At 50.1% G+C, this 55,775-nt stretch carries 62 protein-coding genes, 1 tRNA gene and 2 pseudogenes (1 of these 65 running past the window's edge); 36 read left to right on the forward strand and 29 right to left on the reverse strand.

The genetic code is table 11. From position 1 onward, the window contains the following. Positions 1-310: 310 nt before the first annotated feature. On the reverse strand, positions 311-1,960 hold the full coding sequence (locus HRQ87_RS20515) for a sulfotransferase domain-containing protein (protein ID WP_174139701.1): 1,650 nt from the start codon (positions 1,958-1,960) through the stop codon (positions 311-313). After that, positions 1,953-5,831: a glycosyltransferase gene (locus HRQ87_RS17300; protein ID WP_174139702.1), complete on the reverse strand. Its 3,879-nt coding sequence runs from the start codon at positions 5,829-5,831 to the stop codon at positions 1,953-1,955. Before HRQ87_RS17300 ends, HRQ87_RS20515 begins: the two co-directional genes overlap by 8 nt. Before the next feature lie 258 nt (positions 5,832-6,089). Between HRQ87_RS17300 and HRQ87_RS20345 the strand changes: the two are divergent. The 4 genes and pseudogenes from HRQ87_RS20345 to HRQ87_RS17315 all read left to right on the forward strand — a co-directional run. Further along, positions 6,090-6,251, forward strand: a pseudogene (locus tag HRQ87_RS20345) (IS6 family transposase); the annotation flags it as partial. Between the two features lie 2 nt (positions 6,252-6,253). After that, positions 6,254-6,556 (forward strand): annotated as a pseudogene (locus HRQ87_RS17305) (IS21 family transposase); the annotation flags it as partial. Beyond that, positions 6,546-7,337, forward strand: a complete 792-nt coding sequence (gene istB / locus HRQ87_RS17310) for an IS21-like element helper ATPase IstB (RefSeq protein WP_174139703.1) — start codon at positions 6,546-6,548, stop codon at positions 7,335-7,337. The pseudogene HRQ87_RS17305 and the gene istB, both read left to right, overlap by 11 nt. 207 nt (positions 7,338-7,544) lie before the next feature. Beyond that, entirely contained in the window at positions 7,545-7,682 is a 138-nt protein-coding gene (locus tag HRQ87_RS17315; protein WP_174139704.1) for a hypothetical protein, read from the forward strand. An 80-nt stretch (positions 7,683-7,762) separates the two neighbouring features. On the opposite strand, the gene HRQ87_RS17320 is transcribed toward HRQ87_RS17315, so the two are convergent. From HRQ87_RS17320 to HRQ87_RS17335, 4 genes are all read right to left on the reverse strand, one after another. Then, positions 7,763-8,260, reverse strand: a complete 498-nt coding sequence (locus HRQ87_RS17320; RefSeq protein WP_174139705.1) for a hypothetical protein — start codon at positions 8,258-8,260, stop codon at positions 7,763-7,765. Further along, on the reverse strand, positions 8,244-9,185 hold the full coding sequence (locus HRQ87_RS17325; RefSeq protein WP_174139706.1) for a hypothetical protein: 942 nt from the start codon (positions 9,183-9,185) through the stop codon (positions 8,244-8,246). Before HRQ87_RS17325 ends, HRQ87_RS17320 begins: the two co-directional genes overlap by 17 nt. Positions 9,186-9,361: 176 nt before the next feature. Further along, on the reverse strand, positions 9,362-10,831 hold the full coding sequence (locus HRQ87_RS17330; protein ID WP_174139707.1) for a tyrosine-type recombinase/integrase: 1,470 nt from the start codon (positions 10,829-10,831) through the stop codon (positions 9,362-9,364). A gap of 68 nt (positions 10,832-10,899) precedes the next feature. After that, positions 10,900-10,983 (reverse strand) — tRNA-Tyr (locus tag HRQ87_RS17335). Between the two features lie 102 nt (positions 10,984-11,085). Between HRQ87_RS17335 and rlmB the strand changes: the two genes are divergently transcribed. From rlmB to trmB, 3 genes are all read left to right on the forward strand, one after another. Further along, entirely contained in the window at positions 11,086-11,871 is a 786-nt protein-coding gene (gene rlmB / locus HRQ87_RS17340; RefSeq protein ID WP_174139708.1) for a 23S rRNA (guanosine(2251)-2'-O)-methyltransferase RlmB, read from the forward strand. Next, positions 11,871-12,164 carry a hypothetical protein gene (locus HRQ87_RS17345; protein WP_174139709.1) on the forward strand — a complete coding sequence of 98 codons (294 nt, stop codon included), beginning with the start codon at positions 11,871-11,873 and terminating at the stop codon, positions 12,162-12,164. The genes rlmB and HRQ87_RS17345 overlap by 1 nt, the downstream gene beginning before the upstream one ends. 214 nt (positions 12,165-12,378) lie before the next feature. Further along, positions 12,379-13,092 (forward strand): tRNA (guanosine(46)-N7)-methyltransferase TrmB, encoded by a 714-nt coding sequence (gene trmB, locus HRQ87_RS17350; protein WP_174139710.1) that lies wholly within the window; start codon positions 12,379-12,381, stop codon positions 13,090-13,092. A 4-nt stretch (positions 13,093-13,096) separates the two neighbouring features. On the opposite strand, the gene HRQ87_RS17355 is transcribed toward trmB, so the two are convergent. After that, a complete protein-coding gene (locus HRQ87_RS17355; RefSeq protein WP_174139711.1) occupies positions 13,097-14,083 on the reverse strand; it encodes a 2-hydroxyacid dehydrogenase in 987 nt (328 codons plus the stop codon). 137 nt (positions 14,084-14,220) lie between these two features. On the opposite strand from HRQ87_RS17355, the gene HRQ87_RS17360 reads away from it, so the two are divergent. Further along, positions 14,221-14,676: an SH3 domain-containing protein gene (locus HRQ87_RS17360; protein ID WP_174139774.1), complete on the forward strand. Its 456-nt coding sequence runs from the start codon at positions 14,221-14,223 to the stop codon at positions 14,674-14,676. A gap of 15 nt (positions 14,677-14,691) precedes the next feature. Here the strand turns inward: HRQ87_RS17360 and HRQ87_RS17365 are convergent, their stop codons facing one another. The 6 genes from HRQ87_RS17365 to HRQ87_RS17390 all read right to left on the reverse strand — a co-directional run bounded on the left by HRQ87_RS17365 (position 14,692) and on the right by HRQ87_RS17390 (position 18,439). Next, positions 14,692-15,276, reverse strand: coding sequence for a DUF1217 domain-containing protein (locus HRQ87_RS17365; RefSeq protein WP_343035380.1), 585 nt, complete (start codon positions 15,274-15,276; stop codon positions 14,692-14,694). Between the two features lie 206 nt (positions 15,277-15,482). Further along, positions 15,483-15,887: a flagellar biosynthesis repressor FlbT gene (gene flbT, locus HRQ87_RS17370; RefSeq protein WP_174139713.1), complete on the reverse strand. Its 405-nt coding sequence runs from the start codon at positions 15,885-15,887 to the stop codon at positions 15,483-15,485. Further along, positions 15,884-16,261, reverse strand: a complete 378-nt coding sequence (flaF, locus tag HRQ87_RS17375) for a flagellar biosynthesis regulator FlaF (RefSeq protein WP_174139714.1) — start codon at positions 16,259-16,261, stop codon at positions 15,884-15,886. The genes flbT and flaF overlap by 4 nt, the downstream gene beginning before the upstream one ends. 84 nt (positions 16,262-16,345) lie before the next feature. Next, positions 16,346-17,596, reverse strand: a complete 1,251-nt coding sequence (locus HRQ87_RS17380; RefSeq protein WP_174139715.1) for a flagellin — start codon at positions 17,594-17,596, stop codon at positions 16,346-16,348. 203 nt (positions 17,597-17,799) lie between these two features. After that, on the reverse strand, positions 17,800-18,156 hold the full coding sequence (locus HRQ87_RS17385) for a hypothetical protein (protein WP_174139716.1): 357 nt from the start codon (positions 18,154-18,156) through the stop codon (positions 17,800-17,802). Continuing rightward, positions 18,146-18,439, reverse strand: coding sequence for a rod-binding protein (locus HRQ87_RS17390; protein WP_174139717.1), 294 nt, complete (start codon positions 18,437-18,439; stop codon positions 18,146-18,148). Before HRQ87_RS17390 ends, HRQ87_RS17385 begins: the two co-directional genes overlap by 11 nt. Before the next feature lie 114 nt (positions 18,440-18,553). Here HRQ87_RS17390 and fliK point away from each other — a divergent pair, with 114 nt between their 5' ends. Then, positions 18,554-20,008: a flagellar hook-length control protein FliK gene (gene fliK, locus HRQ87_RS17395; RefSeq protein WP_174139718.1), complete on the forward strand. Its 1,455-nt coding sequence runs from the start codon at positions 18,554-18,556 to the stop codon at positions 20,006-20,008. A gap of 9 nt (positions 20,009-20,017) precedes the next feature. Continuing rightward, entirely contained in the window at positions 20,018-20,680 is a 663-nt protein-coding gene (locus HRQ87_RS17400; RefSeq protein WP_174139719.1) for a flagellar hook capping FlgD N-terminal domain-containing protein, read from the forward strand. Here HRQ87_RS17400 and ubiB read toward each other — a convergent pair. After that, positions 20,677-22,209, reverse strand: coding sequence for a 2-polyprenylphenol 6-hydroxylase (gene ubiB / locus HRQ87_RS17405; RefSeq protein WP_174139720.1), 1,533 nt, complete (start codon positions 22,207-22,209; stop codon positions 20,677-20,679). The two genes, HRQ87_RS17400 and ubiB, sit on opposite strands and share 4 nt — an antisense overlap. After that, positions 22,210-22,962, reverse strand: coding sequence for a bifunctional demethylmenaquinone methyltransferase/2-methoxy-6-polyprenyl-1,4-benzoquinol methylase UbiE (gene ubiE, locus HRQ87_RS17410; RefSeq protein WP_174139721.1), 753 nt, complete (start codon positions 22,960-22,962; stop codon positions 22,210-22,212). Between the two features lie 85 nt (positions 22,963-23,047). On the opposite strand from ubiE, the gene mutM reads away from it, so the two are divergent. Both mutM and HRQ87_RS17420 read left to right on the forward strand, forming a co-directional pair. After that, positions 23,048-23,899 (forward strand): bifunctional DNA-formamidopyrimidine glycosylase/DNA-(apurinic or apyrimidinic site) lyase, encoded by an 852-nt coding sequence (gene mutM / locus HRQ87_RS17415; protein ID WP_174139722.1) that lies wholly within the window; start codon positions 23,048-23,050, stop codon positions 23,897-23,899. Positions 23,900-23,963: 64 nt separating this feature from the next. After that, a complete protein-coding gene (locus HRQ87_RS17420) occupies positions 23,964-24,740 on the forward strand; it encodes an enoyl-CoA hydratase-related protein (protein ID WP_174139723.1) in 777 nt (258 codons plus the stop codon). 9 nt (positions 24,741-24,749) lie between these two features. Here the strand turns inward: HRQ87_RS17420 and HRQ87_RS17425 are convergent, their stop codons facing one another. After that, the gene (locus HRQ87_RS17425) at positions 24,750-25,226 is read right to left on the reverse strand and encodes a hypothetical protein (protein ID WP_174139724.1); all 477 of its coding nucleotides are present in this window, start codon (positions 25,224-25,226) and stop codon (positions 24,750-24,752) included. Between the two features lie 171 nt (positions 25,227-25,397). Between HRQ87_RS17425 and HRQ87_RS17430 the strand changes: the two genes are divergently transcribed. Then, positions 25,398-26,690, forward strand: coding sequence for an O-acetylhomoserine aminocarboxypropyltransferase/cysteine synthase family protein (locus HRQ87_RS17430; protein WP_174139725.1), 1,293 nt, complete (start codon positions 25,398-25,400; stop codon positions 26,688-26,690). Positions 26,691-26,719: 29 nt separating this feature from the next. Here the strand turns inward: HRQ87_RS17430 and HRQ87_RS17435 are convergent, their stop codons facing one another. Both HRQ87_RS17435 and HRQ87_RS17440 read right to left on the reverse strand, forming a co-directional pair. Next, positions 26,720-27,088, reverse strand: coding sequence for a DMT family transporter (locus tag HRQ87_RS17435; RefSeq protein ID WP_174139726.1), 369 nt, complete (start codon positions 27,086-27,088; stop codon positions 26,720-26,722). Between the two features lie 2 nt (positions 27,089-27,090). Then, a complete protein-coding gene (locus HRQ87_RS17440; RefSeq protein ID WP_174139727.1) occupies positions 27,091-28,896 on the reverse strand; it encodes a hypothetical protein in 1,806 nt (601 codons plus the stop codon). A gap of 120 nt (positions 28,897-29,016) precedes the next feature. Between HRQ87_RS17440 and HRQ87_RS17445 the strand changes: the two genes are divergently transcribed. Then, entirely contained in the window at positions 29,017-29,949 is a 933-nt protein-coding gene (locus HRQ87_RS17445; RefSeq protein ID WP_217430490.1) for a glycosyltransferase, read from the forward strand. Positions 29,950-30,097: 148 nt separating this feature from the next. Here HRQ87_RS17445 and HRQ87_RS17450 read toward each other — a convergent pair whose 3' ends face one another. From HRQ87_RS17450 to HRQ87_RS17475, 6 genes are all read right to left on the reverse strand, one after another. Then, entirely contained in the window at positions 30,098-31,540 is a 1,443-nt protein-coding gene (locus HRQ87_RS17450) for a glycosyltransferase family 39 protein (protein ID WP_174139729.1), read from the reverse strand. Further along, the gene (locus tag HRQ87_RS17455; RefSeq protein ID WP_174139730.1) at positions 31,527-31,835 is read right to left on the reverse strand and encodes a lipid-A-disaccharide synthase N-terminal domain-containing protein; all 309 of its coding nucleotides are present in this window, start codon (positions 31,833-31,835) and stop codon (positions 31,527-31,529) included. Before HRQ87_RS17455 ends, HRQ87_RS17450 begins: the two co-directional genes overlap by 14 nt. Beyond that, positions 31,828-32,556: a glycosyltransferase gene (locus tag HRQ87_RS17460; protein ID WP_174139731.1), complete on the reverse strand. Its 729-nt coding sequence runs from the start codon at positions 32,554-32,556 to the stop codon at positions 31,828-31,830. Before HRQ87_RS17460 ends, HRQ87_RS17455 begins: the two co-directional genes overlap by 8 nt. A gap of 3 nt (positions 32,557-32,559) precedes the next feature. Continuing rightward, on the reverse strand, positions 32,560-33,588 hold the full coding sequence (locus HRQ87_RS17465) for a LacI family DNA-binding transcriptional regulator (RefSeq protein ID WP_425501604.1): 1,029 nt from the start codon (positions 33,586-33,588) through the stop codon (positions 32,560-32,562). Between the two features lie 92 nt (positions 33,589-33,680). Continuing rightward, positions 33,681-34,292 (reverse strand): sugar transferase, encoded by a 612-nt coding sequence (locus HRQ87_RS17470; protein ID WP_174139732.1) that lies wholly within the window; start codon positions 34,290-34,292, stop codon positions 33,681-33,683. Beyond that, positions 34,289-35,128, reverse strand: coding sequence for an NAD-dependent epimerase/dehydratase family protein (locus HRQ87_RS17475; protein ID WP_174139733.1), 840 nt, complete (start codon positions 35,126-35,128; stop codon positions 34,289-34,291). Before HRQ87_RS17475 ends, HRQ87_RS17470 begins: the two co-directional genes overlap by 4 nt. Before the next feature lie 116 nt (positions 35,129-35,244). Here HRQ87_RS17475 and rfbC point away from each other — a divergent pair, with 116 nt between their 5' ends. From rfbC to HRQ87_RS17500, 5 genes are all read left to right on the forward strand, one after another. Continuing rightward, the gene (rfbC, locus tag HRQ87_RS17480) at positions 35,245-35,808 is read left to right on the forward strand and encodes a dTDP-4-dehydrorhamnose 3,5-epimerase (protein WP_174139734.1); all 564 of its coding nucleotides are present in this window, start codon (positions 35,245-35,247) and stop codon (positions 35,806-35,808) included. Positions 35,809-35,811: 3 nt separating this feature from the next. Beyond that, entirely contained in the window at positions 35,812-36,852 is a 1,041-nt protein-coding gene (gene rfbB / locus HRQ87_RS17485; protein WP_174139735.1) for a dTDP-glucose 4,6-dehydratase, read from the forward strand. Next, entirely contained in the window at positions 36,849-37,688 is an 840-nt protein-coding gene (rfbD, locus tag HRQ87_RS17490; protein WP_174139736.1) for a dTDP-4-dehydrorhamnose reductase, read from the forward strand. Before rfbB ends, rfbD begins: the two co-directional genes overlap by 4 nt. After that, positions 37,685-38,560 carry a glucose-1-phosphate thymidylyltransferase RfbA gene (gene rfbA / locus HRQ87_RS17495; RefSeq protein ID WP_174139737.1) on the forward strand — a complete coding sequence of 292 codons (876 nt, stop codon included), beginning with the start codon at positions 37,685-37,687 and terminating at the stop codon, positions 38,558-38,560. The genes rfbD and rfbA overlap by 4 nt, the downstream gene beginning before the upstream one ends. A 215-nt stretch (positions 38,561-38,775) precedes the next feature. Next, positions 38,776-39,093, forward strand: coding sequence for a hypothetical protein (locus tag HRQ87_RS17500; RefSeq protein ID WP_174139738.1), 318 nt, complete (start codon positions 38,776-38,778; stop codon positions 39,091-39,093). Positions 39,094-39,456: 363 nt separating this feature from the next. Here HRQ87_RS17500 and HRQ87_RS17505 read toward each other — a convergent pair whose 3' ends face one another. The 4 genes from HRQ87_RS17505 to HRQ87_RS17520 all read right to left on the reverse strand — a co-directional run bounded on the left by HRQ87_RS17505 (position 39,457) and on the right by HRQ87_RS17520 (position 42,730). Continuing rightward, complete coding sequence (locus tag HRQ87_RS17505; RefSeq protein ID WP_174139739.1) at positions 39,457-40,878, reverse strand: DUF2793 domain-containing protein; 1,422 nt, start codon at positions 40,876-40,878, stop codon at positions 39,457-39,459. A 147-nt stretch (positions 40,879-41,025) separates the two neighbouring features. Beyond that, positions 41,026-42,240: a glycerophosphodiester phosphodiesterase family protein gene (locus HRQ87_RS17510; RefSeq protein WP_174139740.1), complete on the reverse strand. Its 1,215-nt coding sequence runs from the start codon at positions 42,238-42,240 to the stop codon at positions 41,026-41,028. A gap of 172 nt (positions 42,241-42,412) precedes the next feature. Then, on the reverse strand, positions 42,413-42,559 hold the full coding sequence (locus HRQ87_RS17515) for a hypothetical protein (protein ID WP_174139741.1): 147 nt from the start codon (positions 42,557-42,559) through the stop codon (positions 42,413-42,415). Positions 42,560-42,571: 12 nt separating this feature from the next. Then, on the reverse strand, positions 42,572-42,730 hold the full coding sequence (locus HRQ87_RS17520; RefSeq protein WP_174139742.1) for a hypothetical protein: 159 nt from the start codon (positions 42,728-42,730) through the stop codon (positions 42,572-42,574). A 208-nt stretch (positions 42,731-42,938) separates the two neighbouring features. Here HRQ87_RS17520 and HRQ87_RS17525 point away from each other — a divergent pair, with 208 nt between their 5' ends. The 3 genes from HRQ87_RS17525 to HRQ87_RS17535 are packed head-to-tail and all read left to right on the forward strand — an operon-like array spanning position 42,939 to position 45,027. After that, complete coding sequence (locus tag HRQ87_RS17525; protein ID WP_174139743.1) at positions 42,939-43,634, forward strand: phosphatidylserine decarboxylase; 696 nt, start codon at positions 42,939-42,941, stop codon at positions 43,632-43,634. Between the two features lie 3 nt (positions 43,635-43,637). Then, positions 43,638-44,390 carry a CDP-diacylglycerol--serine O-phosphatidyltransferase gene (gene pssA / locus HRQ87_RS17530; RefSeq protein ID WP_174139744.1) on the forward strand — a complete coding sequence of 251 codons (753 nt, stop codon included), beginning with the start codon at positions 43,638-43,640 and terminating at the stop codon, positions 44,388-44,390. 19 nt (positions 44,391-44,409) lie between these two features. Next, positions 44,410-45,027: a class I SAM-dependent methyltransferase gene (locus HRQ87_RS17535; protein ID WP_174139745.1), complete on the forward strand. Its 618-nt coding sequence runs from the start codon at positions 44,410-44,412 to the stop codon at positions 45,025-45,027. Here HRQ87_RS17535 and HRQ87_RS17540 read toward each other — a convergent pair whose 3' ends face one another. Continuing rightward, positions 45,028-46,572 (reverse strand): Ppx/GppA family phosphatase, encoded by a 1,545-nt coding sequence (locus HRQ87_RS17540; RefSeq protein ID WP_174139746.1) that lies wholly within the window; start codon positions 46,570-46,572, stop codon positions 45,028-45,030. A 37-nt stretch (positions 46,573-46,609) separates the two neighbouring features. Here HRQ87_RS17540 and HRQ87_RS17545 point away from each other — a divergent pair, with 37 nt between their 5' ends. From HRQ87_RS17545 to HRQ87_RS17610, 14 genes are all read left to right on the forward strand, one after another. Continuing rightward, on the forward strand, positions 46,610-47,110 hold the full coding sequence (locus HRQ87_RS17545) for a hypothetical protein (protein ID WP_174139747.1): 501 nt from the start codon (positions 46,610-46,612) through the stop codon (positions 47,108-47,110). A gap of 38 nt (positions 47,111-47,148) precedes the next feature. Then, the gene (locus tag HRQ87_RS17550; RefSeq protein ID WP_174139748.1) at positions 47,149-47,487 is read left to right on the forward strand and encodes a hypothetical protein; all 339 of its coding nucleotides are present in this window, start codon (positions 47,149-47,151) and stop codon (positions 47,485-47,487) included. Further along, a complete protein-coding gene (locus HRQ87_RS17555; protein WP_174139749.1) occupies positions 47,484-47,897 on the forward strand; it encodes a hypothetical protein in 414 nt (137 codons plus the stop codon). The genes HRQ87_RS17550 and HRQ87_RS17555 overlap by 4 nt, the downstream gene beginning before the upstream one ends. Positions 47,898-47,957: 60 nt before the next feature. Next, positions 47,958-48,443 (forward strand): DUF3291 domain-containing protein, encoded by a 486-nt coding sequence (locus tag HRQ87_RS17560; protein ID WP_174139750.1) that lies wholly within the window; start codon positions 47,958-47,960, stop codon positions 48,441-48,443. After that, entirely contained in the window at positions 48,443-48,793 is a 351-nt protein-coding gene (locus tag HRQ87_RS17565) for a hypothetical protein (protein WP_174139751.1), read from the forward strand. Before HRQ87_RS17560 ends, HRQ87_RS17565 begins: the two co-directional genes overlap by 1 nt. 104 nt (positions 48,794-48,897) lie before the next feature. Then, on the forward strand, positions 48,898-49,344 hold the full coding sequence (locus tag HRQ87_RS17570; RefSeq protein ID WP_174139752.1) for a TM2 domain-containing protein: 447 nt from the start codon (positions 48,898-48,900) through the stop codon (positions 49,342-49,344). A gap of 151 nt (positions 49,345-49,495) precedes the next feature. Continuing rightward, positions 49,496-49,903 carry a DUF5333 domain-containing protein gene (locus HRQ87_RS17575; protein WP_174139753.1) on the forward strand — a complete coding sequence of 136 codons (408 nt, stop codon included), beginning with the start codon at positions 49,496-49,498 and terminating at the stop codon, positions 49,901-49,903. 61 nt (positions 49,904-49,964) lie between these two features. Beyond that, entirely contained in the window at positions 49,965-51,980 is a 2,016-nt protein-coding gene (gene nuoG / locus HRQ87_RS17580; protein ID WP_174139754.1) for an NADH-quinone oxidoreductase subunit NuoG, read from the forward strand. Between the two features lie 270 nt (positions 51,981-52,250). Next, positions 52,251-53,288, forward strand: a complete 1,038-nt coding sequence (nuoH, locus tag HRQ87_RS17585) for an NADH-quinone oxidoreductase subunit NuoH (protein ID WP_174139755.1) — start codon at positions 52,251-52,253, stop codon at positions 53,286-53,288. Position 53,289: 1 nt separating this feature from the next. Then, positions 53,290-53,784: an NADH-quinone oxidoreductase subunit NuoI gene (nuoI, locus tag HRQ87_RS17590; RefSeq protein ID WP_174139756.1), complete on the forward strand. Its 495-nt coding sequence runs from the start codon at positions 53,290-53,292 to the stop codon at positions 53,782-53,784. Continuing rightward, on the forward strand, positions 53,784-54,485 hold the full coding sequence (locus HRQ87_RS17595; RefSeq protein ID WP_174139757.1) for a DUF4259 domain-containing protein: 702 nt from the start codon (positions 53,784-53,786) through the stop codon (positions 54,483-54,485). Before nuoI ends, HRQ87_RS17595 begins: the two co-directional genes overlap by 1 nt. Beyond that, entirely contained in the window at positions 54,482-54,871 is a 390-nt protein-coding gene (locus HRQ87_RS17600) for a carboxymuconolactone decarboxylase family protein (RefSeq protein WP_174139758.1), read from the forward strand. Before HRQ87_RS17595 ends, HRQ87_RS17600 begins: the two co-directional genes overlap by 4 nt. Continuing rightward, positions 54,864-55,271, forward strand: a complete 408-nt coding sequence (locus HRQ87_RS17605) for a carboxymuconolactone decarboxylase family protein (protein ID WP_174139759.1) — start codon at positions 54,864-54,866, stop codon at positions 55,269-55,271. The genes HRQ87_RS17600 and HRQ87_RS17605 overlap by 8 nt, the downstream gene beginning before the upstream one ends. Continuing rightward, positions 55,268-55,775, forward strand: the 5' portion of a protein-coding gene (locus HRQ87_RS17610) for an NADH-quinone oxidoreductase subunit J (protein ID WP_174139760.1). 104 nt of this gene lie beyond the right edge of the window; the window shows 508 of its 612 coding nt (coding positions 1-508); the start codon lies at positions 55,268-55,270; its stop codon lies off the right edge, out of view. Before HRQ87_RS17605 ends, HRQ87_RS17610 begins: the two co-directional genes overlap by 4 nt.

Raw genomic sequence — 55,775 nt, forward strand, 5'->3', positions numbered from 1 at the left:
GAACAAAGGTAACCTCAGACATCGACAAACAGGAATTTTGGAAAACAGACATTGACGGATTAGAGAACAGAATCTGCGGGAAGGGGAACTTCGCTGCGGCTGCAAATCAAAATAGCCGGCGCAGCAAAAGAGGACGCTCAAGATACATTTTCGTTCAATTCAGCTCAAGCGCCTAGGTATTTGGCCATTCGCATCGCAGAAACGTGCACGAGCTTCCGTGTTTTAATCCGCCAACGCAACAGAGCCGTAAAAAGCCACCTTGGCACATCGATGCCGCCGGGGCGCGCGCGGTTACATCATCAGTCCCCTCTTATGGCGCTTTGGAAGAGCGTAGATCTATACGCGTTGGGGCGTAATTTAGTGCGTCCGTGGCATTCATCTCTTCAACAGCCGAGACGGCTGCCTTTATATCCATGAAATCAATGTGTTTCATTTGCCAAGGTGCATAGTTCCACCATTCACATGCAAGAAGGCGCTCTATGATCGCCTCATCAAATCGTTTTCTGATCAGCTTTGCGGGCACGCCGCCGACGATTGAATATGGCGGTACGTCCTTGGTGACCACAGCACCCGCACCAATAACAGCCCCATGTCCGATTTCCACCCCTGCAATCACCTTCGCCCCATCCCCAATCCAGACGTCATGACCTATACGCGTACGTTTTTTGACGGCGCGCTTGGCAGCCTCTGAGATCGCAGGGTCTGGAGCATAGCTATCGTATTCGGGCTTCTGCCGATATTTTTCTCCGGTTACGATCTTGAAGTTGGCTTGAAATAGGGCAGGGCTTGTCGAGAGGCCATGAAGCGGATGATCCGTCTGACCGATGTTTACGCCTCTTGCGATCGAACAGTACCTTCCAATGTCAGTCGTGTAGACAAAACCATCCACTCCATACGAAAATGCACCAAATGAACACGGTCCGCGGAAAGAAAGTCGAGAGGTTCGCGCCGGCGGTTCGACCGACAATTCGTGACCCAATGACGGCACAATAGATGGATGACACTCCCAGCCGTGCTGTATCAAGACATCGCGGTTAACGTTATTCAGGGATAGCTGCAGCGGTTGAGGCGACGAAACTCGACTTGGCACATGAGTGATAGGCTTGACTAAGACTTGGTGACTCTTCCGTGTCGCAAAGCTACGCAAAATCTCTGTGTCAGCCTTCCAGGTATCGAGGCGATCACCAAAGCGCCTCTCAAGGCTATTTAATGTGGTTTCATACTGTTCAAGCAAAAAAGCGATGTCACTTGGCCTGATGGGTTGAATGCCCTCGACACCCGTGCTGATCTCATCTTCCTCAATTTGTACAACTGGCCCCTTGTTTGAGGCACCAAATGAGTCTCGATCAAAACCGTCCATGCCTATTGCGAGAAAATCGCATAATCGCCGCGCACCTTCTTCCGGATGTCGAACGATATCGTCCTCAAAGATCAGTATTTCGATCTGCTGGGAGTCAAAAACAGCCTCCCAAGTGGCCAGATGCGCTTCATAAAATCCGATGTCGAGAATGCCGAGGCGCAGCGACGCCTCCCTCAAAGTCTCCGATGGTTTTATCCGATTGCGGACAGCGTGATGCCCAAATGCAGAGATCGCTCGACGAACCGGATGCCTCAAAGAAGCGATAAGGTGTAACTCCTTACCAAGAATGCGCGCGACGCTCTCGGGTATATGGGGATTGTGAGTAGTCGGCGGCTGATCTGGCACACGCGACGCGTTGGCTGACCAAAAGTAACCTGGCGTCTTTTCACCAACCCATCGGTGCTGTGGGCCAGCATCCGCAAAATTCTCAAGATACGGTTGCAGGAGAGCGGGATCTTCGCAGTTGGGCTTGTTGAAGAACAGAAGCTCGACTCGTTTGGGCAAGAACACTTCGGGATGAGTGCGAAGTACGTTATACAACCAAGTCGAACCAGCCTTCTGTGCGCCGATGATCAGAAAGTTGGGTCTTACTTCAGGCATTCGAGGGCTGCAGTAGTGATTTCATGACAAGCGAGTCATATGCTTTGAGCGTTGGTTCGAGCGAGTGGTTTTCAAAGACCCAATCGCGCAGAGCAGTTCCCTCTTTCTGCAGAACCGAACGATTGGTGAGGAGGCGAACAAGAGTGTCTTCCCAAGCCTTGGGTTCATTGCGTACTAGGTGCAGGCCGGTGACGGATTCTTTGCCAACGACTGCTTCGTAACAATGCACCTTAGAGGCGACGACTGGCAACCCGGCTGCTCCGCAGTCCAAGATTTTGAGCCAGGACTTAAACCGGTTGAACTCTGTATCGACAAGCGGTGCAATTGCGAAATCGACAGGTTTCGATTGCTCTCGCAGAAACGACACAAATCGTCCATAGGATTTCTGCTCATTCGGAACTTCAATAACATCAACCCAATCGGGAAGCGCTCTATCGTTTGTGATGCCTATCAGAGAAAGGCGTAGACTTGGGTGGCGACGGCGTACCGCTTCCAGGATCGGGAGAACAAAGTCCAAGTCTTCCGAATGCGTCTTGGTCCCCATGTATAGGATACGCCGGGTTCGTTCCCTCGACTTCGATACGACACCGCCCCAAAGACGCTTCGAAATCAAGTTTGGCACAACCGTTACGTTGGAATTGTAGGGGCGCAAGACCTGAGCAAGTGTCTCTGTCGAGACAGTAAGCCCCACAGCGTTTTCCATAAGCTTCTTAAGATGCGGCGCATAGGCAGCATAAAGGCCATTTGGGTCCTTCCCGGCTGGCACTTCGAGAAGATTGTCGTCGATCTCATAAATGTAGGGGATGTTCTTTTCAGCCGCAGTCGCGATGAACGTACTGATCAGCCGCATCTGAAGAGCAGTTCGCTGAATAATCGCACCTGCGATAGTGCCCATGCGCATATTGGCTAGCAGGCCTTCGGGATCCATCCGTACATAAGTCACCTCACGATCAAGGCTGTTTTTTGTGCGTTCCCACAGTCGGATTTCTGTGGACGCATTCGCAAACTCCAGCGACTTGTCTGCGGGACCGACGACCGCTACCTTCGGAGCTGCTTGGCCGATTCCACCGAGTCGATAGACATCAAGATATTGCGATGCCATCAGACGTCGGGTCTGCCCTGCGCCGCATTCCACTTGCCAATTAAGCGCGGCATTGCTTCGTTTGATCAATTCGGAGCGGTCAGAGACTATATCAAGCAGACAATCAAGAATGTCTTTTGGCTCTTTCTGATCGAGAACCCAGCCGGCGCCGCTGTTTTCGACGCGCATACGCAAGGTCGGGAAATCTAGAACGGCGACCGGCAAGCCTACAGACCACATCTCGGTCAGGGTGTGGCAGAATGTTTCGTCCCAAATCGAAAGAACGGCCCCCAGATGCGGTGCGATGGCGCGCACTTTCTCGCCAAACTGGTCGCGTTGATAGGTGCCATGGATATGTAAGCGCGGGTACTGGCTCGGATCAATCGATCCTTCCTGCAATTTGCCAAGAATATGAAACTCGAGACTTTCACTAACGTCCAGACGGAGGATTTCTGTGATAATGTGAATTCCCTTTGCCCCATTAATGTTACCGGGGATCAGGACCCTTATCGTTTCCCAACTGGAAACTGGTAGAGTTTGAAGCTGCTCCATTCGTGTGAAGTCCCTACCATGAGGAATAACGTGAAACCGTTCCACTGGAACAGTAGGCATGTTTTGCATAACCCTATCATGTGCACTAGTTGAGGTGGTTACAAAGGCATCACAGTGACTTACGGCATCTGCCATTGTGTTGCGCCATCGGTGGACCCATGCGTTCTTGAGCGTGGGAAGTTCACCGGCTTGCCAGAGTTCAGGCACACACGCTCCCTCTGTTTTTGTACATACTCCTTCGCAAAAGACCCCATCATGGTCGATCAACTTGAGGCTAGGGCACAGAGTGTAAAAATCGTGCAGCGAGTAGATAACCCGAGCACCAGCATTCTTCGCTATCTTGGGTAATGACAGGCTGTGCCAACCAAGATGCCGTATGTGGATGACTTCGGCATCAAGTATTGTGAGCCAACTTGCCACAACAGCATCGTATTCGTTTGATTGATGGGTAACCGGTTCGATAGGTTCCAATAATTCGTGTCGCCGTTTGACATTGCCAACGCCATCTTTGTAGTGCGATAGCTCAATAATCCGGGAGTTACACCGCAGCACCCATGTTTCGAAGGTATCAGACAAAGCATCCATGAGATCGGCGTTGGTCTGCGGTGTTCCGCCGGTTTGCGTTGCAATTACAAACAGCGCCCGGGACGTCGCCGCGCTTCCAATATTACAATCCTGTAGAGCCAACCGGCCGCAGAACCGGGCCAGTCGGATCGGTGTCGATGTGTGGAACTTTCGGATAAGTACTTTGTACTCAGGATAGCGTGCATCGACGACTTTGCGCCCTGCGGCCAGGTGTTCGGTCTTTGCTGAACCAAAGCTCTTAGAACGATCGTGAAAAACATATGTTGCATCATCAATGATGTTGATCCAACCATTCCGCATCGCCCGCATGCAAAAGTCGTTCTCTTCGCCGTAACCCCGTGGGAAAGCCTCTGCGTCGAGCGGACCAAGCGTATCGATTGCCTCCCGACGAATGTACATGCAGAAACCGTTTCCCGTCGGAACCTCTGGATATAGCCTTAGGCTCCGTCGACGGAATGCAATGGCGTACGTGATCTCGTCAACGCCAGCGGGTAGACCGTTGTCGTTGCCGATGTTAGGCGCCGAAAACGCCCCCGCGCGATCGGACATGGCAGTGACGGTCGCAATGTTCGATCGGGAATAGGCTGCGGCCATCATGCCCTCGATCCAGCGCGGCGTTACTCGAGCGTCAGAGTTTAGTGCGACGACATCGGCATCGCCGGCTTCTTCAAAGCCACGATTCACAGTTCGGGTAAAACCAATGTTTTCGTCGTTGGAAAGGACCCTGAAACGCGGGTCGTTCTGGAGACTTGTTAGTATTGCATCAATGCGGTGATCTGTGGAGCAATCATCGATCAAAATGATCTTTATGTTGTCTGGTGTGTAGGCTTTCAGGCGAGCGATACAAACTTCCAAGTCATCAGCCGCATTGTATATTGGCACGATTACTTTGGGAAGACGTGCATCTTCGAGCGCTGGTCTTTCGGGTGGCAAGAAGCGTCCGTCGCTTCGTAAATGCGGCACGACCGCTTTCCGTTCCATGCGACTATCATCGGGCAGAACGATTGTGACGGTATGTTCACCAGGTTCGAGAAATTGTAGGGGGAGGTCCATCTCGAACCCGCCGACACCATCGCTGAGCCCTTTTCTCCGCAGATCCTCTCGGGAAACATCTGTTCGAGCTTTTTCGTAGAATATGCCGTCTAAAAAAACAGAAACCTCGAAAACATATCCCCGGTTGTTTTGATCAACAGCCCAGCCTCCAAGTCTTTCGGCCGTGGCAACATCAATATGGCATCTATAGTCTCGATGGCGTTCAAGACTGCGGCATTCTTCCCGCCCAAACTGAACGTAGTGCTCGAGTGGATTCAGTCCAGAATCAGCAACATCTGGATTGGCTTCAAGATACCTGGTCGTGGAGAAATCCTCCGACGGATCGAGGCCAGCTCGCCATCCAGTGGTAAGATAGTGCTGAAGCGCCTTTCGATCTGTCACGTCAGGCAATTCCGAGGCGGCTCTATAAAAACTTGGATCGAAAAGATCCCAATAGGCATTCGGTTTCTGGCCAACAACATAAACACCGTCTACCGGCGCCTCGAACTCGCGTTCGACATTAAAAATGCGCTTGAACAACCTTCTCGCCATTAGCACGTTTCCATTTTTTTGGTTGTAGCGGTCGTACAGGTGTCCGTATTCGGAGGCAAGAGGTCTCATTGTCTGACGTCAGCGCTTACGCTGAGTCAGGAAATTGTCGCAGCCAAAGCCATTGTCATGGTCACGTAATTCGTGAGACTCGCGAATGATTTTCTCGTTTGTTTCCAGCGGCGACTTGGTAAGGTTAACTTTAGTACGGTAAAGTTATTTTTGAGATGGTAACTCTAACCGTGAGACAATTTTCAGTGTGGATAACTTTAGATGGGACTGTTGCATTAACCTGGCGTGTCAGCGAGATCTTTGCTTTTGAGGTTCGCCATGCCACGCAAATCCCCGTTCAAACATCATCGCTTTCCGAAAGAGGTCATTCTGTGTGCGGTGCGGTGGTATCTGCGGTATCCACTGTCTTATCAGGATGTTGTCGATCTGCTGGCCGAGCGCGATGTCGCGGTTGATCGCTCCACGGTGTATCGTTGGGTGTCCGCCACCTGCAAGACCACATGCTTCGTAAGGAAGGCGGTGACAGAGAAATGGTCGATATCCTGTCTCTGGTTTTACACCACGACGAAAGCGCCGTTTTGCGAGCCGTCAAGCTGGCTTTGGAGGCCGGGGTGCCAACCAAGACGCATATCTTGAACTTGCTGCACAGGCTGATTGACCGCAAACCGACAAACCTTCCAGAGATCGACCCACCAGATGCTCTCGCTTTGGAAACAGCACCGAAGGCAAACGTAGATCGGTATGACGATCTCAGGCAGACAGGAGGCAAGCGCAATGCGTCATGATCCTGCAGGAGCTTCCATCATCATCATGCTGCGCAGTCTAAAGCTGCACCGCATGGCGCACGCGGTCGATGATCTGGTTGCACAAGGTGCGCCAGCGTTTGATGCCGCCACACCCATGTTGTCCCAACTGCTCAAAGCGGAGATGGCAGAACGGGAGGTGCGTTCGATTGCCTATCACACCAAGGTGGCGCGCTTCCCATCGTACAAAGACCTCGCTGGCTTTGACTTTACGTCGAGCGACATCAACGAGGCCACCGTCCGACAACTTCATCGTGGTGAGTTCATAGAGAATGCGGAAAACGTCGTCCTAATTGGTGGACCTGGCACCGGCAAAAGCCATATCGCTACGGCTATCGGCGTTCAGGCGATCGAGCATCACAGGCGCAAGGTGCGCTTCTACTCAACCGTTGAATTGGTCAACGCGTTGGAGCAAGAAAAGGCCCTTGGAAAGGCCGGGAAATTGGCTGAGATGCTCACCAAGATCGACTTGGTCATCCTAGATGAACTTGGCTACCTGCCGTTCAGCCCGTCCGGCGGCGCACTGCTATTCCACCTTCTGAGCAAACTCTACGAGCGCACCAGCGTCGTCATCACGACCAACTTCAGCTTCAGTGAATGGGCGCAGGTCTTTGGCGATGCTAAGATGACAACAGCACTGCTCGACCGGCTCACGCACCGTTGCCACATCCTCGAAACCGGCAACGACAGCTACCGCTTCAAAGCCAGCTCAGAGGCCGCAAAGAAAACAACAAAGGAGACGCCAACATTGACCAAACCCTAACTGCTGATAAACAATAAAGGCGGGTCAAATCTCGGTGACAATACCGGGTCAGTTCTCAATGACATTCAACAAGCGTTTCTCGCTGCGACAGCCCAAGCGCAAGCAGAGGCCAACAAGATAGCACAGCGGGCTGGTATCGACCTTGCAAAGGAAAAGGGTGATCGGTTCCGTGGGCGTAAACCATCTTATGATCGCGCTACGTTCGAGGTGGCGCTGAGTCTGCTGGGTCTTGGCAACGGTCCCAGTGCTGTGTCCAAGCAAACAGGGTTGTCACGCCAGACTCTGATCCGCATTCGTGATGAACCTGCTGCTGCGGCTGCGGCGATGGAACGGTGGGGGCTGTAAAATACGTGATGGACCGTCCTAATTGGTCACGCCAATTCCGAATGGATAATCCTGCCATCGTCGTTTTACATTGATCTACCTTAACTGTTCCCCGAACTCCGAAAGTAACTATCACGTCGGATAGTCGCAGAAATTGAAAAAGGTAGGACGAACGCAATTGCCATTGAAAGTGTCGTGAAAAATGAAAAGGCGGCACCGACACCGAAGTACCATCTGGAGTTGGGGGAAAAATCTGCCAACGCCATAAATACAATGCCAAGAACAACGGTGAGTAACAGAGTAGCTACTGACAATTTTTGCCTTAATATCGTTCGTTCATTTTCCCAGTCTATATCTTCCTCGATCCCTCGACGTGTTTCAGCCCTTGGAACAACGTTATCGGAAACCTTTACTTGATTCGAAGCTAGGGTGATTAACGACAGCGACAGTCCGAAAATAATACTTATTGAAGTTACAATCGTACTAGCCACGGCCAAAATTGTACTGGGTGTCGAATATGCAAACTTACCAACGGCAATTGCGACGATCACGACCGCAACAAATGCGGTAAGGTTGCGGATGTCATTGCTGCTTTTCATTCAACAATTCCCTTTGAACGTCGTGGTAGTATTTCACCATTTTAGCATGTGCGTCCTTCACATCGAACGTTGAACCCTCAACTTCAACATCCACTTCTCGCATTCTAAGTAGTGACCCACTTCTGATAGGTGTATTATCGTTTAGGATGATGGTGTAAGCATTAACGTCTTCGTCGTTTACCACTTCCACGGCTACTGAGTCCAGCCATTCGTTCTTGTCTTGTTCTACAACGCCAACTCCTCCTTTGTTGAAGAACCTACTATTCTTCACAGAAATAGAAGCGACGTTTTCGCGGCGACGTTTGATAGCGTTCCCACGATCCGCAGAACCAAACATCTTACTAAGAACGTTGCTTTGAACTGTCTTAGGCAAAGAACCGATCAAGACAGTGGCATCCAAATCGACTTGTTTGACACCAACCTTATTGATGCTCTCAAGAACATTTCCTCTTGGGATATCTGCGAAGTTAAAGGATGTCGTGTGTGGGATAACGCCTGCATTGACTGCGAGATCGTATATTACACCGCAAAGGTAATTCTTTCGCTTTCCAATTCCGCACGAAATTACCATGTCGCCTACAGCGAACAACACCGTATTACTGTCCAAATATTCCTCTCCGTCGGACGCTGACTGGGTCCCAAACCCAAGTTCTTCGTGAGAACTATCGAATGAAATCGTGCTTATTTCCGCGTCTTTGTGGAACGAACTGAACACGGCACCAGTGCCTGTATTGCTTGGGTGTTTAAGAAATTTGGAAATCGCCACAGAAGCGTCCGTCGAACTCGGTGCTTCAAAAATTCGGTCTGAGTGAAGTGGCAATCGCTCCTGCAATTGCTCCAAAATCTGTTCAAAGGTAATTTCGGTATGATCGGTAAACGCTACACGATAGGCAACCAGCTTCATTTTCCGTTTTTTATTAACCATTCGCTAGTTCCCAATAATATATAAAACTCTAGCAACCTTAGGGTGAGGCGGGGTCATACTTCAATATGTTGAAAGCACATCATTGCAATGGGACCACCAAGCTCTCCTTCCCGTAAAGCGGTAGGCGACTAACATGTCCTTGCAACTTTTCAGCTTACCGTCAGGGTTTCTTTGCATCATTCATCATCGGCCAGCCCATCGTCGTAATAATCATCGGTGTCAGGATAGATTACGGTTGGATCGGTAGCGTTGACCCACTTACGTTTCTTGAAAAACTCTGGACCGTCATCATAGTGATTCAACGAACCACCTTCGGCGTGTCCAAGGATTGCACGACGGATATCAGGGTTAGCACCTGCACGTCGCATCGCGTTCGAGAATGTTGACCTAAGCGAATACAACACCTTCTTCGGTTCAGAAATAGGTGGGTCCATAAAGTCACGTATCAGGCGTCTGAAGTTGTAGCGAACAGGTTCGACCTGATCAGTCTTCAATGTCCTGAACGTCTCCAACCCACCACTGGCCATGAATGCAGGGAAGTCTGCAAGGGCAGGGTGCAGTGGAACGGTTCTATGTGACGATGGTGTCTTGGATTCACGTACTTTGATCCATTCGTCCGTAACGTCTTTTGACTCTAGCCTGACGACCTCTATGGGTCGCAGGCAACTGAATGCCATCACACGACAGACCATATGGATGGCAATACGCCGTTCATCCCTAAGGCCACGTTTGGGTGAACCCCAATGCTCTTCCATGGCCTCCAGCAGCCGCTTCATTTCCAAGGGGGGATACGGAATACACTTTCTTTCATGTACTGATCGCTTGTCCCTTTTCAGGACCACAGATGGCACTGGGTTGTTCTCAATCAGTTCTTCGTCGATTGCGTATTTAAACATGCCCCTAATGGGCGTGAAGACAGACGATAAGGACGATGGCATCATGATCGCTGACTGCTGGTCCCTGAACCGTCTCAGCGACACTGACGTGACGTGTGAGATTGGTAAGTCACCCATGAAATCAGTCAGCTTCTTGATGTTGCCACGGTATTTGCGGCGAACGCCAGTTCTGCTCTCGTTTTCGTTGTAGTAACGTTCGGCGACAGCAGTGATGGTATTCGGGTCACCAGCGATTTCAGAAATACGGCGTTCTAACTTCGTCTTCACCATATCAAACTCTAGCCGCTTATCTGGATCGGTAGGGACAATTATGTGGGAACTGAATGATGCTTCTAGAATTGCGCGGTATCGGGCTAACTGATCTTGTTTGTCAAACTCAGGGTTCTGATCGGCGGCTTTCAACCTAGCGACCGCAGCGTCTAATGGATCGAAGTCGTCGGGAAGAATCCTGGCTTCTTGTGCCATGATCATTCCAGCCACCTTGGGTGCCATGGATTTGGCTTCGGTTGCCTCCCTAACGTTCGCGGCTGTATCAGGGTGGTCCAGTGACGCGATGAGTGCATCATCCTCTTCGGCCCATTCAGTTACCATTGCCACAGCCTTCTGGTAGCTCACATTTCCGCAGGGACGATTCCAGTATTCCTCACCCAATGTCTTTTGATGCTTCTTTGGAACACGACGACGATAGGCCCATGACCCATTGTTGTTCTTCAGGTGCTTGACGGACTTGGTGGCATATGGTGCCTTCATGTGTCTAAAAATACGCCCCTTAGTAGAAGTATACTCAGTAAAAAAAGGATTTCAATGATTTGGTGAAGTGGTGGGCGACCCTGGAATCGAACCAGGCGTGCGTCTCCGCGAGGGAGTTACAGTCCCCTGCCACACCTTGCGGCCTGTCGCCCAAACTAGACGGCTGGATAACGCCGTGCCCATATGCCGTCAACAGGAAAATCGCTTGAATTGTTTGATCCGGACAAGCAGGAAGGGGGCAAAGGGCAGGTGATATGAAAAAACCAAAATGGGTCGTGCAAAAAGAACAAGCAAAACGCATAGCGGCATCGGAAACGGTTTGGTTATTCGGGCTGCACGCTGTTCGGGACGCGTTGCTTAATCCACGGCGTGAAAAACTGCGGTTGATCCTAACGCGGAATGCTATGGACCGGCTGGGCGATGCAGTGGCAACAGGTGGGATAGAACCTGAAATATCGGACCCGCGCAAATTCGCAGCGCCCCTTGATCCACAATCTGTGCACCAAGGGGCTGCGCTGGAAGTTAAGCCACTGAACTGGGGATCGCTGGACGAATGCTGTCTTGGCGAAGGGCGTATGCCGCCCCGTGTTGTGCTGTTGGATCGCGTGACTGACCCTCATAATGTCGGGGCCATTCTAAGGTCAGCGGAAGTGTTTGGCGCGCAGGCGGTTATTGGAACCTTGCGCAATTCTGCACCGGAAACGGGCGCTTTGGCGAAAACGGCAAGTGGCGCGTTGGAGCGCCAACCCTATTTGCGGGTGCGCAATCTGGCGGATACAATGGTCAAGCTTCAGGATATGGGATTCATCGTTTTAGCCTTGGATGGTGAGGCTGACGAGACAATAGACGCAGCGATGGTCGGTATATTTGATAAGCCGATTGCACTGGTGTTGGGCGCCGAAGGACCGGGCTTGCGGGAGAAAACCAAAGAAATAGCGGATAAATTAGTAAAAATAGATGCATTTGGTGAATTTGGATCTTTGAACGTCTCAAATGCGGCGGCGGTATCCCTATATGCAAGTATAAGGAAGGATATTTGATGCCCACAACCAAAGTTGCCAAATGTTGTTATTGCGGAACCAAGGCTGCCCTTGTTCTTTCAGGACGTCATCGTCACGAACTGGCCTGCTCGGCCTGTGGTGCACCGTTGCATGATTTGAAGATAATGCCCAAAAATCATGGCGGTAAGTCCACCAAGGCTTATGGCACTCCGCGGAACAGGAAATATACTGAACCAGCCGAGCGGCCGCAAAGAAGACGTCGCAAAAAGAAAGGCTTAGCCCACCGCTTCTTTGAAGAAGCCTTTGATTTGGTCGAAGATATTTTCGATTAACGGCGTACGGCGCGTTAACATCTTGTTCACAGGTATATTACATTCTCTTTAACTATAGAACGACATGCCTATGTTCTTTTAATAGAAACACAAGTTCGGAACCCTTGTGTTTTACTTTACTGTCCCTCGTTCCGTGACTTGCGCCCGAGCTTTCTCGGGCGCTTTTTTCCATTATGTTGCAGTTGTCTTTTGAAACCGCTAGGACAGCAGCGCAATGACCCAAGGCAATCATTCATCCGGCGCACCTTGGCGCAATTTTTATGGCCGTTTCAAGGGTAAGGGCTTGCGCGATCAGCAGCAAGATATGCTGGATGATGATCTGGCGGCGCTGTCACCGGGTCTGATTGATTGGGATGAAAATCCAGATCGTATCAATCTTGATTTGAAAACCATATTCGGGACTACTGATGTTTGGCTGGAAATCGGTTTTGGCGGTGGCGAACATCTGGTGCATCAGGCTGCGCAAAATCCGAACAAAGGGTTAATAGGTTGCGAGCCTTATATCAACGGCGTCGCAATGTTGCTGGGCAAGGTGCGCAAAGCTGAAATCAGTAATTTGCGTATTTATCCAGGCGATGTGCGTCATTTATTTGACGTCTTGCCCGATGCAAGCATTGCCAAGGCTTTTTTACTGTACCCCGACCCTTGGCCTAAGAAACGTCATCATCGGCGCCGCTTTGTAACGCCCGATTATCTTGCGCCGTTGTCGCGGGTGGTGAAAAAAGGGGGTGCTTTGCGCGTTGCCACAGATATTCCGGATTATGTGCGACAAACGCTGGAACAGGTGCCGCGGCACGGATTTGAATGGCAGGCAGAAAAACCGTCAGATTGGCGCATTGCCTGGCATGATTGGGTTTCAACACGTTACGAACAGAAGGCGCTTCGCGAGGGCAGGACACCCCATTACCTGACTTTTATCCGGTGCTAAGCTATCAAAGCATCGCAGGAACGACTTGATCCGGCGGCCTGTGACCATCTTCGAACGTCTTAATATTTATGATGACTTTTTCGCCCATCTCAACGCGGCCCTCATAGGTGGCTGACCCCATATGAGGCAGAAGAACGACGTTATTAAGCTGACGCAAACGCGGGTTAATGTCCGGCCCGCGTTCAAAAACATCTAAACCCGCACCTGCAATATCACCGCTGCGCAAAAGTCGTGTCAGAGCATTTTCATCGACAACTTCGCCGCGCGATGTATTCACGATAACGGCGGTGGGTTTCATCAACTTCAATCGGCGCGCGTTCATCAGATGAAATGTTGACGGGGTGTGGGGGCAATTTACTGAAATGATATCCATACGGCTGACCATCTGGTCCAGACTGTCCCAATATGTCGCGCCAAGATCGTCTTCGATTTCGGGCCGCAACTTTTGCCGGTTGTGATAATGGACCTGCATGCCAAATGCTTTTGCCCGCCGCGCGACGGCTTGGCCGATCCGCCCCATACCCAGAATTCCCAAGCGCCGGCCGCCAGCGCGTGCACCCAGAAGCGCGTTTGGGGCCCAACCGGACCATTCGCCCGACTGCATCAAGGCCAATCCTTCTGGAATGCGGCGCGTGACTGCCAGAATAAGGGCCATGGTCATATCGGCAGTATCGTCGGTGACGACATCGGATGTATTCGACACCAAAATACCGCGTTGTCGCGCAGTTTGAATATCGACGTGATCAATGCCCGCCCCATAATTTGCGATCAGCTTCAGCCGATCACTGGCTTGCCCAATCATACCGGCATCAATATTATCAGTTACAGTGGGCACCAAAACATCTGCCCGCTGCATTGCCAGGACGATTTCATCTCTGGTCATCGGCGTGTCTGCGCTGCGCAATTCTGTGTCAAAAAGTTCAGACATCCTTTTTTCAACAGCTTCCGGCAACTGTCGCGTCACGACAACACTTAGGCGTTGTGCTGGCATATTGGCTTCCCCATCTTTTCTAAATAGCAATTTCATGACAAGTTAGCACTTAGAACGAAGGGCACCAGAACCTTTTGCAAAATACGGGCATAAGACAGTTGAGATGTAAGCAGTCTTTTTTGGTCATCATTTTTGTTATGCTTTTGCACGGGGTTGCATTTGCAGAACGTGGTCCTGTGACAAACCTACCATTACCGCGGTATGTTTCATTGAAAGCATCTGAAGGCAATGTCAGGCGGGGGCCGTCTTTGACACATCGTATCGACTGGGTTTTCAAAAGGCGGGACATGCCGCTTTTGATCACCGCAGAACACGGTCATTGGCGCCGGGTTGAGGATCGCGATGGTGCGGGGGGATGGGTGCACTACACTCTGCTGTCTGGCAATCGGACCGTTATTGTCGAAAAAGATATGCTTGACCTGCGTGCGAAACCCAATGAAACGGCCCCTGTTGTTGCAAATCTTGAATTGGGTGTGATTGCAAACCTTGTAAAGTGTAACGAAACTTGGTGCCGGCTGAGCGCAGACGGATATAAAGGATGGGTCAGTAGGGAAGACCTTTGGGGCATCGCAAACGGTGAAAACGGCAACTAGGTTCTGCCTTGTTGATCAAAAACCTTGTAGTAATGTCAAAGCGATTGAAGCAGGTGAGGTTGCATTGATGGATGCATTAATTTCTGACCTGACTAGAAATTGCCGGATAAGGTCGTTTTGTGTTTCGTTATTTGCAAAGTCAGATATGTCACTTGTGCCAAATCTTTGCTGACTTTTGTCTTTAAAAACCTCAAGCTGTCTGTCTAAGTCGAGCTGTGAAAAAGACGATGGCAAACCTAATGCTGTTTCAAAAACAGTTCTAAGAGGCGGGCTGCCCATAATTGAAAACCATTTGCTGTCATTTGATCGATCCGCCTGCGCAATTTGCTTAATTTCGCCTTCCGCATTCAAGGCAAGACGCATGTCTTCGTTTTGATCACCAATGGCTATTTCAAACTGCTTCTTTTCATAAAGTGCCACAGTTGTATCAGCAAAATCCGGTCTTTCAGTATTTGGACCAGCTAGATTTGCAAATCCAAAAGCATCTGAAAAGGCAGCATATCTTTTGTCAGCAAGCCTGTTTGCAAGTGCTGTATCTGACGTTGTTCCGTCTTCAAGCACCTTTTTGATGAAATAGGTGTTATTTATATCGTCGTCCAACCCAAAGGCGCCCAAAGCGACCTCTAAAAGGCGGCGATCTGCGACCAGATCATCTGCAGTTTTAACATCAGCGATTTTTTCAGCGAAATAGTCGGTTTTTCTGGATATTTCTGCCGAGTTTTCAAAGTTTTCACGTTGGCTGTCCATGGTTCTTTCCAGGAACAGCCAGCCTGTATAGCCGGTTGTCGGGACAATCGGCGTAAAACTCATGATTGGCAAACCGCAAATAGACGGTCTTCACGTGGTAACAGCCCGCGTAGTGATTTTAAGCATTGGTAATACTGCTCTGACAAAACAGCTTGTGTTGCAGCATCTAACTTTTTGCCGCTATCATAATCTGTCAGAACCTGGCTCAATTGCTCAATACCGTTCAAAAGCTGTCCGCGCGCGTCGCTTGGATCTGCATCGCCTGACAAGATCAGTTGGGCAATATAACACACACGGCGAACCGGGGTTTTTGCGTCTTCGGGATGGATTGCGTCACGCAAACGCAGAATATTCGCATTTGGGGTCACGACCGAAAGTTTGCTGCGTCGGTCACCGTTTTCGATGACAGCACCATTGATCAAAACTCTCTCGTTAGGGCCCAGTTTTAGTACAAGACCACTCATTGTGCTCTCTCTTTCTGACGCAATCCGCGCATGACTGATGCATTGATATCGATAAGGGCATCTACGCTGGCTTCACCGTTCAATACCTTGCGGCTGTGAAGTTGGGTAAATTCAGCCAAATAAAAGATATTGGCGCGTAACTCTTTCGGAAGTGCATTATCATTACCCGCAACGTCACTGGCCAAAAGCGTCCATAGCCGTCTGTTATCATGAATGGCCTGGGCAAGAGGTTTGATAGTACCTGTATTCGATGCCGCAGCTGATTTCAGCTGCCGGGTCACTTTTGCAAATGCATCATATTCAGTGCTGCGGTCCGTACGAATTGGCGTAGAAACTGACGAATAAGCAAATTGGGCCTGTTGAAGAGCGTTCACGATGCATCCTTCCGATGGATAAACTGCTGAGAATTATTTTATATGGCCGGGGCGCTAAGACCGCGCCCCGGGACCGTGTTATTATTACCGGAAGAGTGAAAGGATCGACTGAGGTGCCTGGTTTGCAATCGAAAGCGACTGTACGCCAAGCTGCTGTTGTACCTGCAATGCCTGTAGTCTAGCAGATGCTTCTTCCATGTCCGCATCAACAAGAGAGCCGATACCTGATTTCAGGCTGTCGGTCAGCGTGCTGACAAAGCTGGCCTGAGTTTCAATACGGCTTTGAACCGAACCAAAAGAGGCAGCAGCATCGATTGAACGATCAATCATTGATTCCAGTGACGCCAAAGCAGCTGCAGCACCTTCATCAGTTGTGACATCGATATCGTTCAGATCACCCAATCCGCCTGCTGATACACCGGCTGTACCGCCAGTTGCAGATTCAGCGTTCAGGCTGACTGTGCCAGCACCATTGTTGGTCAGCGTGATTTCATCACCATCCCGCGTGACCGAATAGTTGGATTCGCCCGTTACGGAAAAGAAGTTTGCGATCTGGTTTGTCAGCTCGGCTGCAACGGATGCAGCACTATCGTCAGCGTTCGCGACATACTCAAATGATCTTTCACCAAGCGTGTCATTACCACCAGCGGCTGTATCATTCAAAGTGATGCGATAGCTATTTCCGTCAGCCACGCTTTCAATGGCAACAACCTGGGTACCTGCCGCAGCAACAGTTGCGGCTGTACCAGCGTTTCCGCCGCCATTACTGATGATTGTCGTATCCGTGACAGCAGTGCCGCCAAAAGTAGCCGCAGTGCCGCCTGTGCTTGTCAGCGACAGGTTCTGACGCTCAACTGTGATTGTGGATGCTGTTGGTGCGTTTGAACCGCTGCGGTCAAGCGACGACAGAATTTCCACATCATCGCCAGATGTCAAAAGGTTCAGACCATTAAACTGAGCAGCACCTGCAATGGATTCGATCTGTGCAGTATATGCTTCAATTTCAGTTTGCAGTTTGGTTCTGTCAACGTTCTGGCCCTGAGACGCAACAATCTGCGTTTTCATGTCTGTCAGAAGGTCAGTGATCTGCTCAGACGCTTCACGTGCAACGCTTACGGTTGATTCACCCAGTGAAAGACTTTCAGAAATCGCCTGAAACCCTTTGACGTCTGATTCCATAACCTTTGAAATCGCCCAGACAGCTGCGTTGTCTTTTGCAGACGCCACTTCTTTACCTGTTGAAATGATCGCTTGTGTTTTGGACAGGTCGTTGTTGATTGATTTCAGAGTTTGAAGCGCAGTCATTGCGCCGTTGTTTGTCAGAATGCTGGACATAATTATGACCCTTAATTTAGTGGCGCTTTGCGCCGGATTGATGATCCGCAATTGCGGGGTTCGATGTCATTCTGACAAATGCACATGCCTGTTTTCGTGGCATGTGACCTTCTGGATATGTCGTCACCTTGCGCTAAAAATGACTAAGGCTTTACTAATGCGAATGCTCATTGATAATTCGCATTTTAAATAAATCGAATGGATCAGGCGCGTCGCTCAAACGATTTATGGTCAGCCTTTTCAAGGCTGCTGATTTGTCCGGATGCACCGTAGACAGTTAAAGGTTTTTGGGCGTCACGAATGGATGAAAGCCGGTTCAAAGCAGAGCTTATACCTTGCTTTACGGCCTCTAGCATTTTTTGATTCTGCTCGGCCCGGCGTTTAAGCTGCACGATATCGCTATGAGATAAGGGCGCACTTTTAGAAAGGGCGTCATGCAGTTTTTCTTTTTGACCGGTCAGTTCAGATAAAATATTCAGATCACCCCGGATCATCGCCTGACGTTCCTTTTCAAGGATATCGGCTATTTTGGCGATGACATGTGTGGAATCACTTTTCATTGGATACCCTTTGTTTCAGATTTTCAAAAATAGCCTCAGACAGACCAATGCCGCCGGCTTTGACCATCTCATCTGCTTGGGCTTGTCTTAAAAATGAAGCGAACTGATCTTCGCCCGCCCCACCATTGAACCCAGGCGCGGATTTGCCCACACCTGCGGACTTCAGCATTTCAGCCAAAAACGTCGCTTCCAAAGACTGCGCGGTTTTCTTCAGATGCGCGTCTTTTTGATTTTTATTAAAGGGATTCGATTGAACGCCCCCTATACTTAGAATGTCAGCCATTCAGATCGCTCCAATTCTTTGCATTTTTTTTGATATTGCCTGCCGTTGGTAAAGAACCGGTAACCAGCGTGCGCCATAGTAACGAAATACTCAGGAAGAAATCCGGGATTCGATATGTATTTTGAAATGCGCCACAGTTTGATTGCACCAACAAACCCGCCACAAACGGCGGATGTGGGGCTGACAGCATCAATCGAAGGCGATTCGACATCATTCATCAGTTTCATGACGGATGATATCGCCGAAGCCGTCACGGATGATCCGTCAACTAAATTGGCGCAGCAAGAAGATCCCATTGGGCCAGATGATTCTGAAACAGAAAATGCCGATGTCGAAACTGAAATAGAAGCATTGACCGCTATGTTTTCCGCCCCTGATGCGTCGAACGAGATTCAGAAGGAAAATTCAGAAATACCTTGGCTCGATGCATCGGATGGTAAAACCAGCACGGATACAAATGTAATGGATATGCCTGATGCAAACGTAATTTTGACCTCAGGTGTCGCAACACCACAAGCCACACCTATGCCAACCGAAGCCTCGGAGGTGGTGCAACCAGCATTGGCGCATGGTTTGCAGAACGCGCCCCTGACCCCGAAAGCGCAACCATTCGTTGCGGACAACGGCAAGTCTGATGTTACAAAGGCAATAATTGACAGTGTGCCACAGGATCGACGGAAAAGTGTCGATAACCTAATTGCACTCCCCCAGACCAAGCCGCCTTTGACAGCGCAGCCCATGCCGGCTGAACCTGCCATCGTGGCCAAAGGGCCTGAAACGGCATCCGTTGACGCTGTGGACATCCAAGCCCGGGACGTGCCAAAGACACCAGTCGCTATCAAAACAGACCCGGCGCTCGTTTTGGCTGCACCAATGGCTGCAGCGGTCAGTCAAGTTTTAGCTAAGAAGACTGATCAGAATACAAAATTGATCGAAATTAAAACCCCGGATGCACCTTTGCAAATACCAAGTCCGCAGACTAAGGATTATGCTGTTGCCGCCAACCCGGTAGAAAACTTTCTGCAGAAAGTACCCGACATAAGTGGGATTATGGCAGATATCCCAAGTTTCATCGCAACTGATTTTGAGGGCTTTGATAAAGGTACAGCGCCGTCGCTTACATCATCATCTGAAACCGTTGTAACAACCCATCGCGGTTTTGAAACACGGCTGAACGTACCTGAGTTGCCAAAATTTGTTGCCGCCCAAATGGCAGATGCAGCCCGGGGGGCATCCGATAATATTATTGAGTTGCAGTTGAATCCCGAAGAATTGGGCCGTGTTCGGATGACACTTACAACGCAAGACACTGGCTTGACTATGGTGCTGCAGATCGAACGGCCTGAAACGCTTGAACTGATGCGCCGCAACATTGAAGCGCTTTCGCAAGAATTCAAAAATATGGGGTATACCGATATCTCGTTTGATTTTGGGCAGAATGAAAACACATCTGGCGATCAGCAAGACACACCCACACCGCCGTCATATCAGGGCGAATTCGATGACAGCTCGGATGCCGTTCGCGTCACGCTTTCAACCGTCACTGACGGGCTGGATTTAAGATTATAAGGAAAAAATATGGAAATCACGCAGCAATCAAATGCATTTGCGTCCTCAAATGCGCAGGCAACAACATCAGGTGGGGCGTTAAGTGCCGATTTTGATACGTTTTTGACCCTACTAACAGCACAACTTGAAAATCAGGATCCGCTAGAGCCAGTAGATTCGACGGAATATGTCGCCCAACTTGCCACCTTTTCCAGCGTTGAACAGCAGGTCACGACCAATGATCTGCTAAGGGGCCTGGGTGCGCAATTGGGGTTGACGAATATGGCCGATATGGCCGGTTGGGTGGGAATGGAAGCGCGAGTCGCGGGGCCGGCTTATTTTGATGGTACGCCGATCACTATTGCCCCCAATCCTGTCGCAATTGCAGATACAGTAAATTTAATCGTGCGCGATGAAAACGGCAATGAAGTGCAACGCCGCGCAATTCCTGCGTCCACCGATGAAATTGAATGGGCCGGTGTTGCCAATGATGGCAGTCCGCTGCCTGTCGGAACCTATCAGTTTGAAATCGAAAGCAGCCGGAATGGCGAAGTTTTACAGACTGACATAGCGGAAGTGTATTCCACAATTACGGAAGCTCGCGGTGAAAATGGCGGAACGGTCCTGATCCTGGATGGTGGTGTGCGCGCAGTGCCAGCCGATGTGACAGGTTTGCGGGGTGGTAGCCTTTAAAATCTTTCCAGAATAATAATTAGAAGTGCTGTCAATCCGGCCCCTGTTCCCATCCATAAGATGGGTCGCCACCAGCGGTTGGCAGGTCTGTGTTCGGGCGGTGGATTGCCTTGACGGATCAGTGCTGCCTCGGCCATTTGCGGCAATCTTGGCCCGAACCTGGCCAAAACGCGGGCCGTTCTTGCCAAATCCTTTATCAGGGCCTTGGGGCCAATGCTTTCCTTGATGTAGTCTTCCACGGTGGGTCGGGCGACTTCCCAGATGTTGATATGCGGGTCAAGCGACCTTGCGACGCCTTCGACCACGACCATTGTGCGTTGCAGCAAAATTAGTTCGGTTCGGGTTTCCATGCCGAAACGTTCTGTTACCTCAAACAGATAATTCAACAGGCGGCCCATGGAAATCCGCGTGGCGTCCATACCAAAGATAGGTTCGCCAACCGCCCGCAGCGCACGCGCAAATTCGTCCACATCACGATCCGGTGGAACATACCCAGCTTCGAAGTGCACCTCGGCCACGCGTCTGTAATCCTTGCGAATAAAGCCGAACAGAATTTCCGCATAAACACGGCGTGTATATTCATCAATGCGCCCCATAATCCCGAAATCATAAGCAATGATGTCGCCATTTGGTGCAATCTTCAGGTTGCCCTGATGCATATCCGCATGAAAATATCCATCCCGCAGCGCATGGCGCAGAAAAAGCTGCATGACGCGCTTACCCAATTCACGACGATCATGGCCCGCGGCATCAATCGCGATCACATCGCCCGATGGCACACCTTCGGCCCAGCCAAGGGTCATCACGCGTTTGGCGGAATATTCCCATTTGACCTTTGGCAGTTGAAAGCCTGCATCGTTTTTGGTGTTTGCTGCAAATTCCCCCGCAGCTGAACTTTCAAGCCGCAGATCCAATTCACCCAAAACGACACCCTCAAAGTGGGCGATCACCTCCATCGGGCGCAAACGGCGTGATGAGGGGGACAAAAGCTCGATCATCCGCGCGGCCAGATAGAAAGCGTCAATATCCCGGCGAAAAGCCTTTTCGATACCTGGGCGTAATACTTTGACGGCAACCTCTTCCCCGGTTTCGGCCAGCGTTGCTTTGTGAACCTGCGCGATTGATGCGGCTGCCACGGGTTCGCTGAATTCGGAAAAAATCTGATCGACGGGAACCTCCAGTTCGGCTTCGACAGATTTTTTAGCCACTTCAATCGGAAAGGGGGGCAGCTTATCCTGAAGAACCCGCAGTTGAATCGCCAGTTCATCGCCCACAACATCCGGCCGCGTCGACAACACCTGACCAAATTTGATGTATGCAGGCCCCAATGCAGTTAAGGCCCGTGTGGCAGGCGGCATGTTTGGATCACCCTTGTCGCCCAGCCATTTAAACGGCCATCCCAGAATGCGTGCCACCAGACGCAGGCTTGGCGGTGCCTTAAAGGCATCCAGCACCACGCCCATCGCGCCGGTCCGTTCCAAGGTGGCGCCCGTTCGGATCAGACGCCAGATATTATGGGGTCCGCGCATCTAGATCTTCCAGCCGGAATGCAGCGCCGCAACGCCCATTGTCAGGTTGCGATATTTGGCGTTTTCAAAACCGGCCGTCTGTATCATGCCCAAAAACGTTTCCTGATCGGGAAAATTACGAATGGATTCGACCAGATACTGATAACTGGCACGATCATTTGCGATCATCTGTCCCATCGTCGGGATCACGTTAAACGAATACTGATCATATGCCCATTGCATCATCGGGTTGGGTAATTGGCTGAATTCCAGCACCATCAGCCGCCCGCCAGGTTTCAGAACGCGAAAGGCTTCGTTCAATGCGTCCTGCGGGCGGGTGACGTTTCGGATGCCAAAGGAAATCGTATAAACATCAAAGCTGTTATCTTCGAACGGCAGTGCCATCGCGTCGCCCGCCAACCAATCCAGCTGATCAGACAGTTTTTCGGCCTCGGCGCGTTTGCGTCCTTCGACCAGCATGCCTTCGGTCAGATCAACAACCATCGCATGCCCAAACCCTGCGCGTTTCAGAAACCTGAATGCGATATCACCTGTGCCACCTGCCACATCCAGCAGCTTTTGTCCGCCACGTGGGGCCAGCCAATCCATCATCGCATCTTTCCAGACGCGGTGAATGCCCACGGACATGACATCGTTCATAACGTCGTATCGCGACGCCACGCTGTTAAACACGCCTTGAACACGTTCAGCCTTTTTCCCTTCGGGAACCGTATCAAAGCCGAAGTGCGTTGTTTTTTCAGTCTCTTCACTCATGGGGTCTTGCGTCCTTCACTGTCACCCTTCTTATAGAGCGCGATTGGCCCGATACAATGCACGCCCCTCAGAAGGAAAGCACAAGATGCCCGAATTACCAGAGGTCGAGACGGTTCGTCGCGGTTTATTGCCCGTGATGGAGGGAAAATTAATAAAGTTGACAGCTGTCAACCGACCCGATTTGCGTTGGCCACTGCCTGACCGCATGGCTGAGCGACTGACAGATGTGCGTGTGACGGCCCTGCGGCGCAGGTCGAAATATATTCTGGCTGATTTGAGCACGGGCGAGACGCTGATCATTCATCTGGGCATGTCCGGGCGCATTCTGATTTCAGGCCATCAGGTCGGCGATTTTCATCATGATCACCCCGCGCCGGAAAAACATGACCACGTGGTTTTCGATATGGAAGACGGGGCACGGGTGACATTCAACGACGCTCGCCGTTTTGGACATATGGATCTGACCACGACAAAAGATCTGGAAGATCATTGGCTGATTAAACCACTTGGGCCAGAACCTTTGGGCAATGCGTTCAACGAAGACTATCTGACAGACCGTCTTCGGGGGCGGAATACGCCCATTAAAACAGCGCTTCTGGATCAACATATAATTGCGGGACTGGGCAACATTTATGTGTGCGAAGTTCTGCACCGCGCGGGCATTTCGCCCAAACGTAAAGCAGGTCAGGTCTCAAAAACCCGCGTCGCGCAGATGGTTCCGATCATTCGCGACGTGTTGCGCGAAGCGATCCAGGCAGGGGGATCATCCCTGCGGGATTATCGCCAGACCGATGGTGAATTGGGATATTTTCAGCATACATTCCGGGTTTATGATCAAGAAGGACAGCCCTGCAAAACGCACGGCTGTGACGGTACAATCAGCCGAATCGTTCAATCGGGACGATCATCTTTCTATTGTGCGCAATGCCAAAGATAGCTTGATCACCTGCGTGACAGTGATAAGCAATTAAGTCTGACTGCATCAAAACAAGGGCCGACCCATGGCGTACGAGACGATTATCGTCGATATTTCCGACCATATTGCAACGATCACTTTGAACCGTCCGGATGTGATGAATGCATTAAACGCGACCCTTTTGAACGAACTCACGGATGCCGTACAAGATGCCGATCGCAACGAAAAAGTGCGTTGCATGATCATCACCGGATCAGAAAAGGCATTTGCTGCGGGGGCTGATATCAAGGAAATGTCTGACAAAAGCTTTGTCGATATGTTCCGGTCAAATTATTTTGTCGATAACCACGACAAGATAATGCAAGTACGTAAGCCTATTATTGCAGCCGTTGCAGGTTTTGCGCTGGGTGGTGGATGCGAATTGGCGATGATGTGCGATTTCATCATTGCGGCAGAAAATGCAAAGTTCGGCCAACCCGAGATTAACCTGGGTGTGATTGCAGGGATCGGTGGCACGCAGCGTCTGACCAAACTTGTCGGTCGCGCCAAGTCGATGGATATGCATCTGACAGGCCGTTTCATGAAAGCTGACGAAGCCTTGCAATCAGGACTGGTCAGTCGTGTGGTGCCGTTGAAAAACCTGATGGAGGAGGCCCAGGCTGCCGCCCATAAGATTGCCGAGAAATCCCAATTGGCTATTATGGCTGCGAAAGAGGCTGTGCATTTTGCAGAGCAGGCCGGCCTGCGCGAAGGTATTCAATTCGAACGCCGCGTGTTCCATTCGTTGTTTGCAACAGAAGATCAAAGCGAAGGCATGGCTGCTTTTATGGCAAAGCGCGAAGCACAGTTTCGCGATAAGTAATGTATCCCGTCACATGGCAGTTTGGTTTTGTGACGGTATCACTTTAAACTCGATCACACTGACCACATAGCTAACAGCGATAACAACAAGATAAGTGCTGTGTTCCAGTAACTCCGCCCTGTCGCCGACGATGATGTCAAAAATCACGAAGCCGATGAAGACAAGAAAAGAAGCAAATAGCGACTTGTGGATCAGTCCCAGCGTTTTGTCAGCGCTTTTCCCAAAATGTATCAGCCAGATGCAAAGCACAAATGGCAATGCAACCAGTATTTCGACGACGCCAGCGAAATATAAAATCGGGGAAACACTCCATCCCGACCAGTTCAAACTTTCATAATATCCGATGAATTGGGTTGTTCGGTCTTTTCCATGCCACGTTAATAAGCCAAAATTTCGACCCCCAATGAATTTATCAAGCCCATTCAATAGCCAGAAAAACATCCAGTAAAGTGAAAAACTTAACGACATAAAGGGGTAGGTTTTCATATAAACGCCTGTCATTGTGTTGATTTCGATACAATTGAAACTGTATTATCACGCTTTCGTGATCTCAAGTGAATATCCGTGAACGCGGCGACTTCATGCCAATGCATCCAATCTGTTGAGAGCCGCGCCAAGGTGCCCTAAAGAACACATAGATAAAATCGGGAGGACGCCATGGGCGACGGCAAGACATTACACTTTGATACACAACAAATTCACGCAGGCAGTCACCCTGATCCTGCTACGGGCGCACGGCAAACCCCGATTTACCAAACAACAGCCTATGTGTTTCGCGACGCAGATCATGCGGCTAAGTTGTTTAACCTGCAGGAAGTTGGGTATATTTATTCGCGATTGACCAACCCGACTGTCGCAGTTTTGCAGGAACGTGTGGCCACACTGGAAGGCGGCATTGGTGCCGTGGGCTGTTCATCGGGTCATGCAGCCCAGATCATGGCTTTGTTTCCATTGATGCAGCCAGGGATGAATATTGTTGCGTCGACCCGCCTTTATGGTGGCACCATTACGCAGTTTTCCCAGACCATCAAACGCTTCGGTTGGAGCGCAAAGTTCGTTGATTTTGATGATCTGGACGCGGTCAAAGACGCGATTGATGACGATACCCGTGCAGTTTTTTGCGAGTCAATTGCGAACCCAGGTGGCTATATTACGGATCTTGATGCGATTTCTGCGATCTCGGATCAGGCGGGTATTCCGTTGATTGTAGATAACACTTCGGCCACGCCATATCTGTGCCGGCCGATTGAACATGGCGCAACATTGGTTGTCCATTCCACAACGAAATACCTGACGGGCAATGGGACCGTGACTGGCGGCGTTGTTGTGGATTCGGGTAAATTCGACTGGACAGCCAATGATAAATTCCCATCCCTCAGCCAACCGGAGCCAGCCTATCATGGCCTCACCTTTGCTGAGGCGTTCGGCCCAATGGCTTTTACCTTTCACGGGATTGCCATCGGTTTGCGCGATCTGGGTATGACAATGAATCCGCAAGCCGCGCATTATACGCTGATGGGCATCGAAACCCTAAGCCTGCGCATGGATCGCCATGTTGAAAATGCCCAAAAAGTTGCGGCCTGGCTTGAGACGGACCCAAGGGTCGATTACGTGACTTATGCGGGTCTGCCATCATCACCGTACTATGACCGTATCAGCAAGATTTGCCCGAAAGGGGCGGGTGCCTTGTTCACGTTCGCCGTCAAAGGCGGATATGATGCCTGTGTGAAACTGGTCGATGCGCTTGAGATATTCAGCCATGTCGCCAACCTGGGCGATACTCGGTCTCTTATCATCCACTCGGCCTCGACCACACACCGCCAATTGTCGGTACAACAGCAAGAGGCCGCAGGTGCCGGACCAAACGTTGTTCGTTTGTCTATCGGTATTGAGGATGCAGACGATCTGATTGCTGATCTTGATCAGGCATTGGCCACAGCAACTGCTTAAAACCTTGCCGTACTCTGGTCCTTATTGGATCAGAGTACGATAATTGCCAATCCTGCGAGAATGAACAGGGTTCCAACAAAATATTGCCATCCGATGGCTTCATCGAAAAAATAATAAGCCAGTACAGGCACGATACAATATGTCAGTGCCATGAACATATAAGCCAACGATAGTGGTACCGATTTTAGAACAAAAACCCATATCACAGTTGCTGAGCCATAAAGGACAATGGCGACGATAAAGATTGGATCAATCAATAGACGCAAGAAACTGTTCAGGCTGACAGCGCCCAGATTTGAGCTGGCCATTTTGAATAGAACCTGACCAACCGCGATCGCAATAGGGGTCGCGATTAATGCAACCCAAATTGAAAGCGACAGATTTAAAGATTGCAGCATGTCTAGGACCCTTCGGGTTTATTGACTTGAAAAATCTTCAAAATTCCAGTTCCTTCACCAACTTGTGTTAGATAATTCGGCGGTGTACCTGCATTCAGAAGCGGCCAGATTGTACCGTCTTCTTCCGCAAACAAAGATTGTCCCCAAGTATCGCCAATTCCGGTACATAAAACGACATATTTAGCATTCCAACTATACAAATACTCTTTTGCTTGGGCAGCATCCGACTTTGAAAAATCTACCAGTGCTTGGATACCATCATGGTTGCGATGGAAATTCGATGCCAGCACGCGGTGTTTCGTTTCCATCAATATGTATGGCGCGAAATTAGTGCCAGACACGATCAGGCCAGGTTCAAATGCATTGAGTTGTTCAATAAGTTGGGAACTTAGGCACAACTGTTCGTCGTCAGATGTATTTGCCCCCACAAGTGAAACGGAAGCATTAATATCGTTCTTGGGCGTGAATTCGGAAATCAACTCGCGCCAGAACATACTATTCAAGGCAACTATCAAAACGATGAATACAATCCCGATCTTGGAATTATTAGTTGATTTGTACCATTTATAGCTGTCTGCCAACAAAAGAGCTAAGGCCGGTATAATGAAGATATCCGTGAATGCTGATGCCCGAACTTGATAAAGCGAGATCGCCCAACTGATCGCAATCAAAACTGTAAGAAGCAGCTTTTCTTCTTTATGTTGTGATTTGAAGATCGAAAAGATCAGGTATGCGACTGCGATAACTGGGAGAAGCAATTGGCCGAAGCTACTACGGTTCGCAGGATCTTGTAGCCAGACCAGAAAGGGCTTGGCTTCATTAACGCGGTCCAGCCAATAGGTGCGGACATCAGGATAAATCTGCGACATTGGATTTGACAGACAATCGGGTGCAAACAATTTCCCGAAGATCAGAGTTGTTGCACCAAGGGAGACAAGCCCGATAAGGCGCACCATTTTGCTTTGATTTGAAAGAACCGGAACAATCAGGAACAAACCGGCAGAGCCGAAGCCAGCCAGTAATAAAAGCTGTTCATCTAATGCGTCACATCTGAAATCTGTTTTGGACGTTTCAGGCCAGAACGCCAAAAAGCTGATAATCAGTGTAACAAAGAACCCCGCACTGAAGCCCAGTGTCGCAGTCTTTCTGTCGGCGCCATGCCACCACCACCGCAAAGCGGCAGCCAGACAAAAAAGCGCAATATAAACAATCGCTTCCAAACCCACGACCAAACTTAGGGCCGCAAATAACCCACCAATTATACCAGCTTTATATCCTGTTTGGGATGACAGTGCTGCAGCAAGGCAAGCCAATGTGAAAACAATTTGTACGTTATGGTGATCAAGCGATCCGACCCCAAATTTACCGCCCATGTAAATGACGAAACTGCCCAGATAAAGACTGGCAAACCCGGTCTCTTTTTCGCCAATTGCGTTGGAAATGCGTGTTAGCAATCCAATAGCGATAGCCAACAAAAACAATGGCCATACAGCGCCAGCCGTGATCTCGGCATTTTTAGACGACATGAATAAATCGAAAAATAAAATTAAACCGGCAATGGGCAGATCGATTAATCGCGACCAGTGTAAAACAGTCCCGCCTTCCAAACCCAGTCGATATTGGGTCACATCGTACCATCCTTGCCCGGCCAGAAAATTCCGAACCTGAACAAGTCGCATCAGATCATCGTTCCACATCTGGGCAGATGGGCTTTGCATAATGAATGCGTCGGAAAGCGATTTTACTATGATCAGAGCGACTGCAAGCCAATACAGCTTGATCACTGTTGATCCCAAAGTTTTTTGCATATTATTGACCATTTACCATTGTATATGGGTAACATCGCACCCGCGTTTTATCGACACTGTTTACTCAGAAAGGTCGACGCACTAAACGCAAAAGTTGTGATATGGATGAAAGTGTTCGATGTGAGTGAAACTAAGCAACAGAGTGTCGCGGTATTGTTACCCTGCTACAACGAAGAAGTGACCATAGCGCAGCTGGTTGCAGATTTCAAAGAAGCTTTGCCCGGTGCAGACATTTATGTTTATGACAATGCCTCAAGCGATAAAACCGCCGAACGGGCAAAGGAAGCTGGTGCCATTGTCAGGCATGAACGCAGACGCGGCAAAGGCAATGTCATTCGCCGTATGTTCAGCGATATCGATGCCGATGTTTATGTGATGGCTGACGGCGATGGCACCTATGCTGCCAAGGATGCGCCTGCTTTGATCGAACAACTGAATGATCATTCGCTGGCGATGGTCGTGGGCCGCCGTGCCAATATAACGGAAGACGCCGGTCGTAAGGGTCATGCATTAGGAAATCGCGTTTTCAATGCAACGTTCCGCTGGATGTTTGAGCCAGGCTTTTCCGATATCTTTTCCGGTTATCGTGTTTTTTCGCGCAGGTTCGTCAAAAGCTTTCCCGCCTTGTCCGCAGGATTTGAAACAGAAACTGAAATATCTGTGCATGCGCTGACGCTGAAATTGCCGGTTGAGGAACAGGAGGTTTCTTATTCAACACGTCCAGAAGGATCCGAAAGCAAGCTAAGCACGTTTAAAGACGGACTTCGTATTCTGAAATCATTCTTTATCTTAATGAAAGAAGTGCGACCGCTGCAGTTCTTTTCGATCCTGGGTGGAATATCGCTTCTGTTCAGCCTTTATTTCGGGCTGCCGGTGGTGTTTGAATATTTTACAACCGGCATTGTGACGTTGATCCCACGGTGGATCGCCTGCATTGGGATGCTGGTACTGGCGTTGATGATGTTTGTGTGCGGGATCATACTGGACAGCATTGCGCGTTTCAGGACGGAACAGAAACTGATCGCCTATCTTGCAACTGCAAAATCGTCGTAAGTCAGCTGATAATCATATGGCGCGGGATCAATTTGTTACCATAAATGTGCTATAAGGGTATCTGACAAAACAAACTGCGAACGCGTTTAAGGCTTGGTGCCAGATGAAAATATCATTTGCGTGACATGGTCGGTTTCAGGCCGAAATATCAATTCCAGCATGTATTTGGAACAATATATGCCGAATAAGGTTCATCCCGGTATTTTCCGGCATCGCTTATGATATCAGCAACTTTAGTGCCGTCGCATGGCAGGGACCGCTTGCTTTCGATCACATAAAGCACGGTCGGCTGATCAGGGTTGGGCTGAAACGAGTAGCTAAGCGCATAATGATTTGGCGCACGGCCTTTGTGCGGCGCGGCGGCAATGTCAAACGGCTTATCGCGCCCGGTATAGAAAAGATCCGCCAGAATATCGCGTTTGCGGGCCACAATTGTGGTTTGATCGTTCCGTGCTGCGACATCGAAAATCTGATCGCTTAGTTCGTCCAACCCCACATAACGGCTCATCAACAGCCGATCCTGGCCAAGGGTCATGCGATCTGCGAAAATCATTGCGATGGGCAGGAACAAACATAAAAAACCGTTGATCACGAACGAGGCCTTTAGCCAGTTCGGGCGTGTCACCAATGCAGAAAATACGACAAGACTGCCCGCGACATAGGCTGCCGCGGCCCAATTTGCATAGGCCTCGGACAGGATGGCCTGCAGACAGACCAGGACTATGATCGGCAAGGAGAACAAAAGCATAGCCGCCTGAAACAGCGTCAAGCCGCCCCGTGCTGCGCGCCAGCCTAAAACGAGTAGCCAGCCAAAAACGACAGGTCCAAAGACTGCGAACTGTGCTAGAAAAAACTCGGTCAGACCGGCGAAGTTCAAGCTGGCCCTGCTGCCCGGATCGCGTACCCAATCGGCATTATCAAGCGTGTGTTCAATCGTCGAAAGGCCGTTGGCGATGTTCCATAAGATATTTGGTGAAATGGTGATCAGGAAAACGCCCAGAATTGTTCCGGTCTGGCCCCAATTTGGTCGATATTGGCGAAAGGCGACCGCGGTCAGGCATGCCATAATCACATAATACAGTGCCGCGTATTTTGACAAAAAAGCAAAGCCCAACAGAACACCTGTCAGGATCAGCCACTGCCGTCGATCATCTTCGAAAATCCGCAAGTAACAATAAAGCGCACCTGCAAGAAACGGAAACATGACGGTATCTGTTGAGATTAAAAAGGACCCCACCGCGACCATCGGCAACGTGGCATAGCCCAAAGCCGTTGCAATGGCTGCGCGATGGCCGATATGACGTGCAGCGATAGCGCCTAAAATCAAGGCTGTCGCTGCATGAAGCAGAGGTGCTGGTAATCTGATCCAGAATGCTGTGTCGCTGCCGCCGATTTCGGTAAAGGCGCGGATCACCCAGCCAATCATCGGGGGTTTTGAATAATAACCGAACGCCAGATCTTGCCCCCAGAACCAATACTGGGCTTCATCCACGAAAATATCAGCGGTTGCAAAATGCAGTGACACCACGCGAAATGCGGTGATCAGGGTTAGTCCAAGCAGGGCCGGACCCAGCCAGCTACGGTGAAGCACGTCGTTTTTCCGCGTATATCAGCCAAAGGTTACGACAATAGATAAGCAGCCCCATGCTTTGACCAAATATAAAAACCGGATCTTTGCGATAAACCGCATAAGCGAACAGAATGGCACCGCCAATGATCGAAAAATACCAGAAGGCCAGCGGGATCACGGACCGTTTGGCGCGTTCGGATGCGATCCATTGAACCAAAAAGCGCGCGGTAAATAAAAGCTGGCCGCCGATACCAAAGACAACCCACCAGAATTCAAACCAGCTTTCCACGTTTAGCCATGCAAAGACATTATCCATCCAGCGGCACCTCGGTCGGATGGGCTTTCTTGCGACGTCTGATCAACCATGCCACGCCCATCAAATCAAAAACCCCAACAAACGCACGTTGGATATTGGAATAATTCGATCGGCCCGCACCGCGTTCGCGGTGGCTGACATCGACCAGCGCAATGTCCCATCCGTTGCATTTGAACAAGGCGGGCAGATAACGGTGCATGTGATCGAAATAGGGAAGTTCAAGGAATGCGTCCTTGCGAAACCCTTTCAGCCCGCAGCCCGTATCGCGTGTGCCGTCGTGCAGAATGCGCTTGCGCAGTGAATTAGCCAGTTTAGAGGCTGCGCGTTTGGATGTCGTATCCTGCCTGTCAATCCGTTGACCCGCGACCAGCCCCAGTTTTCCGTTCTGGTCTGCCAATAGCGGTTGATAAAGCTTTGGAATTTCACATGGCGGATTTTGTCCATCACCGTCCAAAGTACAGATGATATCTGCAAGTGCAGCGTTTACGCCACTATGAACCGCTGCACTTTGGCCGCCCGAATGGGTGTTTTGCAGCAATCTGACCGTCGGATGCACCGCTTTCAGCGCACGTACAGCATCGGCTGTTCCGTCGGTGGAGGCATCATCAATGATAATCACCTCGTATGCGACATCTGTGCAGTGTTCTGCGATCTCGGCCAGAACGGTTTCTACGTTCCCGGCTTCGTTTTTCATCGGGATTACAATTGAAACGGCTGTCACGATTTATCCCCGTTTCAAAGTGTCGCCAAAAGAAATCTTGGGCGATAATTCAATAGCTTCGGGTTCGTCAGGCCCATCTTCAGCGCAGCGTTGTGCAATGATCTGCGCGGCTTTGCGACCGATTTCGCTGCGACAAGCATCCATCGTGGCCAATTGGCGTGGAAGGCCTTGCAGTAATTCGACGCCGTTAAATCCAGCCAACCCGATTTCAGAGGGAATATTAAGACCTTTTTCCAGCAAATACAGCAATCCACCCGCACCGATCATGTCATTGGAATAATACAGAAAATCCAGATCAGGCGAACGTTTCAGCATCGCTTCAGTCATCTCGCGGCCTTTGGCCAATGCTGACCCACCATCGTAAAATTCCTGATCTGCAACCTCAATACCCTCTTTGGCCAATGCCTCTGTAAAGCCCTCAAAACGTTTGCGCGCACGGTGATCCATTGGCATTTTCGTGCCCATAAATCCGATGCGACGGTATCCTTCGGCGGCGATCGCCTGGGCCATCATACGGCCCGCGCGGCGATGCGAAATACCAACCATGCTGTCTACGGGCGTGCCGTCGACATCCATAATTTCAACAATCGGAATACCTGCTGCCTTTAGCATTGCGCGCGTGGCGTCCGAATGTTCGACACCTGCAATAATAACGCCAGAGGGACGCCAGGACAGCATTTCATACAGAACCTTTTCTTCCTTTTCGGGAAGATAGTTCGTCACACCCACCACAGGCTGCAAAGATGTTTCGTCCAGCACCGCGCTGATACCGGTCATCACTTCGGGAAATACCATATTTGACAGCGATGGAATGATGACGGCCACCAGATTGACACGCTGCGATGCCAGGGCGCCAGCGATTTTGTTGGGCACATATCCGAGCTGCTTGGCGGCTGCTAGAACCTTGTCACGTGTATTTTCACTGACATCGCCGCGTCCGCGCAAGACACGGCTTACCGTCATCTCGCTGACGCCAGATGCCTCGGATACATCGCGCAGGGTCAAAGGGCGTTTTGGGGGCAGTGAAGTCACGTAAGACGGCCTTGAATTACCATTGTTTCATTCTTGTTAGTCCCTAAATCCACGCTTGTCCAAGGGCACGCGTCGTCAGCAATCCTGCTTGATCAAAACCGCATCACTTTTGCAATGGTCTTCCAGATTAGCCAAAGATCAAAGCATATCGAAGAATGGGCTGCATATATTCGATCAAGACGTGCCTTTTGCGGGACACAACGGCGGCGATAAATCTGGTCGGTTTGATCTGCCGATGTCGCTTGTGCCAAGATTATTTCTTCGTGTTTGTGAAATGCCAGTGTTGCCAAACCGGTGATGCCGGGGCGGTTTTTCAAAACATCCTGATAAAGATCAGGGAAAAGATCAACATACCGGGGCAGGGGTGGGCGCGGTCCCACAAAGCTCATCTCGCCCAACAGGATATTCCAAAGTTGGGGCAATTCATCCAACCGGTATTTTCGCAAAATGCGTCCAAGGGGTGTAATGCGATGATCTTTATCTGCGCCAGACACCCCGCCGCCGTCATCAGCCCCGGGTGTCATTGTGCGGAATTTCCAAAGCGTAAATAGCTGGTTGTGTGTCTTCATTCGTTGCGTACCAAATAAAATCGGGCGGCCATCGCGGATAAGTATCATCGCGGCGATCACAAGCATGATTGGCCAAAAAATCGATAGGCCGAGCAGGGATAAAATAATATCCAATATCCGCTTTTGCACTGTCATGATAAGTGTTTGACTTGATCAATCATCACATCAGGTGCTGCGCTGTCGGCTGGTATATCAACTAGTTTTTGCAGTTCTGCCGTGTCCATTGTCAGCCGTGGAATTGCCCCTTTGGGTGCGGGTTGAAAGTGCCAATCGCATTGGGCCGCCTTTAACAAATCTTCCATATGCACCGGGGGCGTTGCGGCAATGTTCAGGATCATAGGCGATTGCAGCCTGTCTAAATTCAACTCGATAAGCTGCCGGATCACATCGGCCAGGGTTTGTGGGCCGATATAACTGCGCAATGGCCCGCGCCCGTCGGGTAACTGATCAAGGCCAACACGGCCTGAATTTATCAGGGGTAAGCTATCCGCGCCCACCACATTGCCAAGACGCAGCAAAAAGATGAATGGATCGTCGGGCCGAAGCTGATTTAGAACGGTATCCTCCATCTGACATTTTGCAAGACCATAAGCCCCGACTGGCTGGCGACGCGCGATTTCCGAAACATCATCATCCGAGCCTCCATAAACAGCAGCGGAGGATATCAGGATAACGCGATTTACCCCCGCAGTTCTTGCCGCGTTTAAGGCCGATATCGCAAGATCAGTGTTCAGGCGCAGCTGATCTTTGGACCCAGACGTCACACCGGCAAGATTTAAAATAACATCGCAATCCTGCGCCGCAAGCGACAGGGACGACGGATCAGACACAGGACAAAACTGAATAGATTGCAGATCATCCAATGGCTTTCGCGACTGCCAGCAAATATCCATTTCGGCATCGGCCCAAACTCTACGCAGGAAAGTGCCGATTTTGCCCGACGACCCCAGAACAAGTATTTTTTTCGCCACTCTTTTATGCCACCCACTTCATGTGCAGTCATATTGCGAGAGCAAGCATTGAAGTTGCAACACAAATACGCGCAACGGGATTTGTAACTTGGGATCAAACAGGGAATACTGAACATATGCAAATAACCAAAACTGATCTTCCCGGCGTTTTGATTTTGACCCCCAAACGATTTGGTGATGCACGCGGTTTCTTTTCCGAGGTGTATAATCGCAAGACTTTGTTGGATCACGGCATTGATATCGAATTTGTTCAGGACAATCATTCCCTTAGTGTTGATGTGGGTGTTTTACGAGGATTGCACTATCAGACCCCACCGCACGCGCAGGACAAACTTGTGCGGGTTGGTGCGGGCCGAATTTTTGACGTTGCGGTTGATATAAGGCGCGGATCGCCCAGTTATGGAAAATGGATCGGGGTTGAGCTGTCTGCGGATAACGGCAAACAGCTTTTGATCCCAAAGGGTTTCCTGCACGGCTTTGTCACGTATGAACCGAGTACTGAGGTATTATACAAATGCTCTGACGTTTATGCGCCCGATTGTGATGGGGCCGTTCATTACGCAGACCCTGAGATTGGTATTGATTGGAGCATTGAAACGAACAAAGTGATCTTATCCGACAAGGATGCATCTGCGCCGTTTATGGCCGATTTTGAAAGCCCTTTCCGTTATGAAGAATAGAACATGAGACTGTTGGTAACCGGCGGGGCCGGTTTTATTGGATCGGCTGTCGTGCGGAAGGCCATCGCCGCCGGCCATCAAGTGATCAATCTGGATGCGCTGACCTATGCGGCTTGTCTTGAAAATGTGGCCCTGGTCGCGGACAGTCCGAATTATGTCTTTGAACATGGCGACATTCGCGACGCGGCATTGCTTCACGCGGTATTTACAAAACACAAACCTGATGCGGTGATGCATTTGGCCGCCGAAAGCCATGTCGACCGATCCATTGATGGTCCCAGTGCATTTATCGAAACCAATGTGACGGGCACTTATAATCTGTTGCAAGCAGCGCGACAGCATTGGATGGATCAAGGCAAGCCGGATGCTTTCAGATTTCACCATATATCGACTGATGAGGTTTATGGCAGTTTGGGGGAAACGGGTAAGTTTACGGAAACCACGTCCTATGCACCCAACAGCCCCTATTCTGCGTCCAAAGCCGCCTCAGATCATTTGGTCAGGGCATGGGGTGAAACTTATGGGCTGCCTGTTTTGGTCACGAATTGCTCGAACAACTACGGGCCTTATCACTTCCCCGAAAAGCTGATCCCGGTTGTGATCTTGAATGCACTGCAAGGGCGTCCTATTCCGATCTATGGCAGTGGTGAAAATATTCGAGATTGGCTTTATGTCGAAGACCACGCCGATGCGCTTTTAACAGTTTTGGCGAATGGCAAAGTTGGTCACACCTATAATATAGGCGGCGACAATGAGGTCAGGAACATCGATCTTGTGCGCATGATCTGCGCCGTTCTGGATGCCATACGCCCGAAAGCTGCCCCCTATGCCGATCAGATTGAATTTGTCACGGACCGTCCGGGTCACGATCTGCGCTATGCCATCGATGCATCGCGTATTCAAGACGAACTGGGCTGGCGTCCGTCGGTCACATTGGAACAGGGGCTTGCAATGACGATTGACTGGTATCTTGAAAACGAAAGCTGGTGGCGCGCGCTTTTGAAACGCGATGGTGTGGGTGACCGACTGGGTATATCAGTATGATCCTTGTTTTCGGAAAAACGGGACAAGTTGCAACTGAACTGGCAAAACATTCAAATGTCACCGCACTTGATCGCAGCCAAGCCGATCTGGCCAGGCCGAAAGACTGCGCTAGAATCATCGCCGACTTGAAACCCCGCGGTATCATCAATGCGGCGGCATACACTGCCGTGGACAAAGCTGAAGACGAAGAGGATCTGGCGACACGTATCAACAGTGATGCACCTGCTACGATGGCGAAAGTCGCCGCGCAACTGGATATTCCTTTTGTTCATATTTCGACTGATTATGTATTTGATGGATCGGGTGAAAACCCTCGGCATCCGGATGACAGGGTTAATCCACTTGGGGCATATGGACGTTCAAAACGAAAGGGTGAACAGGGGATTGTGGCCGCCGGTGGGCAACATGCTATTCTGCGGACTTCTTGGGTTTTTTCAGCGACTGGCAATAATTTCGTGAAGACCATGCTGCGCCTTGGGGCCACACGCGAAGAACTGAATATTGTTTCAGATCAGATCGGTGGACCAACGCCCGCTGTGGCCATTGCTGATGCTTGCCTGACCATGATTAGGTCACCTGGCACGCCGGGAATATATCATTTATCTGGCAGTCCTGATGTCAGCTGGGCTGATTTTGCGCGTCAAATTTTCAAGCAGGGTAATATTGCTTGCAAAGTTCACGATATCCCATCGACACAATACCCGACGCCTGCAAAACGCCCGGCGAATTCGCGACTGGATTGCAGCACGCTTGAGGCTGAATTTGGCATAAAACGCCCGGATTGGGCAGCGCATCTTGGCCCTATTTTGACTAGTTTAAAGGAAGCCGAAGCATGACCAAACGCAAAGGTATTATTCTGGCCGGTGGCTCTGGCACGCGGCTTTATCCGATTACATTGGGTGTCTCTAAACAGCTGATGCCGATCTATGACAAACCCATGATTTACTATCCGCTAAGCGTTCTAATGCTGGCTGATATACGCGAGATTGCCATTATCACCACGCCGCAAGATCAGGCGCAGTTCCAACAGCTTTTGGGCGATGGATCGCAATGGGGCGTGCAGCTGACGTATTTAGTGCAACCTTCGCCTGATGGCCTTGCACAGGCCTATATCATTGCCGAAGATTTTCTAACTGGTGCACCTTCTGCCATGATCCTTGGTGATAATATTTTCTTTGGTCATGGACTGCCCGAGTTATTACAGAATGCTGATCAAAAGCCTGTTGGCGCGACTGTATTTGGCTATCATGTCGCTGATCCCGAACGCTATGGCGTGGTCGATATGAATGACAACGGTACGGTGCGTGCGATCATTGAAAAGCCCAAGACACCACCATCAAATTACGCTGTAACAGGTCTTTATTTTCTGGATGAAATGGCCCCCGAACGGGCGAAGCAAGTCACGCCTTCGGCGCGCGGTGAACTGGAAATCACAAGCCTGCTTGAAATATATCTGGCGGATAACGCTTTGAATGTCGAGCGAATGGGCCGTGGATTTGCATGGTTGGATACAGGCACACACGGATCACTTCTTGATGCCGGCAATTTCGTAAGGACACTACAATCGCGACAGGGAATGCAAACCGGTTGCCCCGAGGAAATCGCATTTGAAAAGCGATGGATTACAATAAAAGAACTCAGCAAAGCAGCCGATCAGTTTGAGAAGAACGACTATGGAAGCTATCTACGTATGTTACTTAAGGACTAGAATAAAATACGTTTGATAGGCTTTAAGCCATGAACCACGCAAAACCACATGACATGGATACGTTAAATGTCTCTTAGAAAAACGCTTTCGCGCGAATTTCTATATTTAGCAGCAGTTTGGAGTAAGAAAAAACAAATAGCTAAAAAGAACCTGACCAAACTAGAGGTAGTGTCGATCCGCGGTATTGTTATTCTGTATGGTTACGTCATCTATAAATGATCAAATCCATTGATTCAGAATTCGCGCCAAAATCCATCGTCGAAATTGGCCCGGGCGATACGATTGGGATTGGTATTGCAACGCTTATAACGGGTGCAGAAACATATACAGGTCTTGATGCACAGCAATATGCGAAACCCGAAGAAGCGAGCAAAAATGTTGATGCCTTAGTCAAACTTTTTGAGGAACGTACACCAATTCCTAACAAACCACCTTTTGAGAAAGTGAAGCCATACTTGGAAAATTATGATTTTCCCGACTTTCTTAATACTGATTTAATCTGTCTAACGTCAGCGCTTGTGGGACAGATTTGAGGTTTTCGTAACGGAGGATATGTATCACATCAGATTGATTTTAAATCACACGGAACATCATATTTCTGGAACGGTCATTGGACATATTCAGAACCGCAGTGGGAAATTGTAGAAGATCATAAAACGTTTCGAAATATCAACAGATTAGGTTTTTCAGAACATAAACGCCTAATTGAGAAAAGTGGATTTGAGATACGTTATGTCAAACGCGTTGAAGCAAAAAATCAACTCAAAAGGCGTCACCTTGCAAAACGTTGGAAGTATCTTACAGATGAAGATTTGCGCACATCCAGCGCATATATTTTCGCAATTAAAAAGTGTAAGAGTTAAAATATCCCCCTACTATAGTGGGGGGATATTTTATTATACATAAATTCCATTTGCGCTTGCTGTTCCAGCACTATCCCCAGGCAAGTAAGTCGCGCCGCCACTATTTGTGTTTATGATTCCACCGGCCCAGCAATTGTACCGCTGACCCGTTGCTGACCCACTGAAGACAGTGCCTGCCAGTTCTGCAAAGCTGCCGTTAAAGCAACCCATAAACTGATCTGAAAATCCAATCGCACTGTTTATAGTCACAGTCACAGCGCTAATCTTCAGGCTGGATAATGCTGTCAGCTTTACGTGCTGTGCTGCTGCGCCATTGATTGCATAGTCCCCAGTGATTGTGCAATGCGCGTGATCCAGATTGATATGAGCCATTCCGCCAGTTCCGAAATTCACACCATTCAGGGTCATCTGTGCGCCACTTTTACAATCAAGACAGGCACCTGACCCGGTCGCTTCAAGCGTCATGCCGGACAGTTTCAAATTTCCGGCCGATACAACGATAACTTCGGCGGCGCTGCTAAGGACTACATTTTCAGGGGCGATGGGATTACCCAAAATCTCAAGCTCTTTCGTGCCGATAATCGGTTGATCAATGTATACAGGGGCGCTTAGGGCGTAAGTTCCGTCAGCCAGCTGAATACGCAAAACGTGCCCACCCGCATCGACCGAAAATGCAACCTGAACGGCTTGTGCCAAACTGGCCAAGGGGCTGTCAGATGTATTGCCTGCGTTGGCATCATCACCGGATGCGGGATCAACATACAGTGTCATATCCGCTGTCAATTGCCGACGCACGCCACCTGATGGAAATTGAACGGCACCTGTGCTGGCATCAAAGGCCAGACCGGTAAACCAGGTGCCGCCGTCATCGCTGACCTTGATCGAAAAATCAGTTGAACCCGCGAGGCCCATTTCTGCGTGACCTGACCAGTTGCTTTGAAACAGCAGTGACGCTGTATCTGCAGCACTGTTTTTATTTAACTTTAATTGATGACCATTGCCTGCGTGACTGAACAATGTCGCATTAGATGAGACCGCGAGTTTATTGGCGGTATCTGCCGTCGTATTGATTCCGACACCGGGTAGGTTGTTCAGATCATCCGCTACAAGACCGCCGGTCGCTGGACCCCAGGCCGCGCCATCAAAAACCTGAATGTCCTGCGTGTCCGATACATAACATAACCACCCGGTTGCAGGGGTGATAAAGGTCCAGGCACCGTTTTCAGATTGTGCGATTTTGGTATCTTTGCCAGCCCAAGCCCTCGTTCCGCCAAGCGGCACGATATAGCGATCACCATCCGTCACAATGACGGGCGGGTCGCGGCGATCGGCCTGTCGCACAGTTAACTGCACGATACTGTCCAGCATCCGAATGGCTTCGTTATGCGTGACGTGTTTCTGAGCCTGCGAAGGCTGGATGTAGGGCAGTGACAGAATAGGCGATGTATCTGACATCGGGGCCTCCGGTTTAAAAATCATCGGGGCCAAATAAACACTTTGATAACTTACGAATTTCTTGCGCCGTCGCGCGAAGGATTTACGTTTGATTAATAATTTTGAAGGGGCCACCAAAAGGCAGCCCCTTCATATCAAAAAGCTAAGTTATTCCAGACCCATACAATTTGCGTAATAGGTCACTGTTGCGGGCCAGTCGCTGAAAATGCCAACGACACCAACATCCTGGGCCAGTACGTCGATCAGTTCGAACATGACACCATCATTATCGGTTACGTCTGCAATTGACTGATAATACCAACCGCCGCCGGTGTTTAGTGGACCAGAGCGTTCGATGGTCCAAGTGATGATGTTCAAATCAGCATCTTTAGCCTGTTTGGCATACTCCGAGGGAACAATCTCTCCGTTTTCAAGTGTGACCAAAACCCAGGTGGGAGGCGCGATATAGTTCACTCCCATATCTTTCAGGTCCTGCATCGAATGCGTCCATGTGGATGGATCCATCGGTGACCAGCCTTCGATGTCATAGCTGTCATCCAAGTAAACCGCCTGTGCGCCGAATTCTGGTTCGTTCTCAATCCAATATAAAACATCGTCCAGATTAAAGGACTGCGCCCATACATCTGATGCCGGAATACCAGCTGCTTTGTATTCATCGATCAGCTTTTGCGCATAATCCTGTTGGCTGAACCCGTCAAATGGCATATCGACCGAAGGACTTTTCAGCTCAGGTGTGAATTTGGCACCCATGGACTTGAACAACTCAATCGATTCTGCATGCGTCATCAATGTGCCGCCATCAGCCGAATATAAATCCGTACGCCAACCTGCTGTCGCGTTCATGTATTCTTCGACAGTTGTGGCGCTGTTGTTGCCTGCATCCATTTTGCCGGACAGCGTTTTGAACTGATTCAACGTCAGTTCAGACGTGCGGCATTCAACTGCGGCGTTTGTATCACCAGATGCAGCTGTGAAAGGTGTCGCGCAGGTCGAAGCCAAGTCAGTTGCCAGAATGTTTGTGGATGTGTGCAAATCATTCTGCGCATGACGGCACACCAGTTCCTTATCTTGCGTAAATGTTACATCACATTCCAGAATGCCAGCGCCCATGCGTGCCGCAGCAAGATTGGATTCAACTGTATGTTCAGGAAATTGCATTGGTGCACCGCGGTGACCGATCGAAAAATTACTTTGTGTAAATGGACCGGCTGCACAGGACAGCAGCTTTTCTTTCAGCGCGCTGTCTTCCATACGGTCGATCAGAAAATATGGGCGTGGACCCACCTCAACAACTTCTGCAATAAGCGGCGCGGCAAAAAGCGCCAACACACAACCACCAAACGTCGATTTTAGATTATTCATTGATAGTCCCCAGTTTTGTATTGGTATTCACCTAAAACACTGGGACCATAACAGTCTTATGACAATTTAATAAAGTGCGGCGCGGCAGATACTTGGTGAACCCGCCAGCAGCCGACTTAGAGGCATCCCCATAATTCGCCCGGGGATACCAATTCCATCAGAGTGGAGGGAATTAGTTATCTTCGCTTGTATCGATCAACCAGCCGCCTGGTCCTGCGATTTCATCTGGCAACATAATCTTGGCCATTTCGTGCAATGTGCAAACTGCCAGCAGGCTCATCGCAACTTCGAAGAAAGTGATTTGTTGAAGCAGGTCCATGATCGTCTCGCCTTATGTTTTGTTAATTATGTGATGACGGCTGAACTGGGCGGAAAAGTGACCAAAGCTGGACGGTTCAATATCTTCTTTTGGGAAAGCTCTGGCCAACAATAAGTCTTTTGTTGGGCAAGCTTGGTCCAAAAATACATATTTTATTTTTATAACAGACATTTAGATCAGCCCTACTCATCTAAAGCATATGTGGCAAATTATGCCTTCTTGCGGTTCAGATGTTTCAAGTAGCAGCTTATTCCGTTAATAATTTCCTAATGACATCTTTTTTGCAGGCTTGTCTGCATTCAACAATAATTTAGATTGCTTGCCTTAAAGCATTTCGCCGTTAAAGAAGACCACTTAGATCGGAATTTAGGAAAACTGCATGACAATGCTTGGTACGTTTATAAAACCTGTACACCGTGAAGGGTATAAGTTTATCGCGATTTTTGCGGTCGTTACGGCGCTTTTGTTCCTTTTACCGATCAAAATATTTGGTTGGGTTGGTGCGGGGCTGACCGTCTGGTGCTATTACTTCTTTCGTGATCCCAAACGCACAACACCGGATCGCGAGGGATTGATCATAAGTCCCGCTGATGGCGTTGTGTCTATGATCGAACCAGCCGTTCCACCGGAAGAACTCGAAATGGGTCCCGATGCCATGACGCGGATCAGTGTTTTTATGAATGTTTTCGATTGTCACGTGAACCGGGCGCCGATTGGCGGGATTGTCGACAAGGTTTCCTATCGCCCGGGGAAATTTTTAAATGCGTCACTGGATAAGGCCAGCGTTGATAATGAACGTAACAGTCTTGCTATCCGTATGGCGGATGGGCGTAAACTGGCCGTTGTTCAAATCGCGGGATTGGTCGCGCGCCGGATTGTTTGTGATGTTGCCGAAGGTACGGGGCTTGAAACCGGTGAACGCTTTGGCATGATCCGCTTTGGATCACGACTTGATATATACCTGCCTGATGGTGTGCAGCCGATGATCGCAGTTGGACAAGCGGCCTTTGCAGGTGAAACGGTTCTGGCGGATCTGAAGTCGGATGAAGCTGCCCGTACCGCAATAACGCGCTGACGTATGGATGATAAAAACACAAAACGCGACGGGTTGCCGCTTTTAAGCCTTTTGCCCAACCTGGTCACTTTGCTGGGTCTTTGTGCTGGGCTGACCTCTATCCGCTTTGTGATGGCAGATCGGTTTGATATTGCGGCTGGGTTGATCTTGCTTGCCGCCCTACTTGACGGAATGGATGGTCAGTTGGCCAGACGGTTGAATGCCACCAGCAGCATGGGGGCCGAACTGGATTCACTGTCTGATTTTCTTTGCTTTGGTGTGGCACCTGCGTTGCTATTGTTTCAGCTTGGCTTTCAGGATGCGCGCGGGATCGGTTGGATTTGTGCGCTGGTCTACGCCAGTTGTTGCTGTCTAAGATTGGCGCGCTTTAATGTCATGACCGATCAGGAAAATTTAGATCCTGAACTGAAAAAAAACCATTTTGTCGGTGTTCCGGCGCCCGCCGGAGCCTTGTTGGTAATGTTACCAGCTTTTTTGACATTCCAGGGCGTGATCAACGCAAACGATATCCCGATCATATTTTCACTTTACATGGCGCTTGTGGGTGTTCTGATGATCAGTAAGCTTCCCACAATTTCGGCTAAATCTCTTGTCATTCCCAAAAACCGAATTGCCCTTTTGTTCATTGCAACGGCAGTTTTGGTTGGGATGTTACTGACACAGTTCTGGCTGTCGATGATCCTGATCAGTGCAATCTACATTGCATCTTTGATCCATTCATTTATCAAGTTGCTGCAAAATAAAAATAAAACGTAACCCACTTCGGAGACTTCTTTTGGATATTTCAGACATCAAATCATCCTACAAGCGATGGGCCCCGATTTATGACAAAACCTTTGGCGCGATCACACGAATTGGCAGACGCAAGGCTGTTGAATATATCAACAGCAAGCAAGGCAATGTTCTTGAAATAGGTGTCGGTACCGGCCTGTCTTTGCCGCATTACAAAGGCCATCTTCACATTACAGGTATAGACGTATCAACGGATATGCTTGAAAAAGCCCGTGAGAAAGTCGAAAAAGAAAACCTAACCCATATCAAGCAGCTTCTTGAAATGGATGCACGGACGCTAGACTTTCCGGATGATCATTTTGATACTGTGGTCGCTATGTATCTGGTGTCTGTTGTGCCTGAACCTGAAAAGGTACTGGCCGAAATGGCGCGCGTGTGCAAGCCGGGTGGCGATGTCCTGATTATAAATCACTTCAAGCGCGATACTGGGCTTTTGGCTTTTCTCGAACGCATGCTGGCCCCGCTTGCTAACAAAATTGGCTGGCATTCTGATTTCGATCAAAGCCGCGTTTTGGGCGACCATCGTCTTACGGTTGCCGAACAGAAAAGTTTTCCGCCCTTTAAATTGTTCACCTTTTTACGACAGTCCAAATCCGCCTGATCAGGATTTTATCTTTACATCCGTTTCAGCGCCCAAGGCGCTTGCAAGCGATTGAAACCGTGCCTGGGCCACTTCGCTGAAAAGCGGGGCTGCATGGTTTGTCAAAATCAGCTCAAGACGCTTTTTCTTGGGATACCAGTTCAGTTTCGCCATTGGTTCATCCGGTTGCATCCAAAGCATTGCCCCAAAGCGCATGGCTTTGCCCAGAACTTCAGCTTCGGTTTGGGACTTTTCGTCGATCATGTCGTACATATCTTCAAAACGCGTCCCTTCGCGTTTATTGCGGTAACGGTGCAAAAGGGCCAAGCCCAGATAAACGCGTTCAGAATGTTTTAGCCCGCCAAGATTGGACCTGGTGGCATTATCAAAACAAATCTCAGCCCGGTAATCAGGATGCGCACGCCAACTGACGTCATGCAGAAGACAGGCCGCTTTGATCAAACGCCTATGAGCTTCGGATACATTTTTAAACAACGGCATGATGAAGTTATAAAGCGTTCTGCCAAATCCCGGCATACGGGCATCTTTGGCTTCGGCAAAGCGGCACGCTTCAATCAACGGATCCCTGTCACGCAGGCGCTGTGGCATTTGTTCGTACAGCATGCCTTCGCGGATACCATAGCTGGAAATTGCTATATCGCGTGGCTTCACCACGCGAACAAGTTGCTGCAGCACTTCAATTGCGATCGGCACCAATGCCATCCGCGCGCCTGAAATACTGCAACGCTGGCGTAGTTCTTCCAAATCCGATGTCTGGATCAGTTTTGCCGTCGCCGAGACAGACCGCGCTGACATCCGATATTCGTGTAGAACATGCAGTGGGTAATTGCGACGCTCCATATCGATACGCGCAATGGCGCGCCATGATCCGCCAACCAGAAACATACGATTGGACTGAGGCCCCATTTTTGCCTGCAGGTCAGACAGCGTTTGTGCGATGTGTGCTTTTCGACCCTTTTTGCCGCCCTTGATATCTTGAAGCTTCAAGGGCCCCAGGTTTGACGATACGCGTTTGCCCACACGACCATCTGAGATTTCGGCCAACTCCATGGATGACCCGCCGATATCACAGACCAAACCATATGATCCAGGCCACCCCAGTAATACGCCTTGTGCAGAAAGGCGTGCCTCTTCCTCGCCGTCGATCACCCACAATTTCAAGCCTGTTTCGCGCAAAACCTCATCACGAAAATCTGCGCCATCTTCTGCTTCTCGTACGGCCGCTGTTGCAACTGTGGTTAAAGGCGTGATCTGCATGCCTTCGGCCAATGCCTGAAACCGTCTAATCGCGGCCAATGCGCGAATGCGTCCTTCGGGGTTCAACGTTCCCGTATCAGATAATCCAGCACCTAATGCGCACATGATTTTTTCATTATAGAAATAAGCAGGGCTTCGCGCCGCACCATCAAAAACAACTAGACGAACTGAGTTTGATCCGACATCCACAACCCCAACACGGCTTAGCGCACGGGCGGAGACATCATTGAACAAAGGTCTGCCAAACGGTCCCCAATCTTCGTTTGCGGGTTCACTTGTACCGTCCATGGAGTCTCTCCGATCTTGCGGCACAATGCGCTGTGGAATGGTTCCGCGTCAATCTTGCAAAGTTGAAAATATTCGGAAAATAGAACAAAATCGCAATAGGTTCCTTCAAATGCTAAACCACCTTGCAAAAGCGCGTTTTTACAAAATGAATAATATACTGATTTCAGGTTTGATCTTAGCTGTTTTCTTGCTTTCGGGCTGCAGTAATCCTGACGTCACACTCATTTCAGAGCGAGAACATGTCACGCGCAGCTCAGTATACCGCGCGGATGGGCGTGTGGTGTTGGTGCAATCGATAACCGGAATGCACGAACAGTCGGTTTTTGAACAAACCGATCCCGCCACAGGCGAAACATCCATCATAGAGGCATTCCCTTTCTATGACGTGGTTCGGGCAGGCGTCCAAGGTGGCTTATCTGTTGATGATCGCGTTTTGGTCACTCAGGCCATAATCGCACATTGCGGCGTCGAACGGTTAAGCTATCCACCGTACTTTAATGAAGATGGAAATTATTGGAATGCAGAGCACTGTTTATAAACTTTATAAGGTACCTTAATGATGGAGCTTTGAACGCTATGAATAAAACCATTTTGAAGAAATTAATTCTATCTATCGCACTACTGATTAGCGCCTGTAGCCCATATCACATCGAAGAAGTGCAACGGGACTATGGTGGTGACACACCGGACGGAATAATATTTACCGCAATTGGTTATACGTTTTCGGTTAGCGGCAGTGATCTTGGCTCTGATAGCTTGGCTGTCGCGCAAGGCGCGCTTAAAAAATACTGTACACGTCGCGGAAAAAAGCTTGTTCTGACACCCCCAAACGAACAAGCAGGCTGGCCATCTTATAGCCTAAACTTTCCGTCGCAAAAACAAAACACCTGGGTGATTGAAGGACAATGCGTATGAAATTCAGATATCTATTTGCACTTTCATTCTTAGCGATTGCTGCTTGTGGCAGCACCAGTGAAACAAATGTGTCGCAAAACGACCCTCGGATTGCGACACTTTTAACATGGCCGCTACCACAATATTATGCCAATTTGCGCATCGCAAAGCGCATCACGGATCAATGCGCGCGCTATAGCTATGATCTACGCCTTGATAGCGATATTGCCGAAAAACGTAACCGCAATGGTATCGGATCAGTTGCAGCCCTTGGTCAACGCAACGCGATTGATCTTGAAACAAGTGTCAAGCGACGGTCTTTTGAGGCGATCCACAATGTAGATTTGAACGGCAGCAACTTGTGTGCCGCTGGCGATGCCGAACGTGCGCGGATGACACCGCTTAGTGTTTTGCTTGTCCCAGATCGCTAACATTTGCAAATGCCTTTTGTCTAAGTTCTAATCAAAAACGACATATTGAAAGGATCTATTATGCATCTTGCTGAACTGAATATCGGTCGTCTTGTGGCCCCGACACATGATCCACGGGTCGCAGAATTTATGGAAAACCTTGATCGAATCAATGGCATGGGCAAGCGCATGCCTGGGTTTGTCTGGATGATGGAAGGGTCGGGCGAACCTGGCACAGGCAATACAGACAATAAAATTGATGGCGATCCGTTGTTGGTATCAAATCTGACCGTTTGGGAAAGCGTCGAGACATTAGAAAATTTTGTCTGGAACACCGTGCACCGCCAATTTTATGAACGCGGCCCGGAATGGTTTGAAGTTATGGGAAAGATGCACTTTGTCATGTGGTGGGTACCCGAAGGTCATCAGCCTACGCTGGAAGAAGCTTTGGAAAGATTGGATCACCTGCAAGAAAATGGCGACAGTGACCATGCGTTTGGTTGGGACTATCTGAAAGAAGCAAAACTTTGGCGCAATCACGGTTGCACACAGGTGGCAGCTGAATAATGGATTTTCAGATTTTTTCAATTGCCTTTGGGCTATTAGGGTTCGCAAGCGCGGTCTTCACCTCAATCGCGCTTATGATAATTTATCGTTTTACCGGACACTCTGTTGGGACATCATTGTTTGGACTAACACCTTTTCTGGGTTGGTTCATTTCAATCATAGCATGGAGGTTCGTTAATATGATGGCAGCGTCTACCGAGAGTGTTTTTCTTTATCAATTGGGCGTTCAGGCGATCGTTATGATCGTGTCGCTATCAGGTTTGGCGATTTTGATGTTCAGTATTGCATTGGGCAAAGCGCCACTGGTGATGAAATCCGGGAATGATCAAGTGGCTCAAACATACGAATGACAGACTGTCGTATTGCGGGATGTGATGTCAGATTTCAGACTGGCCGAAAAACACATTTGCGATTATGCAAGACCAGTAATTTAAGCTTAGGAAAGAGTAACGATATGCGTGGTGTAATTTTAAACTATGATGCCCGGACAGCCCAAGGGATTATCAGCGGCGAAGACGGACAGCGATATACCTTTGCTGGAACAGATGTTGATGGCGATATTCGCCGCACAAAAGCGGGGGCCAAGGTCGATTTCAACAACCACGAAGGGCGCGCCAGTTCAATCTATGTGATGTCCGGTGTGGCGTCTGAAGAAAAATCAAAAATTGTCGCCGCGCTATTGGCCTTTTTCCTGGGTGCGATTGGCGTGCATAAATTCTATTACGGTGCCACAACCGCTGGTGTGATCATGTTGGTCGTGTCGATTGGCGGCGCAATTTTTCTGCTGATCCCCACCCTAATCATGAGCATTATCGCCTTTATTGAATTTATTGTCCTGTTGGTCCGCTCAGATGATGAGTTTCAGGAATTATATGTTGAAGGAAAGCGCGGTTGGTTCTAAGTATTTGAAAGTAATATGAATATTTAGATATCATAAGTTTGAATGCGCTGGAAACTGCCACATGTTATTGTATATCACTGGGGTGCAAACCATCTGCAATACCCAAGGACCACGTATTGTGGGTATTGAAAAAAGCAGGAGAAACGAAGTGATGCGACATATGTTTTCACTTATATGCGCGCTTGTGATCGGCGTTGGTTTTGCAGCACAGGCCGATGCGCGCGAACCTTTGAATAAAAACAAACGGATCAATAATGAATTATTGGCCGCAGCGATTGGCGATGAAATTCGCAAGAACTGTTCAACAATTTCCGCACGGATGTGGGTGGTTTATAACAAAGGCCGTGCATTGGAAAACTATGCACAAAGCCTTGGGTTCACTGATGATGAGATTGACGATTTCATGGACTCAAAAGTTGAACAGGAACGGATGAAGGGACTTCGCAATCGCTATCTTGCACAAAATGGTGTGACAAAGGGCGACGAGGCGTCCTATTGCCGTTTGGGCGAAAAAGAAATAGCTGACAGAACATTGATCGGGTCACTGCTTCGCAGATAATGATCTGTTCAGGGTTTCAATGACAGTCGCCCGTTTGGGCGACAAAGAGGGCGAATAAAAGATGAGCGACCTGCGCAAGATCATCATCGACGATAACGAAGTTGAGGTGGACGGGGCGATGACCCTGATCCAGGCCTGTGAGGAAGCGGGGATCGAAATTCCGCGGTTCTGTTATCACGAACGTCTGTCGATTGCGGGCAACTGCCGGATGTGCCTGGTTGAGGTCGTGGGTGGCCCGCCCAAGCCTGCCGCCAGTTGCGCGATGCAGGTGCGTGATCTGCGCCCCGGCCCCGAAGGCCAGCCGCCTGTCGTCAAAACCAACAGCCCGATGGTCAAAAAGGCGCGCGAAGGCGTGATGGAGTTTTTGCTGATCAACCATCCCTTGGACTGCCCGATTTGCGATCAGGGCGGTGAATGCGACCTGCAGGATCAGGCGATGGCCTATGGCGTTGATTTCAGCCGGTTCCGGGAACCCAAGCGCGCGGTTGAGGATCTGGATCTGGGTCCTTTGGTCGAAACCCATATGACGCGCTGCATCAGTTGCACCCGCTGCGTGCGGTTCACGACCGAGGTCGCCGGGATCACTCAGATGGGTCAGACGGGCCGGGGTGAGGATGCCGAAATCACGAGTTATCTGGGCGAAACGCTCGATTCGAACCTGCAGGGCAATATTATTGATCTGTGTCCCGTGGGTGCGCTGGTGTCGAAACCCTATGCCTTTACCGCGCGGCCGTGGGAGCTAACGAAAACCGAGTCGGTCGACGTGATGGATGCGCTTGGGTCGAACATCCGCGTTGATACCAAGGGGCGCGAGGTCATGCGTTTTCTGCCGCGCAACCACGACGGCGTGAACGAAGAATGGATTTCCGACAAAACGCGCTTTGTCTGGGACGGTCTGCGGCGCCAGCGGCTGGACCGGCCCTATGTGCGTGTGGACGGTAAGCTGAAGCCTGCGACCTGGCCCGAGGCGCTGGCGGCGGCGGCTACGGCGATGAAGGGCAAGAAGGTTGCCGGGCTGGTCGGTGATCTGGCCCCGGTTGAGGCAGTCTTTGCCTTGAAAGAATTGATAGAAGGGCAGGGTGGTTCTATCGAATGCAGGACAGATGGCGCAAAATTGCCCGCTGGCAACAGGTCTGCTTACGTGGGAACGGCCACAATTGAAGACATCGATACTGCTGAAATGATCCAGTTAATCGGAACAAACCCGCGTGTTGAGGCCCCAGTCCTGAATGCTCGCATCAGAAAAGCCTGGAGCCATGGCGCGACCGTTGGCTTAATTGGTGAACCGGTCGATCTGACCTATGATTATGTGCATGTTGGTGCGGATCGCGCCGCACTTAAAAAGATTGCCAATCAGAACATTGGTGCGACTAAGGATAAAGAAAGCATCGTTATTGTTGGCCAAGGCGCGCTTCAGGAAGCAGATGGTGAAGCCGTTCTGGCCCTTGCGATGCAACTGGCAGAAAATACCAACTCCAAACTGTTAATCCTGCATACTGCCGCATCGCGTGTGGGTGCCTTGGATGTGGGGGCCATAACTGATGGCGGCATGGACGCGCTTGGTGACAGCGAAGTTATCTATAATCTGGGCGCAGATGAAATCGACATCGCCCCAGATGCTGTTGTCATATATCAGGGCAGCCACGGGGATCGCGGTGCGCACAGGGCAGATATCATACTTCCAAGTGCGGCCTATACCGAAGAACAAGGATTGTTTGTCAACACCGAAGGTCGGCCACAGCTTGCCTTGCGCGCGGGCTTCCCCCCCGGTGAGGCCAAGGAAAACTGGGCCATTTTACGGGCGTTGTCCGCCGAAATTGGCGCGACGCTGCCGTTCGATAGTTTGGCGCAATTGCGTCAGGCTCTGATCGCCAAGGTTCCGCATCTGGCACAGATTGACGATGTGCCTGAAAACGCGTGGCAGCCCCTGCCGGTTGGAAAACTGGGCGATGCTGATTTCCGCAATGTGGTAGGTGATTTTTATCTGACGAACCCGATTGCAAGGGCGTCTGAGCTGATGGCCGAATTAAGCGCAAATGCAAAGGCGCGTCAGACAACGAAAATCGCGGCAGAGTAACGGATCAAAAGACTATGATGTCTTGTGGCGCTGTGTTCTTTTGGCACGGTATGGTTACATTGGCGTGATCGTATTTAAGGAAGATTCAAGCCAATCCTATGCTTCATTCTGTCATTAAGATGTAATTTGCGCGACATCTGCGCACAAGAACGTTGGAATGGGCTGGAAATTCGTTCCAAGATGCTGTTAACAGCAAGTCGCTAGCGCTGGTTTGACCAATCTGATCGTGCCTGCCGCAGGGAACAAGGAATACCGACGGTATGAGGAACAATGGCTGAGTTTCTGACCACGAATGCGGGAATCGCATTTACAATCGCTTTGCAATGCCTGTTGGTGATTGGCTTTGTGATGATTTCGCTGCTGTTTCTGGTTTACGGGGACCGTAAAATCTGGGCCGCTGTGCAAATGCGTCGGGGTCCGAATGTGGTGGGTGCCTTTGGTCTTCTGCAAACCGTGGCTGACGCACTGAAGTATGTTGCAAAAGAAATTGTGATACCTGCGGGTGCGGATCGGTCGGTCTTTATGCTGGCCCCAATGATCAGCTTTGTGCTGGCAATGATCGCCTGGGCCGTGATCCCTTTCAATGATGGCTGGGTTCTGGCGGATATCAATGTCGCCATTTTGTATGTCTTCGCCATTTCCTCGCTTGAAGTATACGGTGTCATCATGGGCGGATGGGCGTCGAATTCGAAATACCCGTTCCTTGGTTCGCTAAGGTCGGCTGCCCAGATGATCAGCTATGAGGTCTCAATCGGTTTGATTATCGTGGGCGTTGTCATATCATCCGAGTCAATGAATTTCGGCAAAATTGTCGCTGCGCAAGACGGCGGTTGGGGTATGCTAAGCTGGTACTGGTTGCCGCATCTGCCAATGGTATTTTTGTTCTTCATCTCGGCGCTGGCTGAAACCAATCGCCCGCCGTTTGACTTGCCCGAGGCTGAATCAGAACTGGTCGCAGGTTATCAGGTGGAATACTCGTCGACCCCGTTCCTTTTGTTTATGGCCGGTGAATACATCGCTATCTTCCTGATGTGCGCGTTGATAAGCTTGCTGTTCTTTGGCGGTTGGCTGTCCCCTGTGCCATTCCTGCCCGATGGAGCCCATTGGATGATCGCAAAAATGGCGTTCTTCTTCTTCCTGATCGCGATGGTCAAGGCCATCACGCCCCGCTACCGCTATGATCAACTCATGCGCCTGGGCTGGAAAGTGTTCCTGCCATTTTCGTTGGCCTGGGTCGTCTTTGTTGCCTTTGCCGCCCAATTCGGCTGGTTCTGGGGCACCTATGCCCGTTGGAGTGTTGGAGGTTAATATGACCCAGATCGATTACACCCGTGCGGCCAAATACTTTCTGCTGGTCGATTTTTTCAAAGGTTTCAAGCTGGGCTTTAGGTACTTCTTTGCGCCCAAGGCCACGTTGAACTATCCCCATGAAAAAGGCCCGCTTAGTCCGCGGTTTCGTGGTGAACATGCGTTGCGGCGGTATCCGAATGGTGAAGAACGCTGCATTGCGTGTAAGCTGTGCGAAGCTGTTTGCCCGGCGCAGGCCATTACGATTGACGCAGAACCCCGCGATGATGGCAGTCGGCGCACCACACGCTATGACATTGATATGACCAAATGCATCTATTGCGGGTTCTGTCAGGAAGCCTGCCCGGTGGACGCGATTGTCGAAGGGCCGAACTTCGAATTTTCGACCGAAACGCGGGAAGAGCTGTACTACGACAAAGCCAAACTGCTGGAAAACGGTGATCGGTGGGAAGCGGAAATTGCCCGCAACCTTGAAATAGATGCACCATATCGCTGATGGGCACCTGGGGCATACATAGCTTTGACAATGACGACGCAGCTGATCTGCTGGCGGCGCTGGAAGAGGCTGATCATCCCTCTGACCGGGTGGAAGCTATCCGAGAGGTCTTTGGTGCAGCCTTTGGGACGGAATATATCGATGCGGATATTGGCGCCACAGCCGTTGCCGGGGCCGAAGTGATTGCCGCTGCTTTGGGACAACCGCGCACGGGCGATCAGGCGGATCCATTTGGCCTTGCGGCCTCGGTTAAGTTTTATGACGATAGTCTTGGTATGGCACTGGCTGTGCTTGGTCAGGTCCGTACGGACGCATCTGAGCTGGTCGAGTTGTGGGATGACAGCGACGAGGCAGACGACTGGCGCGCCAGCCTTGCGGACCTTGAAGCGCGGCTGCGTCAGGCCGCGAAGGCCCATGATCTGAACCCCGATTTTACGCAGCCACGCCCGGGTGATTTGCCGGATCTTGCGGAAAGATTGGAAAACAAGCAGATCAGTGTTGATATTCTGGAGGAATATAAGGCCGAGCTGGAAAAGTTGGCCGACCAGAAAAAGGGCGACCCATCGGTCGAGGTGCTGCGTCAGTTGGGCCGCAAGATCTTTCGGATGCATAACGATATCACCAATCTGCATTATGCGATCACCCAAAGCATCGATGAGCTTTCTCTGCGGATCGACCGGCTTGAGGGAAAAGGCAAATGACCAGCGATGCCTATCAGCGCGGCAAGGCCAAGGCCGAGGCGACAAACCCCGGCATCGAAGAGACCCTGCGCGATCGTTATGATGACCTGCTGCCGGGCTTTTCCAAGACAATGATGGAAGTGCCTTTTGGCCATTACTACACCCGCGGCGTTCTGGATGACAAAACGCGGTATCTGACCACGGTTGCTGCTCTTACAGCCTTGGGCGGGCAAACTGCGCCACAGTTGAAAGTGCATATTCGCAATGCTTTGCGGTCGGGCGCTACGAAATACGAGGTGGCAGAGGTCATTAATCAAATGGCTTTGTATGGCGGTTTTCCAGCGATGATTAATGCGCTAAATGCCGCGATTGAGGTGTTTGAAGCGGAAGAGACCAGCGATGACTGATCCCAAAAACCCATTTGAGTCCATGATGGCACAAGGCCAGGAATGGGCCAAGGCGCTGAATCCTGGGCTTGAAACGTTTACACCCAAAGGGTTTGAGGCGATGTGGCCCACGATGCCGAAAGAGGTCATGGAGACCTTTATGGGCAAGACATTTAATCCGGACGGTCTGGATGCCAAGACACGGTTGTTGCTGACTTTGGGTGCGTTGACCGTTCTGGGTGCGCAGGCAGAAGCGCAGGTGCGCATGACCGTGCGGCACGCTGTGGAAGCGGGTGCAACAAAGCAGGAAATCGCGGAAACCATCGCCCAGATGGGTGTGTTCGGCGGAGTGCCTGCAATGACCAAGGCCATGGAACTGGCCAACGAAGTTTTGGACGGGAAAGAGGATAAAGACGCATGACAGTTGCCGTGATCGCCTTTTACGCCTTTGCGATAACCACAATCACCGGTGGCCTGTTTACCGTGATCAGCCGCAACCCTGTGCATTCCGTGCTGTGGCTGATCCTGGCCTTTCTGTCATCCGCCGGGTTGTTTGTTCTTTTGGGCGCCGAATTCGTGGCGATGCTGCTGATCATTGTTTATGTCGGCGCGGTCGCAGTGTTGTTTCTATTCGTCGTGATGATGCTGGATGTGGATTTTGCCGAGCTGAAGGCCGAAATGGCGAAATATATTCCGTTAGCCTTGCTGATCGGTGTGGTGTTGCTGATGCAACTTGCGCTGGCTTTTGGAGCTTGGGAGTTTTCAAGCGGTTTCGAAGAACGTCTGGCGGCCAATACCCCCACCGATATCCATAATACGAAGGCTTTGGGATTGTTGATCTATGACGATTACATCCTGCTGTTCCAATTGGCCGGTCTGATCCTGCTGGTCGCCATGATCGGCGCCATTGTACTAACCCTGCGTC

Source organism: Parasulfitobacter algicola (genome assembly GCF_013315265.1).
In the GTDB taxonomy this organism is placed as follows: Bacteria; Pseudomonadota; Alphaproteobacteria; order Rhodobacterales; family Rhodobacteraceae; genus Parasulfitobacter; species Parasulfitobacter algicola.

Excerpts from the sequence above, each read along its gene's own strand:
- HRQ87_RS20515 (WP_174139701.1), bottom strand. The coding sequence starts at position 1,960 with ATGCCTGAAGTAAGACCCAACTTTCTGATCATCGGCGCACAGAAGGCT.
- HRQ87_RS17300 (WP_174139702.1), bottom strand. The coding sequence starts at position 5,831 with ATGAGACCTCTTGCCTCCGAATACGGACACCTGTACGACCGCTACAAC.
- istB (WP_174139703.1), top strand. The coding sequence starts at position 6,546 with ATGCGTCATGATCCTGCAGGAGCTTCCATCATCATCATGCTGCGCAGT.
- HRQ87_RS17320 (WP_174139705.1), bottom strand. The coding sequence starts at position 8,260 with ATGAAAAGCAGCAATGACATCCGCAACCTTACCGCATTTGTTGCGGTC.
- HRQ87_RS17325 (WP_174139706.1), bottom strand. The coding sequence starts at position 9,185 with ATGGTTAATAAAAAACGGAAAATGAAGCTGGTTGCCTATCGTGTAGCG.
- HRQ87_RS17330 (WP_174139707.1), bottom strand. The coding sequence starts at position 10,831 with ATGAAGGCACCATATGCCACCAAGTCCGTCAAGCACCTGAAGAACAAC.
- rlmB (WP_174139708.1), top strand. The coding sequence starts at position 11,086 with ATGAAAAAACCAAAATGGGTCGTGCAAAAAGAACAAGCAAAACGCATA.
- HRQ87_RS17345 (WP_174139709.1), top strand. The coding sequence starts at position 11,871 with ATGCCCACAACCAAAGTTGCCAAATGTTGTTATTGCGGAACCAAGGCT.
- trmB (WP_174139710.1), top strand. The coding sequence starts at position 12,379 with ATGACCCAAGGCAATCATTCATCCGGCGCACCTTGGCGCAATTTTTAT.
- HRQ87_RS17355 (WP_174139711.1), bottom strand. The coding sequence starts at position 14,083 with ATGCCAGCACAACGCCTAAGTGTTGTCGTGACGCGACAGTTGCCGGAA.
- HRQ87_RS17360 (WP_174139774.1), top strand. The coding sequence starts at position 14,221 with ATGCTTTTGCACGGGGTTGCATTTGCAGAACGTGGTCCTGTGACAAAC.
- flbT (WP_174139713.1), bottom strand. The coding sequence starts at position 15,887 with ATGAGTGGTCTTGTACTAAAACTGGGCCCTAACGAGAGAGTTTTGATC.
- HRQ87_RS17380 (WP_174139715.1), bottom strand. The coding sequence starts at position 17,596 with ATGTCCAGCATTCTGACAAACAACGGCGCAATGACTGCGCTTCAAACT.
- HRQ87_RS17385 (WP_174139716.1), bottom strand. The coding sequence starts at position 18,156 with ATGAAAAGTGATTCCACACATGTCATCGCCAAAATAGCCGATATCCTT.
- HRQ87_RS17390 (WP_174139717.1), bottom strand. The coding sequence starts at position 18,439 with ATGGCTGACATTCTAAGTATAGGGGGCGTTCAATCGAATCCCTTTAAT.
- fliK (WP_174139718.1), top strand. The coding sequence starts at position 18,554 with ATGTATTTTGAAATGCGCCACAGTTTGATTGCACCAACAAACCCGCCA.
- HRQ87_RS17400 (WP_174139719.1), top strand. The coding sequence starts at position 20,018 with ATGGAAATCACGCAGCAATCAAATGCATTTGCGTCCTCAAATGCGCAG.
- ubiB (WP_174139720.1), bottom strand. The coding sequence starts at position 22,209 with ATGCGCGGACCCCATAATATCTGGCGTCTGATCCGAACGGGCGCCACC.
- ubiE (WP_174139721.1), bottom strand. The coding sequence starts at position 22,962 with ATGAGTGAAGAGACTGAAAAAACAACGCACTTCGGCTTTGATACGGTT.
- mutM (WP_174139722.1), top strand. The coding sequence starts at position 23,048 with ATGCCCGAATTACCAGAGGTCGAGACGGTTCGTCGCGGTTTATTGCCC.
- HRQ87_RS17420 (WP_174139723.1), top strand. The coding sequence starts at position 23,964 with ATGGCGTACGAGACGATTATCGTCGATATTTCCGACCATATTGCAACG.
- HRQ87_RS17425 (WP_174139724.1), bottom strand. The coding sequence starts at position 25,226 with ATGAAAACCTACCCCTTTATGTCGTTAAGTTTTTCACTTTACTGGATG.
- HRQ87_RS17430 (WP_174139725.1), top strand. The coding sequence starts at position 25,398 with ATGGGCGACGGCAAGACATTACACTTTGATACACAACAAATTCACGCA.
- HRQ87_RS17435 (WP_174139726.1), bottom strand. The coding sequence starts at position 27,088 with ATGCTGCAATCTTTAAATCTGTCGCTTTCAATTTGGGTTGCATTAATC.
- HRQ87_RS17440 (WP_174139727.1), bottom strand. The coding sequence starts at position 28,896 with ATGCAAAAAACTTTGGGATCAACAGTGATCAAGCTGTATTGGCTTGCA.
- HRQ87_RS17455 (WP_174139730.1), bottom strand. The coding sequence starts at position 31,835 with ATGGATAATGTCTTTGCATGGCTAAACGTGGAAAGCTGGTTTGAATTC.
- HRQ87_RS17470 (WP_174139732.1), bottom strand. The coding sequence starts at position 34,292 with ATGACAGTGCAAAAGCGGATATTGGATATTATTTTATCCCTGCTCGGC.
- rfbC (WP_174139734.1), top strand. The coding sequence starts at position 35,245 with ATGCAAATAACCAAAACTGATCTTCCCGGCGTTTTGATTTTGACCCCC.
- rfbB (WP_174139735.1), top strand. The coding sequence starts at position 35,812 with ATGAGACTGTTGGTAACCGGCGGGGCCGGTTTTATTGGATCGGCTGTC.
- rfbD (WP_174139736.1), top strand. The coding sequence starts at position 36,849 with ATGATCCTTGTTTTCGGAAAAACGGGACAAGTTGCAACTGAACTGGCA.
- rfbA (WP_174139737.1), top strand. The coding sequence starts at position 37,685 with ATGACCAAACGCAAAGGTATTATTCTGGCCGGTGGCTCTGGCACGCGG.
- HRQ87_RS17500 (WP_174139738.1), top strand. The coding sequence starts at position 38,776 with ATGATCAAATCCATTGATTCAGAATTCGCGCCAAAATCCATCGTCGAA.
- HRQ87_RS17505 (WP_174139739.1), bottom strand. The coding sequence starts at position 40,878 with ATGTCAGATACATCGCCTATTCTGTCACTGCCCTACATCCAGCCTTCG.
- HRQ87_RS17510 (WP_174139740.1), bottom strand. The coding sequence starts at position 42,240 with ATGAATAATCTAAAATCGACGTTTGGTGGTTGTGTGTTGGCGCTTTTT.
- HRQ87_RS17515 (WP_174139741.1), bottom strand. The coding sequence starts at position 42,559 with ATGGACCTGCTTCAACAAATCACTTTCTTCGAAGTTGCGATGAGCCTG.
- HRQ87_RS17520 (WP_174139742.1), bottom strand. The coding sequence starts at position 42,730 with ATGTCTGTTATAAAAATAAAATATGTATTTTTGGACCAAGCTTGCCCA.
- HRQ87_RS17525 (WP_174139743.1), top strand. The coding sequence starts at position 42,939 with ATGACAATGCTTGGTACGTTTATAAAACCTGTACACCGTGAAGGGTAT.
- pssA (WP_174139744.1), top strand. The coding sequence starts at position 43,638 with ATGGATGATAAAAACACAAAACGCGACGGGTTGCCGCTTTTAAGCCTT.
- HRQ87_RS17540 (WP_174139746.1), bottom strand. The coding sequence starts at position 46,572 with ATGGACGGTACAAGTGAACCCGCAAACGAAGATTGGGGACCGTTTGGC.
- HRQ87_RS17545 (WP_174139747.1), top strand. The coding sequence starts at position 46,610 with ATGGTTCCGCGTCAATCTTGCAAAGTTGAAAATATTCGGAAAATAGAA.
- HRQ87_RS17550 (WP_174139748.1), top strand. The coding sequence starts at position 47,149 with ATGAATAAAACCATTTTGAAGAAATTAATTCTATCTATCGCACTACTG.
- HRQ87_RS17555 (WP_174139749.1), top strand. The coding sequence starts at position 47,484 with ATGAAATTCAGATATCTATTTGCACTTTCATTCTTAGCGATTGCTGCT.
- HRQ87_RS17560 (WP_174139750.1), top strand. The coding sequence starts at position 47,958 with ATGCATCTTGCTGAACTGAATATCGGTCGTCTTGTGGCCCCGACACAT.
- HRQ87_RS17565 (WP_174139751.1), top strand. The coding sequence starts at position 48,443 with ATGGATTTTCAGATTTTTTCAATTGCCTTTGGGCTATTAGGGTTCGCA.
- HRQ87_RS17570 (WP_174139752.1), top strand. The coding sequence starts at position 48,898 with ATGCGTGGTGTAATTTTAAACTATGATGCCCGGACAGCCCAAGGGATT.
- HRQ87_RS17575 (WP_174139753.1), top strand. The coding sequence starts at position 49,496 with ATGCGACATATGTTTTCACTTATATGCGCGCTTGTGATCGGCGTTGGT.
- nuoG (WP_174139754.1), top strand. The coding sequence starts at position 49,965 with ATGAGCGACCTGCGCAAGATCATCATCGACGATAACGAAGTTGAGGTG.
- nuoH (WP_174139755.1), top strand. The coding sequence starts at position 52,251 with ATGGCTGAGTTTCTGACCACGAATGCGGGAATCGCATTTACAATCGCT.
- nuoI (WP_174139756.1), top strand. The coding sequence starts at position 53,290 with ATGACCCAGATCGATTACACCCGTGCGGCCAAATACTTTCTGCTGGTC.
- HRQ87_RS17595 (WP_174139757.1), top strand. The coding sequence starts at position 53,784 with ATGGGCACCTGGGGCATACATAGCTTTGACAATGACGACGCAGCTGAT.
- HRQ87_RS17600 (WP_174139758.1), top strand. The coding sequence starts at position 54,482 with ATGACCAGCGATGCCTATCAGCGCGGCAAGGCCAAGGCCGAGGCGACA.
- HRQ87_RS17605 (WP_174139759.1), top strand. The coding sequence starts at position 54,864 with ATGACTGATCCCAAAAACCCATTTGAGTCCATGATGGCACAAGGCCAG.